The organism is Corynebacterium sp. HMSC073D01, assembly GCF_001815555.1.
Classification (GTDB): domain Bacteria; phylum Actinomycetota; class Actinomycetes; order Mycobacteriales; family Mycobacteriaceae; genus Corynebacterium; species Corynebacterium glucuronolyticum.
The window spans coordinates 1-57,671 of record NZ_KV821031.1 but is presented as its reverse complement, the minus strand read 5'-3'; the positions used below and the strand labels follow the sequence as shown (position 1 = coordinate 57,671).

Genomic DNA, 57,671 nt, shown 5'->3' with positions numbered 1-57,671 from the left:
CCAAGCCAATCGCAGCGGGATAGACAGCAGCGAGGAGCACCGCAAGCCACCACGTACTCCCGACATATCCCAGTACACCAACCTGGCCACTGGATAAATAGAGCAGAATTCCCATCCCTATCGCCGTAAACGGAGCGACCGCGAGGCCGTATTCTGGCATATTTTTGAGTACAAACAGGGCAATGAGAAATGCGACCACCATGAGGAATCCTGCAGCTGGGTGCACTTCTTCGGGCATGGCCACTAGCCATTGCACGGGGGGCAGAATTCCTGGATGCGCCGAGAACAGAGAGACCCAGCTCTCCCCAACGCGGAAGTCGGCGCCCAAGACAACAGCGGCTCCACCGATGGCAGCATTTGGAACGTAGCCAACAGCGACGAGGGGGTGCCCAACGACCTGCCACCGCACCATGGTCATGGCGACAACGAGGACGAAACCTGCCACTAGCCACAGTCCGAGAAGTTTGAGAGCCGCATAAGCCGCACTCACCCAGGCCTCCGGCACAGAGTATCGACGGGCGAGCGCACCCCACAGGCGTGGCCCCATACCCACAAGCACAGCCGAGCCATGGAGAACGACGACTCTGCCAAAAGTGGCGATGGGAGGAATCCCCATAGCGAATACCATTGACGCACTCCAGAGCATGGCAGTTGCAGTCAGCGTAAGTAGCAAAGGAATACCCACGGCGACAGTGAGAATAATCCCCAAATCCCTGATGGAGGCTTTCATCTTTACAAGGCTGTGGGTCGTCTTCGCGGTGAGCAGCCAGACGCACAAGGCAGGCAGGAGGGGCACGGCGCTAATCACCTGCCCGCTGCCCGCAATTGCACCACCGTTGATCACAAGGAAGGCCTGTGCGACGGAACCCGGCAAAGCAACAAGAGTGGTTGATGTGAAAAGGAGAGACGCAAGTGAAATCGCAACCGAAATTGTGATTATTATCACATTAGAAACGATGAACGGCATGACGAGCCGACGCGTGCGAGCGTGCCCAGATCCGGTAAAACCTTTGGTTGACGGGTCAACATTCCCCGACGAGGGCCGCCGCCCATGACGAGACGAACCACCTGGACGTGCGGAATTGCGAGAGGGTCCTACATTCACATTCACTCTTAAACTGTGCCACGGTTTTGCACCCAAGTGCGGGAGGCGACGCGAGCCATAGAAATCGAACCACCACCTTTCGATGGATATGTAACGAATTTCCGGGCGAAAACGACAGTAATCCTACCTAATTCTGCTTGCCCCCCAGATTTCGTTACGCTATCGTTTCATCTCGTTAAGCAGTATTAGGTAACAAAATGGTCACGAAGTTGTTAAGTAGTAGTAACAAACATACTTTTCACAGTGGCCTTTTACAGAGGTTGGAGGAGCAGCAGATGTCTCATCAGCGGTCGACAGCCGGGGCCCACCGTAAGGCTCCAAGCGCACCGAAAGGTCGCGTCAGTTTAGTTGCTGTCACCACCGGTGTTGTTTCCACCGCCGGCGCAACCGGTGCCGTCGCTGCGAATATCACCGCAGACAGTGCGACAACAACCCATAGCCAGGTGCAGCTCGTCGCCGAAACTGCAACCGCTACCCCAACCACCTCCAACGAATCTCCGCAAGTTCTTAACATTGCCGAGTTTAAGCCAGCTGCTAACGTTCAAGACCAAATCGCCAAAGCCGTCGAGTACGACAATGAGCGCGCCGCCGCCGACGAAGCCGCACGCGCACCTCTCGTAGTTCGCCCAGCTGAAGGAACCCTTTCCTCTGGCTTCGGCAGTCGCTGGGGTGTCCTCCACGCCGGTGTCGATATCGCCGGTCCGATGGGATCAGCAATCGTTGCCGCCGAAGATGGTGTCGTCATCGACGCAGGCCCGGCCTCCGGCTTCGGCAACTGGGTACGTATCAAGCACGAAGATGGGACAATCACCGTTTACGGCCACATGGAGACCGTTGAAACGACGGTAGGTGCCCAGGTCCACGCAGGCCAGCGCATCGCCGGCATCGGCAGCCGTGGATTCTCCACCGGCCCTCACCTACACTTCGAAGTTCACCCGAATGGTGGCGGAGCTATCGATCCCATCCCGTGGCTCGCCGAACGAGGAATCAACCTCTAACAGCCACTTCATCCCAAACCTCTTCCACAAGCCGCGGCTCCCATGCCGTGGCTTTTTCATATTCCAGGCCCTCTCCCTCCGTACCTCCGTGTTCTCCGCTCCTTCCCTCCGTACCTCCGTGTTCTCCGCTCCTAGCCTTCCCGCACACGGCGTATTCCTCGAGACACACCCCCAACGCCCCTCTTAGCGTTTTTTAAGGGTTTGAAGCATAGAAACCCGATTTGTCTCCGTTTGCCTCTCTACGGCCTCGAGAGGCGGGAATTTGCGCCTTTCGCCAAGAAATGACACCGGCACGCTTCGCCACCGAGAGAAAATTCCCCTCCTCCATGCCGTGCGTGACAACGGCATGGTCGCTATCTTCACTATCCGAAGAGAACCCCCCCTACCCCCGAATGGCGTAAATCTTAAGATTTTCTTTGTTTTCTTCGCTTTTACTCAGCTTTCCCCTCACAGCTACCTTCGCAGAAAGATGCGGGGAGCAACAGCATCCCCCGGCTCCGTCACCCCGCATTCCTGACATTGCGCGGCTGCTGTTCGCTCCCTGCCCTTAGCACTGTGTTCTAGAACCGTGCCGTTCGCACGACCGTTCACACAGGCCGTTCACACACGTTTCTAGAGCTTCTCCATCGGGATGTTCCCGATAAGCATAAGCCTAATCGTTCCGTGAGATCCGAAATCGATGGTTACCGTCGTGTGCTTACCAATTCCGGACACTTCCCGGACAGTGCCTACACCATACTTCTCGTGGTTAACCATGTCCCCCACAGCCAGTTTCAATGAGGATGCCGGGACAGACTGCGAGGAAGCTGGTTTCTTCTTCACCCGGCGCGGACCGCCGATCCATCCATCGTTGCCACCGTACGAGCTGTAACCACCGCCCACGCCGTAGGCTGGTTCCTCACGCTCCCACTCGATGAGCGAGGAGGGAATATCTCCAAGGAAGCGCGATTCTGGATTCGTTTGCGGATTTCCCCAAGCAATCCGGAGCAGCGCGCGGGAGATAAACAGCTGCTTTCTTGCCCGCGTAATTCCCACATAAGCCAAACGGCGCTCTTCCTCAATCTCTTCCGTGTTCCCCAGCGAGCGCATGTGGGGGAACTGGCCTTCCTCCCACCCGGGCAGGAAGACGTAGGGAAACTCGAGTCCCTTCGCTGTATGCAGCGTCATGAGGGTGACCACGCCCTGCCCCGCATCGGGGATCTGGTCAGCATCGGCGACAAGGGAAACCCGTTCGAGGAACGCCTGGACAGAGTCATCTTCGTCATTGGCGCGGGCTTGCTGCGCAAAATCGCGGGCGTACGCGACGAGCTCATTGAGGTTATCCAGCCTGGCTTCGTCCCGCGGGTCCTTCGATTTTTCCAGTTCGTCCCGGTAGCCCGACACGTCTGTAATCAGGTTGATGAGGTCACCAACCTCCTGCGTACCGGCACGCAGTTCCTCCATCATGGCGACGAACTTAGCAATCGCATTGCGACCACGTGCACCGAGATAATCCACCTCGTCAACGTGTCGCATCGCCTCATACAGCGAAATGTTCTCTCGAGAGGCGAAAGCTGTGACGAAGGCGAGAGCCTTGTCACCGATACCGCGCCGTGGCGTGTTCACAATTCGTCGCAGCGACACCTCGTCGTCGGGATTATCTACGACACGGAGGTACGCGATGATGTCACGGACTTCTTTGCGCTCATAGAACCGCGTACCGCCGACGACGCGATACGGAATGCCGGTGCGGATAAAGACATCTTCAATCACGCGGGAGGCGGCATTCGTGCGATACATGACCGCTACCTCGTTATAGGGCAGGTTTCGATCGTCAATGGTGCTGGCGATGAACCGCGCCTCGTCTTCTTCCCTATCGGCCACGTAGCCAATAATCTTTGGACCTGCCCCCTGGTCAGTCCAGAGGTTCTTCTTGCCGCGGTGCTCATTGTGCGAAATAACTGCGTTAGCAGCAGACAAGATGTTTTGTGTGGAGCGGTAGTTCTGCTCCAGCAGAATGGTGGTGGCGTTGGGGAAATCGCGCTCGAATTCGCGAATGTTTCGAATCGTAGCACCACGGAAGGCATAGATTGATTGATCCGCATCACCGACAACGCACAGCCCCGTTCCATCCTTGCCCACCAGTGCGGAGATGAATTCGTACTGGGCATGGTTAGTGTCCTGGTACTCATCTACGAGAACGTGGCGGAAGCGACGGCGGTAGTAAGCGGTAACGTCCGGATGTTCACGGAAGATCCGTACGACCTCACCAATGAGATCGTCGAAGTCGAGAGCGTTGGCACGGCGAAGACGTTCCTGGTAAAAGCCGTATACCTGACCAATTACCTTGTGCTCCTTCACAGCGTCGTCCACGCCGATGAGCTCGTTTTTCCACCCAGAGATTTTGTTCCCAAGCACCCGTGGGGAGAACTTCTTTATGTCCAGGTCCATGTCCTTGGCAATCTGCTGAAGCAGACGTTTTGAATCATCCGAATCATAGATGGTGAAGTTGGAGTTCAAACCGGGAACCAGCTGTGCGTTGCGGCGCAGAATCCGCACACAGGTGGAGTGGAAGGTCGCTACTGCCATGTTCTGCGCCTCCGGACCGATGAGGCCGATGACGCGTTCTTGCATCTCCTTTGCTGCTTTGTTGGTAAAGGTGATGGCAAGTATCTGCCATGGCTGCACCCCCTTGAATCGAAGGAGATGCGCGATACGTCGTGTGAGCACGGCGGTCTTGCCGGAGCCTGCTCCTGCCACGATAAGTAGTGGCGAGTCGTCGTGCAGGACGGCGTCGCGTTGTTGCGGGTTGAGGTCTGAAACAAGATCTGTTGGTGCCATAACGAGTTATACAATAGCGGGTATGAGTAACACCGGTGCAGAAGATCAACTGAGTGAAGCAGAAATCACGCAGCTCAGGAAGGAAATTGACCGCCTCGACCACGTCATTTTGGACGCTGTAAAGAGGCGTACGGAGATCTCCCGCGCTATTGGCCGTACACGGCGTGCCTCCGGTGGTGTGCGCCTCGTGCACACCCGCGAGGTGGAGATCGTTAACCAGTTCCGGGAGGAGATCGGTGAGGAGGGTCCTGCCCTCGCCGCGATCCTGCTCCGCCTTGGCCGAGGCAAGTTGGGGTAGTTCTCCATGTGCCCACGATCCGGTGCACGATGAAGCCACGATCGGAGACACGATGAAGCGACGATCCGGGCGCGGGATCGCTTGTGCAGGCAGAAAAAACGGAGGAGCCACCTGGCTCCTCCGCTTTCACGTCCGTCGCACGTTGGCCGGACACCTGTTCTCATCTGGAGGTGGCAACGAACACCCTTGTTGAGGCATACGCATGCACCTCAGTGACAGCATGCTCCGCAACGAGGTGTGCTACTGCACCTCGATGCCCAGGTGGTCGCCCGTTCCCAGCTCGATGTTGAGCCCCGGAACCGCAGCGATGAGCTCCTGGGTATAGGTCTCCTGTGGAGAGTCGAAGATACTGTCGGCGGTCCCCTTCTCCACGATCCGTCCCTTTTCCATCACGACGATGTCATCGGCGGTCTGTCGCACGACGGCGAGGTCGTGGGTGATGAATAGGTAGCTCAGGCGGAACTCTTCTTGCAAGTCCGCAAGCAGCTGAATGATCTGGTTTTGCACCAGCACATCGAGCGCGGACACCGCCTCATCCAGGATGAGAACCTCCGGCTGCAGAGCCATAGCGCGAGCGATAGCGATGCGTTGGCGCTGTCCACCGGAGAGCTCATTCGGGTAACGCCGCATTGCGGAGCGGGGCATGTTCACCATGTCTAGGAGTTCTGCGACACGAGCCTCTCGCTGCTTCCTGTTCCCTACCTTGTGTAGTTTGAGTGGCTCCTCGATGCACCGGTAGATGGAGTACATGGGGTCGAGGGAGCCGTAGGGGTTTTGGAACACAACCTGCAGCTTCTTGCGCAGCGCGAACAGTTCTTTCTCGCTCATGGTGGACATATCGCGACCTTCATAAGTCACCGTGCCGCTCGTGGGCTTCAGCAGCCCGAGGACCATGTTGGCGACGGTGGATTTGCCCGATCCCGATTCTCCTACCAGCGCGGTGGTGGTGCCCCGGCGGAGATAGAAGGAGACATCGTCGACAGCACGAAGGGTCTTCTTCCCGTCTGCTGCACCACGGATCTCAAATTCCTTGACCAGGTTTCGCACATCCACGACGGCCTCATCACTGCTGCCTTGAGAGGCCTTGAGCTCCGATGACGTCAGCCCTTGGTTGCGCGCGGATTGAATGCGTGCGGAGGCGAGCGACGGCGCTGCTTTCACCAGGCGCTGCGTGTAAGGATGCTGGGGATTGCGCAGGATGTCGAGGCTCGGTCCCTTTTCCACAATCCGGCCGCGGTGCATGACCACGACGAAGTCCGCGCGCTCGGCAGCCAAGCCGAGATCGTGGGTGATGAACAGCAGGGCTGTCCCGGATTCCTTGATGAGGGTCCCCAGGTGGTCGAGGATTCGCTTCTGCACGGTGACATCGAGTGCTGAGGTCGGTTCATCGGCGATGAGGAGGCGGGGGTTGGCAGCCAGACCGATCGCGATGAGCGCACGTTGGCGCATACCGCCAGAGAACTCGTGCGGGAACTGCTTGGCCCGGCGCTCAGCGTCGGGAAGCCCAGCGTGCCCGAGAAGCTCGACGACCTTCTCGTGTGCTTCCGAACCAGTCGCAATGTTGTTGGCGCGCAGCGCCTCCTCCACCTGTGTGCCGATCCGCCACACGGGGTTGAGGTTGCTCATCGGATCCTGCGGCACGAGACCGATGTGCGAGCCACGGCATTTCTGCCATTCCTTGTCACTCAGGCCCGTCAGTTCCTCCCCTTCGAAGGTGATGGACCCCTGCGTCACCTTGCCGCTGCCCGGAAGCAGCCCCAGGAAACTCATTGCCGCAGTAGATTTCCCCGAGCCGGACTCACCCACGATCGCCACGGACTGACCGGGGTAGATGGTCAAGTCGAAGTCACGGACGGCTTCAACGACACCAGTGGTGGATTCGAATTCCACTTTCAGGTCGCGGACCTGCAACAGGGGTGTGCTTGTCGACGCTGAGGTCTCCTGTTGTTGCGGTGTGCTCATTGTCTTATTCTTTCCACTCTCTCTAGCCTGACTCACGAGCGCTTCCTCGCCTTCGGGTCCAGGGCATCGCGGACAACATCGCCCATCATGATGAAGCTCAAAACCGTCAGGGCTAGTGCGATAGCCGGGTAGAACAACACCATCGGTTGGGTGCGCAGCGATGCTTGTGCGGCAGAAATGTCACCGCCCCAAGAAACCACGGTGGAGGGAAGACCAATGCCGAGGAAGGACAGCGTCGCTTCCGCGACGATAAACGTTCCTAGCGCAACCGTGGCATAGACGATGATCGGAGCTGCAGCATTGGGAAGGATGTGGCTCGTCAGGATAGTAAATTTCGAGGCCCCTACGGCCCGAGCCGCTGTCACAAATTCCTCGTTCTTCACACTCATAACGGCACCGCGCGTAATGCGCGCAATGTTGGTCCAGCCAAAGATGCTGAGTGCAATGACCACCGTCCAGATCGTGCGCTGCTCCTTAAACATCTGCATCACCACGATCGCGGCGAGAACGAGCGGAACAGCGAAGAAGATATCCGTGAGACGGGAAAAAATCGTGTCCCAGATCCCACCGAAATAACCTGCAATGGATCCGATGATGGTGCCCAAAATGGTGACGGCAACGGTGGTCAGGATACCCACTGTCACCGAGGCGCGTGCACCGTAAATGACACGCGAGTAAATATCACAGCCCTGTCGGTCAAAACCGAACGGGTGGCCGGACTCAGGTCCGGCGAGAGAATTGCTCAACTCACAGAACCGCGGGTCGGTCGAGGTGAACATCTGCGGGAATAAAGCAAGCAGGACGGCGCACAAAATCAGGACAGCTGAAGCCCAGAACATTGGCCTCTTGCGCAGGTAGCGCCACGCCTCACCCCACATGGAACTTGGTGCGGAGTCATCAGGCACGGCATCCACCGCGCCTAGTCCTTGTTCATCGGTTGCAGAGACGTAGTATTCCTGGCCAGGCAGGATGCGTCTCCCGGTCACAGTGTCATTCATGAGGCCCTCGGTGCGATGGATTACATCCATTTGCTCTTCAGTGGCCTGGTCAGCAATCCGGATGCCTTCCTCCGGCACGCGGACCATGTCATCGGGTGTGGTATCCGGGTACGAGTGCGTCTTGTCGGTGGGGTTAGGCATAGCGAATCCTCGGATCTAGCAGTGCGTAAATGAGGTCAACAATGAGGTTGGCGATGATGTACACAATGACGAGTACGGTAGTGAAGCTGACGACGGTCGCCGGCTCTCCCTTCAAGATCGCCTGGTAGATCGAGCCGCCCACACCGTTGATTCCGAAGATTCCCTCGGTCACGATGGCACCGCCCATCAGGGCGCCGAGATCGGCACCGAGGAAGGTAACCACGGGAATCAACGAGTTGCGCAGAACGTGGCGGCCCATGACAGAGCTCTTGCTCATGCCTTTTGCCGTCGCCGTGCGCACGTAGTCGGCGCTGAGATTCTCACTGACCGACTGCCGTGTCAGGCGCAAGACGTATGCAAACGAAAGCGCGCCGAGGACTACGGCGGGCATGAGGAGGGCTTCGAATGATTCATTCCTCCCGACGGTGACGGGTAAGAGACCCCATTTCACGCCGACGAGGAACTGCAGAACAAAGCCGATGACGAAAGACGGCACGGCGATAACGAAGAGGGAAACGAGGAGGACGGTGGAATCGAAGATTCCGCCACGGCGAACGCCTGCGATCACACCGACGGAAATACCCAGGATGGCTTCAAATGCCAAGGCCATGACGGCGAGCTTGATGGTCACAGGGAACGCGTTCGCCATCACGTGCGCTACGGGTTGACCAGAAAATGTCGTGCCGAAGTCGAGTGTGAGGATTCCCTTGAGATAGAGGAGATACTGAACGATGAATGGTTTGTCGAGGTTGTATTCTGCCTCGATGCGTGCCCGCGCCGCCTCGCTGATGCCTCGGTCACCGCCGAGGGCTGCCACGGGATCGCCGGGCATGAGGAAGACGAGGGAGTAAAGAAGCAGTGTCGCACCGATGAACACGGGGATCATCTGGAGCAAGCGCCGTCCGATGTAGCGGAGCATGTGCGCGTAGCTCCTTTCTTTAGCTAGGTAGTAGGGGGTGGCTGTACGAGTTGGATAAACGCGCCCACCCCGCATGCGAGCGGAGCGATGACGCGCCTTCGCAGCGGGGTGCCGAACGTTAGAGTGATGCCACTATGGATGGTCTTGACGGTGTGATTGCGCCTGCGTCTTTACGCGGGCGCGAACCACATCAGTTTTTTACTTCTTGGTGATCTGGTCGTACACCGGAACCGACTTCCAGGAGAAGACGACGTTGTCGACGTTCTCCGAGTAGCCGCCCGTGACGTTGGCGTACCACAGCGGGATCGCTGGCAGATCCTTCAGCAGGAGCTCTTGCGCCTGGTTGTAGAAGACGTTGGCGGACTCGGGGTCCGGCGCACCAGCTGCCTGCTTCAGCAGCTTGTCAAACTCGGGGTTCGAGTAATCACCGTCGTTGGATCCACCGCCGGTTGCGTACAACGGTCCGAGGAAGTTACCGAGTGACGGGTAGTCGGCCTGCCAGCCGGTGCGGAAAGCTGAGGTGATGGTGCGGTTTGTGATCTCATCACGCAGGCTCTTGAAATCTGGGTACGGGTCGCCCACGGCCTCCACACCGAGTGTGTTGCGGATCGAGTTGGCTACGGCATCGACCCATGCCTGGTGTCCACCATCGGCGTTGTAGGAAATCTTCACAGAACCCTCGAACGGGGAGATCTTGTCTGCTTTCTCCCACAGTTCCTTCGCCTTCTCCGGGTTGTACGTCAACACCTCAGCACCAGCCAACGAATCGGAGTGGCCGGGGATCACCGGAGAAGTAAAGTCTGTCGCCGGGGTACGGGTGCCACCGAAGATGGTGGAGGTAATTTCCTCGCGGTTGATGGCGTACGACAGAGCCTGCCTGCGGAGGTTGCCTTCCTCGCCCTTGAAGTGCGGCAGCGACTCCGGGATTGTGAAGGACTGGAAAATGGCCGCCGGCTGGTTAACAGCACGGTCCCCGAGCTCATTCTCAAAGGTGGAAAATGCCGAGTCCGGGATAGCATCAGTGATATCTAGGTTGCCTGCCAGAAGGTCGGAGTAGGCTGCGTCGTTTTGTGCGTAGAAGACGAACTGCACGCCGTCGTTCTTGGGAGTGCGCACGCCGTCGTACTCCTCGTTGGGAACGATGGTGGCATCCTTGTTGTGGTTCCACTCGGCGAGCTTGTACGGCCCGTTTCCGATCGGATTCTCGCCGTAAGCATTGAGGTCATCGTAAGCGGATTCGTGCATCGGGAAGAAGGCCGAGTAACCGAGGCGCGTGGGGAAGTCAGCTTCCGGCTGGGCTAGCTCGATGGTGAAGGTCTTGTCATCAATAATCTTGAGACCTTCCATCGAGGAACCTCCCTCCTTGTAGCCGAGAATCGGCTCGAAGAAGTAGGCGCTCAGCATGGACTCCTCGACGGCCTTGTTCCAGGCCTTCACAAAGCTCTCCGAAGTAATCGGTGAACCATCGGAGAAGGAGATCCCGTCCTTCAGCGTGACCTTGTAGGTCTTATCCCCTTCCAGATCGATGGACTCTGCCATTTCGTTCTGGATTTTGCCGTCGGCATCGTAGTAGACCAGACCGGAGTAGATCAGATCGACGATGTTTCCGCCGCCCACTTCGTTGGTGTTTGCCGGCAGAAGCGGGTTCTGGGGCTCGGAGCCGCGCGCGGTAATGTAGTTACCTCCTGCGGCTGAACTGCTTTCTGAGTTTGAACATGACGCAAGGCTGAAAGCGAGCATGCCCGCCGTCAGCGCCGCGATGGTCTTCTTTAGAAACACAGACTCTCCATTCTTTGCATTTCGAAATAACCTTTTCAGAAATTTCACCACAAAACATGAATAATTTGTGCATTCTATTCAGGAAAATTGTTGTTAACCTACAATTAACCCAGTTCATGCAGAGTTAACGGGGGTAGTAAATCAATCTTTTTACCACCTCCGTAAAACCGCCCTACCTGGAATGTTGAACAATCATTATCGTGGCTAAGACTGGCTTAACTAGCCAGCAGGAAAACTCTCTCCAAGACCCCGCTTTGCATATTCTTACAGCTATGAATATGTATGCGCTATCTGGTCTCGCCTATCACTCACCGATGTCGAGCCCAATATCGAAGACACGGGAGGAATGGGTAAGCGCACCTACGGCAATATAGTCCACACCTGTCTGTCCATATTCTGCCGCGTTATCTAGCGTTAATCCGCCCGAAGCTTCCGTCCGCACGCCAGCCGGAACTGTGTGTTCCAAAGCCTTAAGAATCTGTGCTGGATCCATATTGTCTAGCAGGATCAGCCGCGCACCAGCTGCGACGGCTTCTTCAACTTGTTCTACCCGATCGCACTCCACCTCCACAGGGATCTCGGGGTATCGGTCGCGGACGCGTTCTATCGCTGCCGACACGCTGCCCACCGCAGCAATGTGATTGTCTTTGATAAGCGCTTCATCGCCGAGCCCCATCCGGTGATTGACACCCCCTCCGCAGCGGACGGCCATTTTCTGCAGTACCCGCATCCCGGGGACAGTTTTGCGAGTATCCCGCACACGCACTGGTTGCCCGGTGAGCGCGGAAACGCAACCATCCAGGGCTCGAACCCACGCTGCCGTATGCGTGGCCACGCCAGATAGTTGGCACACGATATTGAGAATTGTTCGCTCCACGGTCAAGATATCGGTGACAGGCCCGGTCAGCGTGAAAATCGGCTCGCCCCCTGTGACCTGTGCACCGTCGCGCCGTAGCACGTCAACCGTGATAGCTCCCGGTGCGTAGATTTCTGGGGCAAGCAAGGCGAGGCTAACGCCGGCAAGAACGCCGTCTTCACGGGCGTTCGCTGTCGCCGTAGCGGTGGCACGAGGCAAGGTCGCCAGGCTCGTGACATCCGCTCCCCACTGCAGATCTTCCTCGAGTGCACGCTGAACGAAGTCGCGGGCTTTCTGCGGATCGAGTCCAAGACTGGCTAGTACGTTGTCGCACATATCAGAGGGTCTCCTTGCTCCACAATTTTTGCCTTTCTGCGCGCCTCACGCAGATCCTGGCACCCTAAAAAAACCTTGGGTGTTACTTAGCAGCGGGTGCAGGCAACGACATGAGTTTGCGCTCCAGGAATTCCTCAATTCCTTGGAAGCCTCCCTCACGACCGAGGCCGGAGTCTTTCACACCGCCGAAAGGCGCAGCAGCATCGGAGATGCCACCCTTATTCACCCCAACCATGCCCACTTCCATGCGCTCCGCGCTGTCCAACGCGTGCTGCAGGTTCGCGCTGAAAAGGTAGCCTGCAAGCCCGAAGTTCGTGTCGTTGGCCATAGCGATTGCGTCTTCGTCGCTAGCAGCCTCGTATACGGCAACGACAGGACCAAAGATTTCTTCTTTGTACATCCGCGCGGTCGTGGGCACATTGTCCAGGATTGTGAGTGGGAACCATGAGCCTGTCTCGGGGACCTCATCCTGCCAGACGAGTGTGGCTCCCTGTGCCAGCGCATCGTCGACAAGCTCAGTGACCTTTTCCACCTGATCGTCACCGGAGAGAGGACCGTATTCCGTACCCTTCAGAGATTCGGTGACCTGGGCGACAAAATCGGCGCGCAGGTCACGGTGCACGATGAACCGGTTAGCGGCGATGCAGACCTGACCGGCACCACGCATTTTCGCTGTTGCGGTCGCCTCAACGGCGGTGTCCAGATCAGCGTCGGAAAGCACAACGAACGGCGCGTTACCACCGAGTTCGAGCGAGACACGAGCAGTGGGAACCTTGGTAGCCAATTCCTTCCCCACAGCAGTAGAGCCGGTGAAGGTGAGCTTGCGCAGCCGAGGATCGGAGTAGAGCGGTTCCAGAGCTGACGAGGAGCACGGAAGAATGGAGACAACCCCCTTGTCCAAACCGGCGTGATCGAGGATCTCGGCGAGGAGGAGCATGGTTAAAGGTGTCTTCGATGCCGGCTTCAAAACAACGGTGCAACCCGCAGCGAGAGCCGGGCCGAGTTTCCTCGTACCCATGGCGAGCGGGAAGTTCCACGGCGTGATGGCCAGAACCGGTCCGACAGGTTGCTGCACCTCGACGATCCGGGCGTTTCCTGTCGGCGCAAGGCGGTAGTCACCGGACATCCGCTCCGCTTCCGCAGCAAACCAGCGGAAGAACTCGGCACCATAAACGGATTCCCCTTGGGAATCCGGCAGTGCCCTGCCGAGCTCGAGCGTCATGAGCTCGGCAATTTCGTCTTTGCGCTCCATGATCTCCTCGTAGGCGCGCCTGAGAATATCGGCACGGTGACGGGGGCTCGTCTTAGCCCATGCTGGTTGGGCCTCGCAGGCAGCGTCGAATGCCTTTTTAATATCGTCCTCAGTAGCGGAGGCGACGGCGGTAATCACAGATCCGTCGCGCGGGTTCGTGACCTCGAAGGTGCCACCATCTGAGGCATCGACGAAGGATCCGGCAAGGAAAAGTTTGTTTTGGTATGTCATGTAATCAACTGTATTGAAAAAATCACCCCCCTCCCCTATCTGAGGGGGTCTATACGCATCTACCAAGCACACTCCCCTCACCCGTTTTACGATATCCACGAAAACGGGGGCGACATTCCTCACCTTCGGCTTCAGACAACGGCATTATCTCCGGGGAGGCTCACTACTCAGGACAATGTCATAAACCACTAAAAATTTTGGGGGATACATGTTAAACCGAATCCTGGGCCAATCTACTTCTACAACTGGCGCGTCTACTTTTCGACGCACCCCGAAAAGTGCTTCGGATCCTCATCGATTTCAGGCACCATCCCATGCACGCGCTCGCCACGACAGAGCTCTTCGCGCGATCCCGATGACACTCGCCTTGGCTCTAACCGCCGCTACCATCACCTGCACCCCGGCTTCCGCCCTCGATGTGAAATCCGACGGCGAGGTGTGCACGATCTCCCCCTCACACGCTGATGATGTAACTGCTGAGCGGCTCCGCGATGAAGTGCCTGTAGCTCTCGCACAGGGGGCTCAATCTTACGCAAAAAAATTTGGGAGCCAGTGGGCAGCATTTGCGTCTCCTTTTTGGGAATTACGCCAAGACCGTGACAAAGTCATAGAGCGTCTAGGCCTTGACAAACCATTCGCGTGGAAGCAAACCATCTCCGTCCAACAGGCCCAACGCATGTACGAAGATAGCCAGCCGTCCCCCTATTTCCATGCAAACGATTTCGAACATTATGTAGATCCGTTATCGTGGGCTCACCTCCACAAGCTTCATGAGTCTATTCTTCCCTATTTACAACCCTTCCTAGACGATATGGAGTCCCAGGTAGGGGACGAGGCTTACCACCGAGCACTAGGAAAATGCATCGGGATTGGGACACTTGCGGAACTTTCGGCGGAAGGCAGTAGCGAGGACACGCTTGCAACGATCTCCTCAGATACAACCATTGACTTGGATACAGATGGGCAAATCGCAGTGGGCGCCACCGTTTCTATAATTGCTGTGCTCGGACTCGTCGGTGGATTTCTCTCCCAGATAAACCCGGAGTGGCTGCCAATGCAACTGCGTCTTGTCCTCGCCCCTGTTTTCCCCAACTTGGCACCACCCGTACCGGCACCAGCGCCACCGGCACCGCCTGCACTGCCTGCACCAGCGCCGAAACCACAACCACGCCCGGCTCCGGTCATCAGGTACCGGCCTCCGGCACCCGTGCCGGTACCACAGATTCCCAAGCCAGCACCTGCGCCTGCACCGCGCCCGGTGATTCCCGCCCCGAAACCAGTTCGTCTTCCGAAGGTACACATTGACATCAGGACGAACGGGCCGTTTCCGGGCTAAAGTAATAGGTCATAGGTCTTCTTCGGAAGGTTGGTGTCGGATTACACCACACAGCCAGGCGAGGTAAGGCCGCTGACCAGTGATTTACGTAAAAAAACCACGAAGGAGCGTCCATGTCCACGGATATCAGTACCACGCACGAGTGGAAAGATCTCGAAGCACACCAGACGGAGATGAGCGAAACAAACCTGCGGGAACTGTTCGCCAGCGATCCGGACCGCGCATCCCGGTTCACCTTTGATGCCGCAGGCCTCCACGTGGATCTGTCCAAGAACCTCATCAACGAGGACACGGTGGACAAGCTGGTAGCACTCGCCGAGGCAGCGGGCCTGAAGGAAAAGACCGAGGCCATGTTCACCGGCGAGCACCTGAACAACACCGAGGACCGCGCCGTCCTGCACACGGCGCTGCGCATCCCGGCTGAAGAAGACCTCACCGTCGACGAGCAAGATGTTGCCGCCGACGTTCACGAGGTTCTCGGCCGGATGCGTGATTTCGCCTCGGGGCTGCGTTCCGGTGAATGGCTGGGTTACACCGGCCACACCATCAAGACGGTGGTAAACATCGGTATCGGCGGTTCTGATCTGGGCCCTGCAATGGCCACCAAGGCCCTGCGTAATTACGCGGTCGCCGGTATCCAGGGCAAGTTCGTGTCCAACGTTGACCCAGCGGATCTCGTCGCCACCCTCGACGAGCTCGACCCCGAATCCACGCTGTTCATCATCGCCTCGAAGACATTCACCACGCAGGAGACTCTCGCCAATGCGCACGCCGCCAAGCGGTGGCTCGTGGAGAAGCTCGGCAGCGAGGAGGCTGTGGCGAAGCACTTCGTCGCCGTGTCTACCAACGCCGAGAAGGTCGCGGAGTTCGGAATCGACACGAAGAATATGTTCGGTTTCTGGAACTGGGTCGGTGGCCGCTACTCGGTAGATTCCGCCGTGGGTCTCGCCCTCATGTGCGTTATCGGGCCGATGGACTTCATGCGCTTCCTTGAAGGATTCCACGCCATGGACGTACACTTCCGCGAAACTCCGCTGAAGGAAAACGTCCCCGCCCTTATGGGCCTGCTCGGCGTGTGGTACTCCGATTTCTTCGGCGCTGAAACGCACGCGGTGCTCCCCTACTCTGAGGATCTCTCCCGCTTCCCCGCCTACCTGCAGCAGCTGACGATGGAGTCGAACGGTAAGTCCGTGCGCCACGACGGCACGGTGGTCACCACGAACACGGGTGAGATTTACTGGGGCGAGCCGGGCACCAACGGCCAGCACGCGTTCTACCAGCTCATCCACCAGGGCACGCGTATTATCCCCGCCGATTTCATCGGTTTTGCTCGCCCGGCGCAGGATCTTCCCACCGCTGACGGCACGGGTTCCATGCATGACCTGCTGATGAGCAACTTCTTCGCGCAGACGAAGGTGCTCGCCTTTGGCAAGACCGCGCAGGAAATCGCCGCTGAAGGCACGCCCATCGAGTTGGTCAACCACAAGGAGATGCCGGGTAACCGCCCGACCACGACGATCCTTGCGGAGGAGCTCACCCCGCGCGTCCTCGGTGCCCTCATCGCCCTGTACGAGCACATCGTGTTCACCCAGGGCGTGATCTGGGACATTAACTCTTTCGATCAGTGGGGCGTTGAGCTGGGCAAGAAGCAGGCCGGCGACCTCCTTCCGGCTGTCACCGGCGCAGAGAAGGCCGCTTCCGGCGATGGTTCTACCGACGGTCTCATTGATTGGTACCGCGCCAACAAGTAGCCCTGTAACGGGTAACCCCTGTAACAGGTAAACCCTGTATAGCTTGTCGACGACCCGTGGTTGAGGTTTCTTTACATCTTGACCACGGGTTCGTAGCCTGCGGGGATATGGTCAGAATCCACGATCTTTTTCCCAAACGGGAAGCACGTAACGGGGATGAGCTTGAGGTTTGCCCAGGCCATGGGGAGGCCAATAATTGTCACGGCGAGGCTCGCCGCTGTAGTTAGGTGCCCGACGGCAAGCCACAGTCCGGCGACGAAGAACCAGATCACGTTGGACACGCCACTTAGCGCACCGGACCCATTGACAGGTTGTACAAGAGTGCGACCAAACGGCCAGACGACGAAGCTCGCCATTCTAAACGACGCCACACCTGCGGGGATTGTGATGATGAAGATGCAGGCGAGGAGTCCAAAAAACACATAGGCGATGGCGAGCCAGAGTCCTGCGAAAAGAAACCAGATGATGTTCAGCAGCGTTTTCATGGTCCCCAGTGTAGCGAGCCATGCCCACGCACTGACGAACGTTTTGGTGCAAAACGTTCCGCCGCTTCTTTGCTATAGTGGCTAGCCACGTCATACACCAGATAGTGGATTGGATTTTATTTGATGCTTGATGCGATAACCACGTGGGTCACCTCACTTATGGAAACGCTGGGAGCACCTGGCGTGGGAATCGCCATCTTCCTGGAATCTGCCTTCCCACCGATCCCCAGCGAGCTGGTCCTCCCCCTGGCGGGCTTCACCGCCTCGCAGGGCTCCATGAGTCTCATCGCCGCCATGGTGTGGGCGACTGCGGGCTCTCTTCTGGGCGCTTACCTGCTGTATTTCGTCGGCCACGCCGTGGGTGCCGAACGCCTCCGCAAGGTGGCGGACTGGATGTGGCTGACGGAGGCGGAGGATGTGGACAAGTCCATCGCCTGGTTTGACAAATATGGCTCGGCCTCGGTGTTCATCGGCCGGATGGTGCCGGGGATCCGCTCCCTCGTCTCCATTCCCGCCGGCATCGACCGCATGGGGCTAGTCACCTTCACCGCGTGGACTGTCCTTGGCTCCGCTATCTGGAACGTTTTGCTCGTATACCTCGGATTTACGCTCGGGGAAAACTGGCACCGCGTGACGGAGTATATGGAGGAATTCTCCTTCATTGTGAAGATCATCCTCGTCGTCGCCGTCGTGGCGCTGACGGTGTGGCTCGTCCGCCGACAGAGCAAGAAGAAAAACACGCCGCCTGCGTCACAGTAGTGGCTGGCAGTGTGGGCACCACCAGATGACCCGTTCCAGCTCATCCGCGTCGCCCCCGCGATCAACTCCGCCAAGAAATCCCTTCTCAATAAGCGTCCCACAGCGCCTACACGGCTTGTTGTTGCGGCCAAATACGTAACTTGTCTCCCCCACCTTGCGTACCCCCGTGGATACGCGGATGGGGGAGTTTCTGTTTTCCCACATCAGGTGACGGGTCAGCGCCAGAATGTCGTGAACTTTGTCGGGGCCGAGCGCCGCGACAGGCGTTGCAGGGTGGACACCGGCGATGAAGCAGATCTCCGCCCGGTATTCGTTTCCCACCCCGGCAAGGTTTTTCTGGTCAAGAAGCGCGGTTCCGATTGGCCTGTCCGGGCGGGCGAGGATCCTTCTGGCGGCCTCGTCTTCATCCCAGTTACCGAGTACGTCCGGGCCAAGATAGCCTACCCTGTGGGCATACTCCACGGTAGGGAAAACCCGCACCAGCCCCAACGAAAAGCCCACCACCTCGATGGGACGCGGGTGCGGGGCGCCCTCCAAACGCAAGACGACGCGGGCTGTAAAACCGGGCTTTGTCCACCTCTTCCCTGCTGGATGCACCGACCACGTCCCCTCCATCTTCAGGTGCGTGTGCAGGATTTTCTCGCCGAACTGCATGAACAAGTGCTTACCGTAGGGCCACACGTTATCGCACAGGATGCCGTCGAAACGCTCCAGTGCGTAGGCGGGGACGCGCAGCTGCGAATAGAGGACTTCCCTTCCCCGCATGAACTGGAGCCGCGTGGCGAGCTGGTAGACGGAATCACCTTCTGGCACGTGGGTATCCTCCCCTCCTGCGCGTGCGCACAAGAGGCGCATCGTCGGTCTCGTCGCGATCGGGTGCCCGGCGCGCGGTGCCGACGCGACCGCCGATCCGGATACCTTTCGGGGTGATCCCCGCGCCCGCTATGCGGAAGGCCTCCACCAGTGACGAGGTGAGCGCCGTGTCGCCGTCAATCTTCTCCACGATAAACCGCGTACTGGACACGGACTCCAGCGCCTCCACGAGCCGCGCAACAAGCGTTTCCGGCGGCTCGGGAAGACCGTCAAAGAAGGTGGTGAGGACGCGACCGCCACGGGTGAGGTGAGCAATCAGAAGGCCGTCGACAAGCACAACGAGAGCACCCGCAGCCCGGGTGACATGCGCGCCTTCCGGCCACGGGAGGGCCGCGCCGTACGGGTTAGCGGGATCGGCGGCAGCAACCACGTACGTGAGGGGCTCCGTCGTGCCTGAAGGCCAGCCGACGATATCGGGGGAATCAGCGTGACTGCGGATGCGGTCAACGACGGCGGGCGTAGAAAACTGTGCCGCACCCAAGCCCTCGACCACATAGCCGCGCATCGCCTTACCGGACTCCTCGAACCCACTGAGCACCTTATAGGCGAGGGCGAAGCCACCGAGCACATTCTCCGTCACCACACTGCCGCGGGTAACAACACCGTACCTATCCAGCCACGCCTCGCCATGGGCGACGGACCGGTTGGTGGGGTCGGTCTCCGCCGGTGGGGTCAGCGACCACCGCCCCTGCATATCAGGCGGCGTAGTCGGGCGATTAGCCTGGGCAAAGCTCGTCCGCCCCATCCGTAACCGGGAGCGCCGTGGCCGCCGCTTCGCCTTGTGGGCGGTACTCCCGGCGCGAGCCGACCCGTTGAGGCGGGCGCGCACAGGCTCGAACGTGTCGGGGGAAACGCGCCCCAGCTCCACAAGCCCCCACATCGCCTCGCGCAGCTCCTCGGCAGACACCGTGTGAGACAACCCCAGACCCAACTCCGAACCGGTGACCTCCGATAGAAGCTGCGGGAAGAAGAAACCGCCACCCCGAGACAAGACAGCAAGCACGGATTCTTGCACGGCAGACAGACTCGGCTCCTCCACAGCATCCGGCAGCAGCTGCGAGGCGTACTCCGTCGGGAGGAGCATGATCCACGGATCCTGCGCCCCAGCGGCACCGGCACCCACAATCATCACCTCACCATCTGCGGTCAACGAATCCAAAAAGGCCGGTTCATAGTAGCCCACACGTGACGGGAAGACGAGGGATTCCCACGCGGAAGCCGGGAGGCGTACCCCTGCCAGTTGCTCGATGACGGCGTAAACACCGTCTTCCCCGCGCAGCGCGGGGGTCTTCCCCACCTCGGCAACCTGCTGCCACGGTGGCAGGAAACGGGCATATGCCGAGTGGCTCACCGGCTCCGCCTCCGCCCGCGCTGCGGCGAGGCTGCGCGTACGGATCTTTCGGAGAACCTCCGTCGCGCAGTATTCAAGGTCCTCGATCCCCTCACGGAAGTGCCCCTCGACCACTTTCTTCTCATGGACCAGAGTCCGCACCACACCGTGCACCACAGAGACACCCACTCCGAAGGCGGAGGCGACGTCCCGCACGGTAAACGGCCCACGCGACCGGGCGAACCGGCTGACAAGCTGCTCAAGCGCGTCGGGCACCTCGTCCCGTTTGGCGGTCACCCCGGCGGGGATCGGCACGCCCAGGCCGTCCCGGATCAGCGCCGCATCCTGTGACAGCGCGATATGTTCCCGGCCCCCGAACCGAATTTCCATCACGCGCCCACCCACCGTCTGGCGGATAAGCTGCAGAATCTGCTCGGCATCCCGACCGTCCCCGAACTCTACATAGGCTGGCACATTGTCCACGGGGATGGGGCCAACGAGGCGGAGTGTGTCCGTGAATTCGTCCGGGGTGCGCGCCCGTCTTCCCTCTGCTGTCCGCTGCAGCTCGTCGTGCACCTGCGCGATAATCTCCTGGCTGAGTAGCTCACGAAGCTCGACGGTGCCGAGGAGCTTGGCCAAAAGCGACGGATCCAAGGCGAGGGCAGCCGCCCGCTTCTCGGCCAGGGGCGTATCCCCCTCGTACATGAACCCGCCGGTGTAGTTGAACAACAGCGATGAGGCGAATGGACTCGGCTGATCTGTTGTCACCTCGGCAATGCGCACCGTACGCAGCCCGAGATCCTTATGTAGCTGTTTCAGTGCAGCAATGTCGTATACGTCCTGCATGCACTCGCGGACTGTCTCCAAGATGATGGGGAAGCTCGGGTACTTCCGGGCAACGTCGAGCAGCTGCTCAGCGCGCTGCCGCTGCTGCCACAGGGGTGCCCGCTTGCCGGGGTTGCGCCGTGGCAGCAAAAGAGCACGCGCGGCGCACTCACGAAACCTGGAGGCAAAGAGCGCTGAGTTGCCCACCCTTTCCGTAACGATCTGCTCGATCTCGTCGGCGTCGAATAAAAACAGCTCACTGCTCGGCTCCTCATCGCCCTCGGGCAGACGAAGAACAATGCCGTCGTCGCCGGCCACCGCTTGCGCATCCATCCCCGTCAGATCCGACACCCGGGCACCGACGGCCAGCGCCCACGCCGCGTTGACACCACGCCCGTACGGCGAGTGCAGCACGATGCGCCAATCGCCAAGCTCGTCGCGGAAACGCTCAAGCACGAGTGTTTTCTCATCGGGGACGACACCGGTGGCTTCCTGCTGCTCATGCAGGAACGCCAACAGGTTGTCCTCTGCCCGCGCGTCCAGCCCCAGGCCTTCGACCCGCGCGCGGTCGCTGACAGCTTCTCGACGAAACTCCCCCACCGCCCGGCCGAGCTCCGCCGGCCGCCCTTCCTGCCCACCAGACCAAAACGGCAGGCGCCCGGTATGCCCCGGCGCGGGCGTAACAAGCACCTGGTCGCGGGTGATCTCCTCAATCCGCCAACTCGTCGCCCCAAGGGTAAACACGTCCCCTACTCGGGACTCGTAGACCATTTCCTCGTCTAATTCGCCCACGCGGCGAGGCGCTGATCCCTCGCCACCACCAACAAGGAACACGCCGAACATGCCCCGGTCGGGGATCGTGCCACCACTGATGACAGCAACGCGCTGCGCGCCGGGGCGGGCGCTCAGCATGCCACTTACCCTGTCGTAAACGATCCGCGGTTTGAGGTCCGCGAAGTCCGTCGACGGGTAGGCACCGCTGGCGAGATCAATGACAGAGTCGAAGACCTCCCGGTCAAGGCTTGTGTACGGGTAGGCCCGACGGACGACATCAAACCAGTCATCGGCGGAAATGTCATTCTGTGATACGTGGGCAACCGTCTGCTGCAGGAGTACGTCCAGCGCATTTTGCGGCACGGTGAGCTCTTCAATGAGCCCAGCGCGCATGCGTTCCACGGTGACAGCGGTTTGCACGAGGTCGGCGCGATGCTTGGGGTAAAAGGACCCCTGCGAGACGGCTCCCACGGCGTGGCCTGCGCGGCCGACGCGCTGCAAACCGGAGGCCACCGATGGTGGGGATTCCACCTGGATCACAAGGTCGACCGCGCCCATGTCAATGCCGAGCTCTAGCGAGCTGGTTGAAACAACCGCCTTCAATTCGCCGGATTTGAGCATGTTCTCTGTTGCTGCGCGCTCGTCTTTGCTCACCGAGCCGTGGTGTGCGCGGGCAATGGCCGGTGCTGCAGTTCCTGCGATGTCCGTGTGCTTCATAAGCTGGGCGGGGTCACGTCGCCCACGGGCGTTGAGCGCCTCCGGGTCGTGCTCCTGTGTGTAGAGCTCGTTGAGCCGCGAGGTCACCCGCTCGGCCGTTCGCCGCGAGTTCACAAAGACGAGCGTGGAGTCATGGGACATCACTTCTGCGTATAGGTCCTGCTCAATGAACGGCCAGATAGAGTTCGACGTGGGCAGCGCCGAGTCCTCCGCGAAAGGATGCGACTTCGTCGCATCCTGGTCAATCGTCGCATCCTGGTCAATCGCCGCATCGTCAACGACGGAGATGAGGGGCGTAGGGGCGGGCTCGCCCGCCGGACTGTGCAGAACCGGCCCACGAGTAAACGGGGACTCCACCTCCTCCACCGGGGTGGTGAGATCGAGGGGATCGTCGACAAGCGACGTACCGATAGTAGAGCCGACCTCAGGCGTCGGCAGATCGCTCATATCATCAACCGGGACGTGAACATCCAGCTGCCACCGCTTCCCGGCCCCCGGAGCCACAATCGACACCGGCTCCTTACCACCGAGGAAGCTTGCCACCCGCTCCAGCGGACGCACCGTCGCAGACAGACCAATGCGCTTCACATGCTGCGGAGCAAGCTCCGCCAACCGTTCCAGCGACAACGCCAGGTGAACCCCACGCTTCGTCCCAGCCAACGCGTGAATCTCATCCACAATGACCGTATCCACACTGGTCAAAATATCCTTCGCCTTACTCGTCAACATGAGATACAGCGACTCCGGCGTCGTAATGAGAATGTCCGGAGGATTGCGCACCTGCCGCGAACGCTCCGACTGTGGCGTATCCCCACTGCGCACACCCACCGTGATCTGCGGCGCAGGCTCCCCCAAACGAAGCGCCGTACGGGCGATGCCGAGCAGTGGCGCATGCAGATTCGCCCCCACATCCACGCCCAACGCCTTCAGCGGTGAAATGTACAACACACGCACGCCCGCGCCCTTGTCCTTTTTCGGCACCGAGCGCTCACCCGTGGCATCCAAAAGCAACTGCCCCGAAGGCACCACAAGCGCGTTGATCGCCCACAAAAAGGCCGCCAACGTCTTACCCGAACCGGTAGGGGCCACAACGAGGGCATTATTTCCGTCCGAAATCTCCCGCCACGCTTCCTCCTGGACGGCCGTCGGCGCTGCGAAAACGTCGGTGAACCACGTGGAAACCTGCGGGCGAAAACGTGAGAGAACGGAATCTGCCATGCCTTTAATCTAGTGGAGACCGTATTATGTAACCATGACTGCTCACTTGGACGACGCAACACTCACCCACCGCCTCGCCGTAGGCACCTCCGAAATCCTCAAAGGAATCCGCGGCGTGGGATTACTGCAAGCCCTCAACCTCGGCGATGCCGGCGACGACCTGGCCCAAAACTGGATCGCCCGCGTCCTCGCGCAGCACCGCCCCGACGACGGCTTCCTCTCCGAAGAGGCAGCCGACAACCCTGCCCGCCTGAACAAGAACCGCGTCTGGATCATCGACCCCCTCGACGGCACCAAGGAATTCGCCACCGGCCGCCAGGACTGGGCCGTCCACATCGCGCTCGTAGAAAACCACAAGCCCCTCTACGCCGCCGTCGGCCTGCCCGACATCGGAGTCACCTTCTTCTCCGACGAAGCCCGCGCCGTCCTCGGCCCCAAGTCCGGCAAGATCATTGTCTCCCGCAACCGCGCCCCCAAGGTAGCTTCCTTTGTCGCCGAGCGCACCGGCTCAGAAATTACCGAATATGGCTCCGCCGGTGCCAAGGCCATGCGCGTGCTGCTCGGTGACGCCGATGCCTACATCCACGCCGGTGGCCAGTACGAATGGGACTCCGCCGCACCTGTCGGTGTCGCCCAGGCTGCAGGGCTCCACTGCTCCCGCCTCGACGGCTCCGAGCTGTCCTACAACAACAAGGACCCCTACCTCCCCGATGTCCTTATCTGTCGCCCTGACATGGCAGACGAGATCCTCGCCCTATGCGCCGAGTACAAGGAAGCAAACGGCAGCTACTAAATAATCCCCCGGTTGCCCGGGCGGTACACTAGCTGCATGACCATCCCGACACCGTACGAAGACCTCCTCCGCGAAATCCTGGAGGAGGGGGCGCACAAAGACGACCGCACTGGGACAGGCACAACCAGCCTGTTTGGCAAACAGATGCGGTTCCACCTCGCCGAGGCGTTCCCGCTCATCACCACGAAGAAGGTGCACTGGAAGTCCGTCGTCGGTGAACTTTTGTGGTTCCTGCGCGGCGATTCCAACGTCGCCTGGCTGCACGAAAACGGGGTATCCATCTGGGACGAATGGGCCGACGAAAACGGGGAACTCGGCCCCATCTACGGCGTGCAGTGGCGCAGCTGGCCCACCCCCAACGGCCAACACATCGACCAAATCGCCGGGGCCCTCGAACTGCTCAAAAAGGATCCGGATTCACGCCGCAACATCATCTCTGCCTGGAACGTCAGCGAGCTGGACAACATGGCGCTCCCGCCCTGCCACCTCCTTTTCCAGCTCTATGTCGCTGACGGCAAACTCAGCTGCCAGCTCTACCAGCGCTCGTGCGACATGTTCCTTGGCGTTCCCTTCAACATCGCCTCCTACTCCCTCCTCACCCACATGTTCGCCCAACAGGCCGACCTCGACGTGGGCGACTTCGTCTGGACAGGTGGCGACTGCCACATCTACGACAACCACCGCGAACAGGTGCGTGAGCAGCTCAGTCGCGAACCACGCCCCTACCCCCGCCTCGACCTCACCCGCGCACCGAGCATGTTCGACTACACCTTCGAGCACATCGACCTCGTGGGCTACGACCCGCACCCCACGATCAAGGCGCCGGTGGCTGTCTAATGAAGGCAATCTGGGCACAATCACGCGACGGGATCATCGGCGACGGCTCCACAATGCCGTGGCACCTGCCCGAGGATCTCCACCACTTCAAGAACACCACCATGGGTGAGGACATCCTCATGGGGCGCAAAACGTGGGAATCCATCGGCTCCAAGGCCCTCCCAGGCAGGACGAACCTCGTCCTGTCCACCCGCGAGCCGGGCGACTGGTCCGCCGGTGCCACCGTTGTCTCCTCTGTTCCGGCCGACTTCGACGGCTGGCTCATCGGCGGAGGCTCGCTCTACCAGTCCTTATACCCCCGGCTTTCCCGCATCGCCGTGACGCTTGTCGACGTCCTCCTCGACGGTCTCCTTGCAACCCCCGTCACCGTCCCCTCCGTCACATCGGATCCGGCGTTTTCGCACACGGTCGACGGCATCTGGCAGACCTCTGCCAAGGGGTCCTTCGCGCATACTGACGGCCCCGTGCACTACGCGTTCCACGAGTACACTCGTAAGGCATGAGTACCCAACACGCCACCATTTACATGACGGACTGGTGCCCCTACTGCGCCAAGCTCCTCAAAGCACTGGATCGAACCGAAACCCCATACACCACCATCAACGTGGAAGAAGACGACAAGGCAGCCGTGTTTGTAGAATCCGTCAACGACGGAAACCGAGTTGTCCCCACCGTCCACTACTCCGACGGAACAACAGAAACCAACCCGCCGGCAAGTGCTGTGCGAGCCAAACTCAAGGAACTTGAGGGCGAACAATAAAAAATACTCCCACCGTTCCAGTTCACAGTACGGTGGGAGTATTTTTATGCTCTCTCGCGGAGCAGGTAGATATCCATGATCCACCCGTGCTCCATGCGCAAGTTGGCCTTCAGCTCGGCGAGCTCATCGCCAATGTCTGTGACGTAACCGTGCCGAAGGACCTCATTTTCGGTGCCTAAGTAGGCGCCCCACCAGATGTAGGTGTTCTCGCCAACATTGGCCTGCCAGGCACTATGGCCGTCAAGCATGACGACTGTGTTGTCGGGCGGGGACGAGGCCGCCTCCAACTGCCGGCCGGTCGTGATGGTGATCGGCCCACCAATCTTATTCAGGACGAGCCCGAAAGCGGCGGTCAACGCTTGAATCGACGTGATTCCGGGGATGACGTGGATATCTTTCTCACCCATCCGCTCGAGGATCCGCAGCGTGGAATCGTACAGGTTCGGGTCACCCCAGACGAGGAACGCAATTGTTCCGTCCGGCATCGCCGCCGCGAGCCTTTCTGCCCGCGCCTGGTGCCACCGCTCCACTTCCGCCTTGTAGTCCACGGGATTGCGGTCGCGTTCCGGGTCCTCGACGGTTATCAGAGGTGTGCCCGGGGCATACTTCTCTAGCAGGTACGTCCGCAGGCCAAGGAGGTCAGCTTTAGCATCGCCCTTATCCATTGCCATGACCGCGTCGGCGGATTTCATGGCATTGATGGCCTCAACGGTGAGGTGTTCGGGATTACCGGCCCCGATGCCGATGACAAGTATTTTGTGGTTAGTCATTCGCCGGGCCGAATAGCTGAAGCATCTCCTCCGGGGACAGCGTGGAGCTGTCCTTGGCAAAGGCCGCCGAGAAAATCGTCTGCAGGTACAGCTCACATGCGGCCGAGAGCTTCTTGGCATCGAACTTGTTCAGCAGCATGACGCGCTTACGCGTGCCATCCTCCTTGATGCGGTCAACAGCGAGGACCAGGACACCGTCCTTCTCCACCTGCTCGCAGATGAACTCGCGTCGGTTAACGTCAGTAAATGTAGGATTCAATTTCTCACTCATGGAAGTGCCATCCTTAGGGAAACTCGGTTATAGTTACACTCCAGCCTAGAGGTATCGGAGGGGAAAATCTCGTTTGTGGGGGCAATTTTTTTAAACCCCTCCCCGAATGTTGTACTCTATACAAGGTTTTATCCCTGCCCCAGTAGCTCAGGGGATAGAGCACCGCTCTCCTAAAGCGGGTGTCGGAGGTTCGAATCCTCTCTGGGGCACTCTCTGGGGCACTCTGGGGCACGAGTGACAAACGCTTCGCTGAAACTTCGGCGGAGCGTTTTTCGAGTCACCATTTGTGACAATTGTTGCTATTGTTGCAACCATGGATCGTCGCACCTTCATGAAAGCATCACTGCTTGCAGCCGCTGGCACTGTAGTCGCTGCTCAGCCGGCGGCAGCTCTCGGCCCTGTTTTAGGCACCGTCATCGACTATTCCGGGGGTGTCCCCTCGGCAGCAAGTGTCCGCGCCGCAGGACATCTCGGTGCTGTGCGCTATGTGTCTGAGCGCCGGCCAGGGGCTGACTGGATGGTTGGCAAACCGGTTTCTCGAGGGGAAACCGCCGACTTCGCAGCGCATGGGCTCGGGGTAGCCTCTGTCTACCAGTTTGGTCGCGCGCAAACTGCCGACTGGCTTGCCGGTGCCGCTGGTGCCGCGCAGCACGCACCTAAAGCCATCGCTTTGCACGCTGCTGCAGGTGGCCCCGCCGGTCGACCCGTGTACGTGGCCATTGATGATAACCCCACGTGGGACCAGTACGCCGGGCAAATCCGACCCTACCTGCAGGGATTCAAGAGGGCTCTCGAGTTAGCTGGACTTCGTCTCGGTGTGTACGGCAACTACAACGTCATCGAGTGGGCTGGCAACGACGGCCTCGGGGAATACTTCTGGATGCACGACTGGGGCTCCGGCGGTCGCATCCACCCCAGGACCACCATCCACCAGCCCGCCAAGCGCACGGCGCTTATCGACGGCGTGACCGTCGACGTCAACAACGTTTACTCCCGCGATTGGGGTCAGTGGAACGCTTCTACGTCTGCTCCCCTCATCCCCGGCCTCGACACTGCGCTTTCCTCGAGGTTCATCAACATGGATGCTCCCATCACCATCCCTGGTATCTCACTACCTTTCCCTCTGCCCACGCCACGGGAGATTCTGCAGACAGGAACTGCACTTTCCAGCTAGCGACGGTGGCCTACCCTGCTTTGTTCTGCGGGGTCTACCCCGCCGTGGTTTGCTGGGGTCTACCCCGCCTTATGAGGCCAGACCAGGGTCGGCGGACCAACGAATACACAACCAACCCCATGCGTCCGAGGGTATATAACCCACCAGGGCTCTTTTTAGGCGTGGGTGGTAAGCCAAGCAAAACGTGTGTCTGAAGGAAAGCTAGATCTTGTGAACACCCCATGAGCTGGGGTGACATTGACATACGCACCCACTCGGGCGAGTTGAGCGGCACAACGTGTGCCCACGGCGGTACGACACTCCCCCACCACGAGCGCCACAAAACAGGAAAAGCACCCTCCCTGGGCGAAGGGTGCTTAAAAGGTGTGGGCTTAAGCGTGCTTGAAAGGTGTGGGCTTAAGCGTGCTTTTCTTCGACGCGCTTGATGGCCTCTTCGGCAACGAGATCCTGGATGCCCATGTGAAGCTCAGAGGTGAAGCCGACACAGGAGCAGTTGATCTCGCCGAGAACGTAGGTGTCGCCACCGTCTTCGGCATCCGCGAGCATAAAGTCTGCAGTCCAGATCAGCGGGATGTTGTCGCCGCCGAGCTTCTCGGCGATAACGGGGCGGGCCTCAGCGAACATGTCAATGAGCTCCTGCCAGTTCTCGGGCTTGTCGTAGGTGTACTTTGCACCAGAGAACAGGGTTGCGGAGAAGTTGTCGCCCCCCTCGGCCGGCTTCTTGTGAACGACGAAGACGGGGTGCGGACCGACGAGCAGGATGCGGATCTCGCCCTCGACGATTCGTGGCATAAAGCGCATGTCGACGAGCATGCCGTTATCGCCCTCAATGTACTGGTCGCAGAAGTCCATAAAATCCCCGAGCTCACGCTCTTCGGTGTGGTTGTCCACGGCCTCGGTGCACTTGATTTTGGTGTCGAGGGGAAGGGCCGTGCCGGGCTCGACGGTCTCAGCAAGGTTCTTGTCTGCAAGCTGCACGCGCCAGATACCGGAACCTGTGGAGCCACGGTTCTGCTTGAGAACGCGCTCACCGTACGACAGGGTGGTCGGGAACGTCTTATGGAAATCCTCCACCTCGTAGTAGGCGGCGGTATCGGAAGGCACAAGGTCCGTGTCGTTGAGCTTAACCAGGGCATCCTTTGCACCATATGCCATCATCTCGGCAGGAGTAGACATGCCGACAAGGCCTGCCTCGGAAAGCTTCGAAAGCAGGTCGAAGTAGCCCTTCTCGCCACCGGGAATGTTGCCCGGGTTGACGCGGGAGATGTATGCGTCGAACTCGGAGGAAACGCGGTCAAAGATCTCGTCGGCTTTGTCCGGGTGGAAGTAGATAACCTCAGCGTCCCAACCTTTGTCCTTAATGGAGTTGACGATGGGCATCGTGTCCTTGCGGTGCCCGTCATCGCCCTTGTCGTTGCCACCTTCAACTTCGAATACAACAATTGCCTTGTGCATGGTTCTCCTTGATATGGGTGTAATGAGTGACCTGTTTAATTATTCCATTACAAGCACCACACCGCTTGGCAATTACCCCCGCGATTTCTTGGGCTCAGTCTTGATTTGTTCGTCGGTTTTCAGCTCTCCCAGTTTTGTCCCCTCCTCGAGATGTCCACTGTCTTTCTCCTTCTGCGCAGCGGTGCGAACATCCGACGGTGGCACGGCGACGCGGATCCACGCGTAGTTGGGTTCGGGAGTGCCAGAATCTTCAGCCAACGGGTTGTACCGCTCCAGCGTCGAAGCGAGCATCGGGAACAACAAGACGGTGGCGGCACCGCCACACACGAGCAAATTAGCTGCGTCGCTGGTGATGAGCTCACGGGACTGAGCGATATCTGTGACGGCGACGATGATCGGAAGCGCTGTGGCACCGTAGAGGCCTAGCTGCAATCGTTCGTTTACATTCTCTATCCCAGAGTGGGTGGGCAGGAGCTGCTCCGAGAGGAAGATCGGCAGGCCACGGGCAATAAAAATGACGATGACAATGGCCGCAAACATCCAAGGGTGATTGAAGATGACCATGGGGTCGATACTCATCCCGGAGGTGACAAAGAAGATGGGGATGAGGAACCCGTAGCCCACGGCATCGAGGCGCGCGTTCATTGTCGCTTGGAATTTCTTCGGGACCAGTGCTTTGAGGATGATACCCGCAGCGAACGCACCGAGAACGATGTCTAGTTCGAAGACGGCGGCCAGTGCCATCAGGGCGGTAAGCAAAACCATCACTGACCTCAAGACTGTCTGGGATGTCTGCGAATGGCCGTCGAGAAGCGCTCGTTCCACCCAGGGCATGAGGGCGCGAACCGTGCGCGGAACGAACGCGATGATGATCGCACCGACGAAAAACAATACGAGGATCGTAAGCGTCAACCACGTCGCACGGGTGGAAAGCAAGAGGGCCATTGCGAGGATCGGGCCGAGCTCGCCCACCGCGCCGTGCTGCATGACGGCGCGACCGACGGGACGATGATCGATGCCGTTGTCTTTTGTGATCGGCAGGAGTGTGCCCATCGCCGTGGATGACACCGCGATGGCCAAGACGATAGCCTGCAACACATCGGCGCGGTCGAAGATAAGCCAGGCGGCGAGAAACGCAACGGTGATGGATGCTGCCCAGGTCCCGATGGCGACGCGTCCCGACCGGCCTCGCATAGCTTGCATGTCGATCTCCCAGCCGGCGAGGAGGAACAGCATGCCGAGCCCCAGTTCGCGCAGAAGGCTGACAGCACCCTCGGCTTCAGCAAGCCCAAGAACATGGGGCCCGATAAACACGCCAAGCACAAGCATGAACACCACGCCGGGGACACGCTTGCCGGTGGCAAAACTCAGCAGAGGGCTAAGGAGTCCTGCGATCATGATCCACATGACTGACAGGATTTCGCTGGTGATGACGCTATGATCCACGAGGCACCGCCCTTTCCACATTGGGAGGGTGCGCGTATGGGGCGCACCCGCGTTGAAGTAGTGGAAGTTTACCAGGGTGCGCGGGCTGCTGCCCAGGCCGCGTCGAAAAGCTGTTGGTGTTCAGGCGATAGTTTATGTGTGTAGCCACCGTCGTTGAGCACAGCCTTGAGTTGGGCAATTCCCCTTGGGGGGAAGGAGGCGATGCGCGCGCACAGCTCGCGGGCGGTGTCGCAGTCACCGAGGTGGTGTGCGAGGCCTATGTCCATCGCGCGCTGGGCGGACACGCGCTGGCTGGCGAGCAGAATGGCGCGGGCGTGGCCCAATCCGACGATGTCGGCGAGCCGACGGATGGACCAATTGTCGAGGGCGAAACCGAGGCGTGCCGGTGGGAGTTCGCACCAAGCATCGGGTGCCATGATGACAATATCGCTGGCGAGGAGGAGCTCCATACCTGCACCAACGGCCGGGCCGTGCGCATAGGCGACGACGGGCCGGGAGTTGCTCACGAGCGCATCCAGCATGGAGAACAAGCCCGCGTGGAATTCCTCGGAGGCGGCGGCAACGCGCAGATCCGCACCCCCGCAAAAAGCCGGCCCCTCGCCGCGCAGCAAGATCACGCGCACATCAGCGGGAAGCGCGCCGACGAACTCCGCGATGGCAGTAACCATCTCCGTCGTCAGCGCGTTCCTTTTCGCCGGACGGTCCAAGCAAATATCCGCAAGGGGGCCGTCGATCGTCAGCGATAGGTTCTCCTTCACCGGCTAGCTTTCCAGCTCAGGCCACTCGCGCGGGTCATTGTAGGAGCGTCCTCCGTCCGCATCGAGTGCGGTGATAGCCTCGATCTGGGCATCAGTGAGGGCCACGTCCAGCGCAGCAAAATTCTCCTCAATGCGGGCCTTCGTACCCGATTTGGGGATGACGATGTTGCCCAACGCCAGGTGCCACGCAATAACAACCTGCGCCGGTGTCGCACCTACTTCCTCGGCGACACGCGTGACGGCCTGCTCGTTGAGGCTATCGCCGCGCCCCAGCGGAGACCATGCCTCCGTGAGGATCTCGTGTTCGTCGTGGTAGGCGCGCAACGAAGCCTGGGAGAAGCCAGGGTGCAGCTCCACCTGGTTCATGACGGGCACGACACCCGTCTTTTCAAGCAGCTCGTCGAGCGTTTCCTCGTAGAAGTTGGCTACGCCAATGCTACGCACTCGCCCAACGCCCTGGATGCGGATGAGATCTTCCCACGCCCTGACATATGCGTTCTGTGCGGGGAACGGCCAGTGGATGAGGTAGGCATCCACGTAATCAAGCCCCAAACGAGTAAGGGATGCCTCGAAGGCCTCCGGCGCCTTGTCGTGGTCGTCGTTCCACAGCTTGGTGGTGATAAACAGGTCCTCGCGCTCGACATCCCCTGCTGCGATGGCATCGGCTACGGCGCGTCCAACGGGTTCCTCGTTGTCATAAATCCTGGCGGTGTCAATGTGCCGGTAACCGGTGTCGATGGCCGTGCGTACTGCGGTGTAGCAGTCATCGCCGCGGAGTTTCCATGTGCCAAATCCGAGCTGCGGGATGGTGTTTCCGTCATTGAAGGTCACGTACTGAGAGGGGTTAGTCATACCCCCATTCAACACTATTTTGAGGGGTTTAGGGCATCTTTACTCACATTTTTGACTACCGTTGCCCTATGGCACACACATCGGCACATGAATTTTTACGCATCGTCTTGGATGCGAACAGCAATATTTCCTGGGATACTCCACCCGAGTACGGGAACATTTCGGAGGATTACGCGGCTTCACTTGCCCGGGCTCGAGACCGTTCGGGGGTAGACGAGGCGGTGATTACCGGCGAAGGCACGATCGGTGGGCGTCCCGTCGCTTACGTCGTCAGCGAGTTTGCATTCCTCGGTGGCTCCATCGGTGCGGCAACAGCAACCCGCATCATCGAGGGCATCCACCGCGCCACGGAGCGTCGCCTTCCGCTTATCATCTCCCCATCCTCGGGTGGTACTCGCATGCAGGAGGGCACAAAGGCGTTCACCCTCATGATTTCGATCACGACGGCGGTGTATCGGCACAAAGACGAGAAGCTGCCGTTCTTAGTGTATCTTCGCAATCCAACGACGGGCGGTGTAATGGCGAGCTGGGGATCGTCGGGACACATCACATTCGCGGAGCCGCACGCGCTCCTCGGGTTCTTGGGTCCCCGCGTCGTCGAGCTGGTGACGGGCACGCCGATGCCGGAGGGAGTACAGACGGGTGAGAATCTTGCGCGAGTGGGGGTTATCGATGGTGTGGTTCCTGTGGATCAGCTCAACGAGACTGTTGCTCAACTCATCGATATCCTCACTCCCAGCTCCACCGATGCCAACCGACGAGAAGATCCGGTCATCTACGATGGCTCGCGTCTGACCCCAAAGGATGCCTGGGAGGCGATCGTCACCACGCGTGACCCCGCGCGTCCAACCGTCAATGACCTTTTGACGATGCTCCCCCGCAACACCATCATGCTCTCTGGTTCGGGCGATGGCCGCCGTTCCGACGCGGTGAAGGTGGCGCTGACGCAGATTTCCGGGCGTCCGGTCATGCTCATTGGCCAGGACCGCTCCGTGAGCGAGCACTTGGGTACGAACGCCCTGCGCATGGCCCGGCGCGGCATTGGCCTGTCTAAGGCACTCAACCTGCCACTCGTGTCCATCATTGATACGGATGGCGCTGAGATGACTAGGGCGGCGGAGGAAAAGGGCATGGCCGGTTCTATCGCGCGGACGTTGGGTGAGCTTGTCGACGCAGATGTGCCCACTGTTTCTGTCATCCTCGGCCAGGGCTGTGGTGGCGGTGCACTCGCTATGTTGCCAAGCGACCGCGTGCTCTGCGCGGAAAACGCCTGGCTGTCACCCCTGCCCCCAGAAGGTGCATCAGCCATCTTGTACCGTGACACTGACCATGCCGCGGAGATGATGGAATACCACGGTGTAAAAGCCACGGACCTTCTTGCCGAGGGCATTATCGATGGCATTATCCCCGAATTCCCCGATGCGAAAGACGAGCCTGCGGACTTCCTTGCCCGCGTTCTCTCTGCCATTGAGGCGACGCTACAAAGTCTGCACACTGCTCCCGACCGGGTCGGGAGGGAGCAGCGGTTCGCCCATTATGAGCGACTAGCCTGCAACTAGTTGGGCGCTTCTCTAGCCTTTGACTTCGATGAGGTCGATGACGAAGACGAGGGTCTTGCCTGCCAGCGGGTGTGCTCCACCGGCGGGGCCGTAAGCGGCCTCCGGAGGAATGATCAGTTTACGGCGACCACCCTCGCGCATCCCTGGAATGCCTTCTTGCCAGCCGGCAATGAGGCCATTCAACGGGAACGTAATAGCTTCGCCCCGGTCCCAGGAGGAGTCGAACTCTTCGCCCGTGGCAAAGTCCACCCCAACGTAGTGGACGGTGACGGCGCCACCAGCGAGGGCCTCTGCCCCCGTGCCAACGGTAATATCCTCGACGACGATGTCCTCGGGCGCGAGGCCGGTGGGAACGTCAATGACGGGTTTCTGGTCAGTCATGAATGTTTTCTCTCCTTGTAAGTCCTAAGTGCTGTTCAGTTTAGGTGACATACCGCGTACGTAGTCAAACCCCCTCTTTTCACATAGGAGTAAAAAGAGGGGGCGACTCTGCACTTACTTGCGCTCAGAACGGGGAACCCATTCGCGCTTCTGGTAACCGGTGTAGACCTGCCGCGGGCGGTAGATCTTGGAAGTGGGATCCTCCACCAACTCACGGTACTGGGCAATCCAGCCGGGAAGGCGGCCGATAGCGAAGAGGACGGTGAAGAAGTCCTCGGGGAAGCCCATCGCACGGTAAATAAGACCCGTGTAGAAATCGACGTTCGGGTACAGCTTGCGCTCGATGAAGTAGTCATCTGCAAGCGCGATCTCTTCGAGTTCGAGTGCAAGATCCAGGGTCTCATCGCCGCCGAGCTTCTCTAGAATCTCGTGGGCGGTGGACTTGATGATCCGGGCACGCGGGTCGTAGTTCTTGTACACGCGGTGACCGAAGCCCATGAGCTTGACACCGTCTTCCTTGTTCTTCACGCGCTCCATGAACTTCTTGGCATCGCCACCGTCTTGCTTGATTCGCTCCAGCATGGCGAGTACAGCTTGGTTGGCGCCGCCGTGCAACGGGCCGGACAGTGCGTTGATTCCGGCGGCAATTGCAACGAACATGTTGGCGTGAGAGGAAGCGACCATCCGTACCGTGGAGGTGGAGCAGTTCTGCTCGTGATCTGCATGGAGAATGAGTAGCTGATCGAGGGCTTTCACCATGATCGGATCAACCTCGTAGGGCTCCGTGGGGAAGCCGAACATCATGCGCAGGAAGTTCTCGCGTGCATTGAGGGAGTTATCTGGGTACATGTACGGCTCACCGTTGCGGGCACGCTGTGCGTATGCGGCCAGCATTGGCACCTTCGCCATGAGGCGAACGGTAGCCTTGTCCAGGTGCTCGGGGTTCATCGGATCGAGCGTGTCCTGGTAGTAGGTAGACAAAATGTTAAGCGACGAGGCAAGGATTGCCATCGGGTGTGCATCTCGCGGGAAAATGGAGAACGCCGCTTTGAAATCTTCATCCAACAGCGTGTGGTGGCGAATGGAATCGCTGAACACCTCGAGCTCGTGCTGGGTGGGAAGCTCGCCGTGGACGAGCAGGTAGCTGACCTCGTTGAAGGTAGCTTTCTCCGCCAGGTCCTCGATGGAGTAACCGCGGTAGCGAAGAATGCCGTTCTCACCATCGATGTACGTGATGGCAGATTTTGTGGAGCCGGTGGACTGGTAACCCGGGTCGTAGGTGACAAGCCCCGTCGATGTGCGCAGCTTGTTGATGTTAATTCCGCTTTCGCCCTCGGTAGCGGGGACGATATCCATTTCGTATTCCCCACCCGGGTAGTGGAGTACGACTTTGTCCTTTTTTTCGGATGCTTCGGATGTCATTGTGTTTACACCTTCCTACTTTTCGTGCGACTTCGGCCGCCATACATATGTCTCCCCATGGTACGCGGAAAATCTATGCGCCACGGCCGTTTTGCCACAATTTGAAAGCACAAAGCTTCTCAAGTCTTCTGCGCCCGAATTTTACCAGGGCCACCCCGATACCGTACGTCTGTACCGTTTGCCGATTGATGAACAATCACTGTTTAAGGCTATAACCAAGGTTTTTAGTCACACCATGGGTGAAAAATCCCATTACCCCCGCAATTCCCCCTTAACGCCACCGGATACCACCCCCGTTTGCGGTGACCTCAATCTACCTACCAGTCAGAAAATAGTCGCATTTTTTACACGTATATGCAAATTATGCGCTATAGTCCTTGTACACACTCAGAGATGCAAGGAGAGGATATGGCTATCACGATTCCCACGGATTTACTTCCAACCGACGGGCGTTTTGGCTGCGGACCATCGAAGGTTCGTCCCAGCCAGGTTGAAACAATCACCACACATGCACGGGATATCCTCGGCACGTCCCACCGCAAGCCAGGTGTGAAAAATGTGGTCGGGGATATCCGGGACGGACTTACGTCCTTCTTCTCGCTGCCCGAAGGCTACGAAATTCTCCTGTCGCTCGGCGGTGCTACAGCGTTTTGGGACGCAGCAACGTTCGGACTGATTGAGAAGAAGTCCGGCCACCTCGCTTTTGGAGAGTTCTCCACCAAATTCGCCACCGCCTCTGCTGCTGCCCCGTGGCTGGAAGAACCCGAGATCCACAAAACTGATCCTGGGACCTCCCCCACTCCAGTGGCGATGCCCGGCTGCGATGTCCTGGCCTGGGCGCACAACGAAACGTCTACGGGTGCGATGGTGGAGGTCATCCGGCCCGAGGGGGCTGACGATGCGCTCATCGCCATCGATGCCACCTCCGGCGCCGGCGGATTGCCGGTGGACATCACCCAGACCGATGTTTATTACTTCTCCCCGCAGAAATGCTTTGCCTCGGACGGCGGCCTCTGGCTTGGTGCTTTCTCTCCGCGCGCAATCGAGCGCATTGAAAAGATCGCGGCCAGCGACCGTTTCCAGCCTGCTTTCCTGTCACTAAAGAAAGCGCTGGATAACTCTCGGAAGAACCAAACATACAACACTCCCGCAGTGGCCACTCTCCTCATGCTTGCGGATCAAATCCGCTGGATGAATGAAAACGGAGGCCTGGACGGAATGGTCGCGCGCACGCGCCAGTCCTCTTCCATCCTTTACTCGTGGGCTGATGCCCACGAGTTGGCAACTCCATTCGTCGCGGATCCTGCGGGACGATCGCTTGTGGTGGGAACCATTGACTTCGCGGACACAGTGGACGCGGCTGCGCTGGCCTCCGAGCTGCGTGAAAACGGCATTTTGGATGTCGAACCCTACCGCAAGCTCGGCAGGAACCAGCTGCGCATCGGTATGTTCCCGGCGATCGAGCCGGATGACATCGCCCAGCTGACACGCTGCATCGACTACGTCCTTTCTGCCATGATTTAAGACCTTCGCCCCGGCGCGTTACTCTCCACCGCCGGGGCGGAGCTACACCACAATTGGTGGTCAAACGGTTAGGCTAGAGGGAACCGGTTGTTCTTTTGTCAGAGGAGTGTGCCCATGCGTGAGCTTCGGCTTGTCCCCGCCGAGTCGTCTGCATCGTCGTTGGTTTTTACCACGGACGATTCCGAGGAGTTCTTCGTCGAGGTTACCTCCGAGCTACGGGAGATCCTGGATAAGAAGGTAGAAGAAGCAGCAGCGCCCGAACCTGAGACATCGTACGCGGCTCCGCTCAGCCTGCGTCCGCGGGAGATCCAGGAGCGTATTCGCGCGGGCGCGTCTGTGGAAGAACTCGCCGAGGACATGGGGGTCACACCGGCACGTATCGAATCCTTCGCGCACCCTGTGCTTACGGAGCGCCACCGGATGGCCGAACTAGCCCGGGCAGGCTACCTCCAGGCTCCTTCTACTCCGGGTGCGCCCACGGTGGGAGAGCTTGTTGCCCAGGCTTTTTCGCGCCATGATTACGACCTTGAGCGCGCCACGTGGGATGCGTATCGCGATAGCACAGGCACGTGGATTGCAACCGTCACGTGGACAGCGGGCTTCACCGAGTATGTTGCCGAGTGGTACGTCACCCTCAAGCAGACGGGTCCGACCATTGTTGAGCCGAAGAACTCCACGGCAACTGACCTCATTTCTCCCCGGTCGTCTCTTTCCTACGACGAGCCGGAGCAGATGGAGGAGGAGCCGGAGACCCCAGAGCCGGAAGACGAAATGATCACTGGAGAGCTGTCAGGAGACGACAGTTTCCTGCAGAACCCGCCGGCCGAGAACCGTCGACGAGCGGGAGAACATCGCAAGAGGAAGCGGAGGAAGTCGAGCACACCTCACTGGGAGGATGTCCTCCTCGGCGTGCGCGCAACGCGTCCGCCCAACGGGGGTAAGGACTAGAGATGGCTGTCGTTGTCACGCTGTGGTTCGTCTCGACCGCCGATGTGGCTGCGGTGTTGGCGACGGAGCCGGCTCCGGACCGCGGCTTTGGCAGAAAGTTCCTCAGCCAGCTGGACTCGTCCAGGCCAATAACCACGATCGGTACGTTCCCCTTGAACCGTTCGACGGTGCCGGGGAAGGACGAGTTCTACATCGGTGGATTCCCGGGCATCATCGTTGTGCAGATGCTTGTCGACGAGCTGACCAAGCTGTCGGCGCTCTCCTCCCGCCTTACTACTGCTATCAATAGCCCCGACCTCTATGTTTTCGCCGAGGACACGGAGTCCACCTTCGCGGGTATCGCCCACTTCCAGGGCGACAAGTTGCGTCGCAGTTTCTGCGCCACCCGCTCGCGCGTCTACGAGGACAAAGGGCTCCCCGAGGGGTTCGAGTACGGCTTTTGGTCCGGCCACTCCGAGGGAATCGATCTGCCCTTCGCACCGAAGGATCTCGTCGCTGGTGCAGAGTGCGGCTGGCTAGGTGTACCCATCAGTTCTTCTGGCCCGGACATTAACGTCGTGGGCTACGCCACCGACGGGCGGAAGGAACCCCGGATCGAGTCCCACGCGCCGTCACCCCCGCTCAGCGAGGTCGTTGTTACGAGCTCCACAAAGCTCGGTTTCTCCGCCACCAACCCCGATTACGACGATTACGAGGCACACAATGAACCCGGCGCAGGCGCTGAGGTGGATGACGCACCCGGCACGGAGGTGGCCAAGATCGCCCGCGATGTCGCGCATATCGGGTGGTTAACGGGCAAAAAACTCTTCCGTCTCACCAGAAACAAGGCTGCGGCGGCGAAGGAGCGTCTGCGACACCTTGACAGAGAGAAATAGCACAAAGGACCGCACGGCAACCGTGCGGCCCTTTGCTTGTTGTTACTAGCGGATTTCGGTTACTACCCGATATCGTTTGCTACCCGATTTCGGTTACTACCCGATATCGTTTGCTACCGGATATCGGCTACTACCTGATATCGGTGACTACCGGATATCGACGAACTTCTTGAGAATCCATGTGCGCAGGAAGAACAAAACTGCGCCGAGGATCACCGAGGCCACAGACAGGGAAATGAAGAATGTGTTCTCTGAGCTGGCGCTCGTCGGATCGTAGTAGGCAGCGAGGCTACCGGCAAGAGCCGTGCCCATTGCCACGGCCATCATCCACATCGCCATGGAACGGGAGGGGAACGCCTCCGGTGCAACCTTGGTCGCCAGCGAGTTGCCCACCGGCGACAGGAGCAGCTCACCCATGGTGAACAGGAACAGGATCCAGGCGAGTGCCCACATCGGGGTGGTGTTGTCCGCGCCGCCGGAGAACGGGACGAAGAACAGCAGCGACAGGCCGATGATGACGTTCGCCGCAGCGAACTTCACGGGCACAGACCACTGGCGGTCCCCCAGACGCGTCCACATGCCCGCAAAAACGGCGGAGAAAGCGCAGATGAACAGCGGGTTGAACAGCTGCACAAGTGACGGCGGGATTTCCACGCCGAACACCACTCGGTTCAGGCGGGACTCGGAGTAGAAAGCCAGAACGGTGAACTGCTGCTGGAAGATGGCGAAGAACAAGACACCGGAAATGAACATGGGGATGAAGCCCACGAGGCGGGACTTTTCCTTCGCCGTCGTTAGCGGCGAGTAGTACATCTGGCACCACAGACCAATGGCGGAGATGAGCGCCACGACAGTGACGATGTTGGACAACCAGACAACCTTGACGATGCCGGAGACGACGAGCCAGACGCAGACAATGACGAGGACTGCCGCGCCTCCCAACCAGACCGGGTAGGCCTTTGCGGGCAGCGGGTTCGGCGTTTCATGGCCGGCTCCCTTGATAGTTTCTTTCCTCATCAGCGTGTACTGCGCCAGGCCGAGGAACATGCCGATGGCGGCGATTCCGAAGCCCCAGTGGAAGCCCTTCCAGCCCCAGACCGCAGACGTGAGGGCGGGGCCGAGGAGAGCACCGATGTTCACACCCAGGTAGAAGATAGTGAAGCCAGCATCGCGACGCGGATCGTCGCGGCTGTACAGCTGGCCCAGCACCACGGAGGCGTTCGTCTTCACGCCGCCGGAGCCGATCGCGATGAGCACGAGCCCCAGGGCGAGACCCGAGTAGCCGGGCACGAATGCGAGGGCGACGTGCCCGAACATCACCATGATTGCCGAGTAGTAGAGGGTGCGCTCTGAGCCGAGCATGCGGTCAGCTACGAGAGCTGCGGCGAGGCAGGCAAGGTACACAAGGCCACCGTAGGCCCCCATGATGGAGGCTGCGGATGCCTGGTCCATGCCCAGGCCGCCGCGGGTGACTTCGTACCACATGTAGTAGATGACGATGGCCTGCATACCGTAGAAGGAGAAGCGTTCCCACATCTCCACCCCGAAGAGGTTCGCTAGACCACGAGGCTGCCCGAAGAAGGTCTTTTCCTTCGGTGCAGCCTCTTTAGCGTCTGTTACGTCGCGCTGATTTCCTTCTGTTTCTAGAGGACTGAGGTTAGACATAGAGGGCATCGTACCCGTGCCTGTCTGACCTCTCGCACATAGGTACTCTCTATGGGCCGTGTCACATTCACTGTCGGTGGCGCAATGCCTCGTAAAAACCAATGGCAGCGGCGGTCGCGACGTTGAGCGAATCGGTGCCCGGCTGCATGGGAATGCGGGCGCGCACATCGGTGGCGCGCATGGCGTGCTCAGTCAGTCCGGGGCCTTCGGCACCGACGAGAATCGCCGTCTTCTTCGTCGGGTCGATGACGTCCTGCAGGTTCGCCGCCTCGGGATTGGGTGTCAACGCGATGATCTGGAATCCCTTCTCCTGCAGGTAGGCAAGGCCGTGCTGCCAGTTCGTTGTCTTTCCCTCCATGTGCGCGTAGGGCAGGCGCAGGACATGCCCCATGGACACGCGCACGACGCGCCGGTACAGCGGGTCGGCGCAACCGGCGCCGAACAAGACACCGTCGATGCCGAGCCCTGCGGCGTTGCGGAAGATCGAGCCGATGTTTTCGTGATCCCCCACCCCCTCGAGGATGCACAGCGTAGAGGCACCATCTACGACTTCTCCAACGCTGTATTCCGGTGCGCGGTCGGCGGCTGCCACGAGCCCGCGGTGCATGTCGAAGCCAGCGACCTCGGCCAGCACCTCGCGGGTGACCTCGTAGACGGGCACATCGTTGGCCCCTGCGTCGCCCAGCGCCGCCAACAGGGAATCCAGTTTGGGCTGGAAGCCGAGGATGCTGCGCACGGGGAACCGCGACTCCAGCAGCCGCGGGATGACGAGTGACCCCTCCGCGATCACGAGCCCCTTGCCACCTGGCAGGTCCGGGCGGGTATCGGAGTGGTTGAGGTCGCGGTAATCGTCGAGACGCGGGTCGTTCGGGTCGTCAATGCGGATGATGGAGGTCACTGTGGGGGTTCCTTTGCTGGTGCTACTTGTTCTGCTGCTTCGAGGTAAACGTTAGCCGTGAACCACGTTCATGATCGGGTCCATGCCAAAGTACACGAGGAACAGCGCGGCGATGAGCCAGATAAGCCAGTGCACCTTGCGGGCACGGCCGGACAGCAGCATCATGGCTGCGTAGGCAACGAAGCCAACGCCGATGCCGTTGGTGATCGAATACGTGAACGGCATGACGATCATCATGAGGAAGCTCGGCAGGGCGACAGCGAAGTCCGAGAAATCGATGTCCACGACCTGGCCCATCATCATGCAGCCGACGATGACGAGGACGGGGGCTGCCGCCTCAATCGGAACGACCTCGTACAGCGGCGTGAGGAACATGGCTGCCAGGAAAAGGCCACCGGTGACAATGTTGGCCAGGCCGGTGCGCGCACCGTCGGCGATGCCCGCTGCGGAGTCCACAAAGACCGTATTCGAGGAGGAGCTCGCGGCACCACCAACGATGGCACCGCAGCCCTCCACGACGAGGGCTTGCTTCATACCTGGGAGGATGTCGTTCTCGTCGGTGAGTCCAGCCTGCTTACCCAGTGCCGTCATTGTGCCCATGGCATCGAAGAAGTTTGCCAAGACCAAGGAGAAGACGAGAAGCGACGCGGTGATCGCGCCGACGCGGGCGAAGGCCCCGAAGGGATCGACGTTGCCCACAAGGGACAGGTCCGGGATGCCCCCGATGGAATCGGGAAGTGCGGGGACGGCGAGGTTCCAGCCGGCGGGGTTGGGCTTGCCGTCGACAAAGCTCGGGCCGGCACCGGTGACGGCCTCGATGATCATCGCGATGATCGTGTTGACTACGACGCCGATGAACAGCCCACCGGGGACGTTGCGGGCGATGAGGAGCCCGCAGATGATGAGTCCGATGACGAAGGTGAGGGTGGGCCAGCTAGCAATCGAACCATCGATGCCCAGCCCGACGGGGACCGTCGTCCCGGCGGCATCGGGGACACGACGAACGAAGCCTGCGTCGACAAGCCCAATCATTGTGATGAATAGGCCGATGCCCACACTCATCGCGGCCTTGAGGGAGCGCGGGATAGCGAGGAAGACGGCGGTGCGGAAGCCCGTGAGCCCGAGGATGACGATAATAATGCCGTCGATAACGATGAGCCCCATCGCCTCCTCCCAGCTCAGGCCCTCACTGGCGACGAAGGTGACGGCGACCATGGTGTTGATGCCGAGCCCCGTGGCGATGCCGAACGGGTACTTGGCAAAGATGCCGAAGAGGATGGTCATGACGCCGGCGGCCAGCGCCGTCACGGATGCGACCTGGGGGATGCCCAGCGCGTGTCCGGTGAAGTCCTCCGTCGTACCGAGGATGAGGGGGTTGAGGATGACGATGTAGGCCATGGCGAAGAAGCTCACCAGACCCGCCCGCACCTCCGTCCCCACGCTGGAGCCGCGCTCGGTGATGTGGAAGAAGCTATCCAGTCGGCCAACCGGCCGCGTGCGTTTTGGTTCGGTTTGTGTCCCGTTTTCCATGAAGTTATATGTCCGATTCTCTCGATGTGTAGTTTTTTGGCTTGTCGACGCTCCGGGGAACGCTCGTCCCCTGCCGTCACGGCCACCTGTAGCTAAGGTCTCCTCCGTGAGACTCGGCGGATGTCGCATGTGAACGCACTGGAAGTCATGCCACACCTGAGGTCAGTTCGAGGTTCCACAGCCCAAGCTAAATGTAGGAGGTGAACCCGTAAATAGACAAATACGCTCCGGCGCGAACCGGGGCGCCGGGGCGGGGACCACCCGAGAGGTAGTGCTAGAGACGGATCTCCTTCTCATCATCAAAGGGGGAGGCAACACGCTGGCCAAGCGTTTCCATGGGAGGGGTATCCGAGTGGGCACCGCAGCCAAAGGATGCATGCACGACGTGTCCGTCGGCGGAGTACTCGTTGGCGCACACGCCAAAGGAGTCGCTTACCTCGGAATCCAACGGCAGGTAGAACGCGCACGTTATGCAGCTCAAAGCAGCCTTTTCCGCGAACTCGCTTGTCGGCCCGTACGCCCCCTTACGCCAGCGGGCGAGCGTCTCGTTCAACCCACGGCGCGTGATGTCCTTTCCCTTCTTCGCCTTTCCACGAGTGGTGCGAACTCCTGTGAAGCTCACGCCTTCGCCGGCATCGGTGAGCCGCAGATCTCCTTCGGCCGGGGGCAGCTGCCCACCAGGGGTAAGGTCACCGGGCTGGACGCGTTCAGAGTAGGGCACCCACCGTGGTGCACGAAGCGCATCACGGCCAGGCATGAGAGTCACTTCATTGACGGTGACAAAGGTGGACCCATGGGCCACTGCTACTACAACGTTCCATTCCCAGCCGCGATAACCGGGGACGTCCGCAGCGAAACGGTGGATGGCTACTTCGTCATCAAGACACTCCACCCCAATATGGGCACCGACCTTTCCCTCCCCCATCTCTGTGGCCGCACCCCGCGCGATCTTTTCAGCGATAGAGCTGACAAGCGGACTGTTGTCTCCCTGCGGGGTCCCCGCCGCCGTCGACTCGGCACGCTCCGCGTTAGCGCCGGTGTGTCCCCCACGAGCACCGGCTCGTCTGTTACTTTCTTTCCTTCTTGTCACACCCCTATTATTCAGCATTCCTGGCACAATAGTGCACATGGGGCATTTCCTTCCTGCTTTCAGCGCACTCATCTGCTGTTTCGCGCTGCTCGGTTGCTCCCCTACTCCGCCGAGTGGAACCGCCACGACCTCGTCGTCGGGCTCATCCACGTCGGTGGCTCCCGTGAGCAATGTCGAACGGCTCAGTGTAGAGGTGGTTGCCACGCATCCCTTCGACCCGGAGACGTTCACGCAAGGGCTCGAGGTAGACGAGGACGGCACGCTGCTTGTCTCCCACGGAACCTACCGCCACAGTGGCATCTATCGGCGCACGCTGGACGGCACGGCCACGGTATCCTCAGCGATTGGCGACGAGTACTTCGGCGAGGGGCTGACGCATGTGGGCGACACCATCTGGATGCTGACATGGAAGGAGCACACGGCCTTCCGCATCGATCCACAGTCGCTGAAACCCATCGACACGGTGAGCTACCCCGGCGAGGGGTGGGGACTCTGCAGCACGGACTCAACCATCTTCATGTCCGACGGCACCTCCACACTGACTGAACGGGATCCGCAGACGTTTGAGGAACTGCGGCGCGTGAACGTCACGCTTTCCGGCGCGCCCGTCTCCAAGCTCAACGAGCTGTCCTGCGCACCCGACGGTTCTATTTATGCCAATGTGTTCCTCACCAACGAGATTGTGCGGATTGACCCTGCCACCGGGACGGTAACGGGGCTTATCGACGCGTCAGGGTTGCGGCCTGTCGATGCAACCGACCCCAACGCTGTCCTCAACGGCATCGCTCATATTCCAGGGACGGATCGGTTCTATCTCACGGGCAAGCTGTGGCCGATCATGTATGAGGTGCGATTCGTACCGGAGTAGTCTCTCGGGAAGTAGAATGCGTAACCATGGCGAGAAGGAAGAATTCACTCAAGAAAACGGCGCTCATGGTCGGCGGGTTTATCCTCGCCGTCCTCGTCATCCTCGGCGTAGTAATGGGCGTCAGTGCGTGGCGGGAGCGCGCTTCCTATGTCGATCCGGCCTCTCTCACCACCACTGTTCGCATCGACGGCGTTGATACAACGGTGTCGCCGTACGCGGTTTGCGAAGTCGGCGCACCGGCGAATGATTGCGATGGCTCCGTTTTCACCACAGACCTCAATTCCGGCGAGACGGTGACAATCACGGTGCCGGAAGAAGTTGGTGACCATGATTGGTCGCTCCTAGCTATTTACGACGACCCGGCGAAAAACGACGAGCATTACTTCCGCTCGGCGGATCCGCGGGACGTTGAGATCCCCGTAAAAAAGGACACGGCCGCACTGATGATGGTGGAAGTGAGCTCCATGCAAGTCCAACGCGTCGACGGCACCGAGACCCCGGTCGTTGTTACCTGGTCCATTGCCGACGACCAAGCATAAAAGGCCCATTGCCGACGACTAAACATAAAAGGTCCATTGCGGACGACCAAACAAAAGAACAAAAATAAAAGGGCCACGCGGACCCTTTTTCTCTTTCTTTACTTATCGAGTTCCTTCGCCACGACGCGGAGGATCTCGGCCACCTGGCGCCCGGCTTTTCTATCCGGCCACCGTCCCTTTTGGAGATGGGGCTGGACGCTGTCCTCCAGCAGCGTCATGAGATCGCCGACGATGGAATTCAGCTGCTCTGCGGTGTACTTGTGCTCCGGCTTGCGGGGCCTGCGCGGCGGATCCACGAGCCGCATGCGCAGGATCTGGGGACCGCGCCCACTGGCAGCGAAATCGAACTCAATGCGCTGGCCAGGGTGAAGAGTGTCCACTCCTTCGGGGAGAACGGACTTCGAAATATGAACGTCCTCCTGCCCAGGATTGGAGGCAAACCCGAAGCCCTTGTCCGGGTCATACCACTTCACTTTGCCGATCGGCATGGTTAACAACCACCTTTCATCATGAGGCGTCGCCTATTCACTACGTTGCCTTCTTCACTGTCTATAGACTGCTCCAGTCTACACGGGGCAGCCTCGCCCATACCTTATTAATAACGCCCCGCTCACCCGTTTCATTCCCCGTCGGTAACCGTGCAAATGATCCTTCAAAGGCCCAAAAGTCACATTTGTGACCAATCACACAATCGCGAATTTGACCGCCAGACGCTGGAGCTTTGCCGACAAACACGGCCGGAAATCCCGTCGATGGGGCTCAAAATGTGACTATTTCGTTACCATTGCGTTATATTTGAGCGCATGCATCGCAGGGTGCCGGTTCGTCCGCATGCCGTAAGCGATGAAGTAAAGGTGCAAAGAGCCAAAGCACCAACAGAAATTTGAACAACACTGTTTTCCGCGCCACCGCTGTGGCACAGAGTAAGGGTGGCTCGCACCTTTTACTAACGCAGATCTTGAAAGGATACTAATTCAGATGGCACGACACTCCGCGCCGAAGAAGACCACCTTCGCAAAGATTGCAGCTTCCGCAACCGCTGTTGCTGCAGCAACCACAATCGCTACCCCGGCAGCGCAGGCCGCTCCGGACTCCGATTGGGACCGTCTCGCACAGTGCGAGGCAGGCGGCAACTGGTCCATCAACACGGGCAACGGCTACCACGGTGGCCTTCAGTTCAGCCCGAGCACGTGGTCCGCTCACGGCGGTCGCGAATTCGCCCCCTACGCCTACCAGGCAACGCGTGAGCAGCAGATCGCCGTCGCTGAGCGCATTCTGGCCTCGCAGGGCTGGGGCGCTTGGCCGGCCTGTTCCGCCCGCCTTGGACTGAATTCCGCTCCGACACCGCGCAATGCACCGAGCAACGAGTCCTCCGCACTCGAGTCCACGGAGAATATCGTCGAAGAGGTCGTCCAGTCCTCCTCCGATGACAAGCTTCCCGTTGACGTTCTGTTCAACCTCGTTGTCAACCGTCTGGCTGCCGTCGGCATTCAGGTACCGGCTGAGGTTCACGGGATGTACGATTTCCACCGTCAGGATATCCAGAACTTCTACGCAGCCAACGCACAGTTCATTGACGCTAACCTCCCCCAGGTCAGCGCAGCAGTAAAGAACGCACAGTAGGTCGGCGTAGCGACCGCCAGTGGAGCCCCTCCACCTGCGGTCTCATTCGCAGGGCCCGCACACAATGCCCCACGGAGATTTCCGTGGGGCATTATGCGTTGAGACGAGCCTGACAGCCGTCACCGTGCACCCCCGTCACCGTGCACAGCCTCGGACGGCAACGGGTCGGCGACGCCGACATCCGGCCGAACCACATGCGAGCATGCCAAAACGCCCCGTGTCTAGGCGGGGCGTTCGACCAGCTTAATTAATGGTTAATGTTGGTGACGGGGTGGACGTAGCCTGTCTCCTCGTACGGACGAGGGAAATCCGTCTCGTTACCGAACGGGCTCATCGCACCGTTCACCGTGGCGATAATCTCCGTTACCGGGTGCTGGCCCGGTGCGTGGTCGCCCCAACCTGGATCAACGTATCCCTTTTTGGCGGGCTTAACGGCCTTTGTCTGGCGGTCCGCCTTCTTCACAGTCTTAGCCATACACTCATTGTTCCAAATTTCTGCAGAAAAAGTCACACGCATAATCACGGTAGAATGAGTTGGTGTTATGACTCCTCGAACCATTGATACGGCTCCGCAGCTTCGTTTCATCGATTGGCTGGCTGCACGTTCCGATAGTGAGCTGGAAACGATTCTGAGCCGTCGTCCAGACACGGCACTGCCTCTGCCACCGAGTTTCCGGTCTCTCGCTGCCAGACTCCATGTGCGCGAGTCCGTCTCACGGGCGCTGGCAAAGCTCACCGCGACGGAGTTAGCGACACTGGAGGTAGCCGTTGGATGCGGGGCAGAATTCAACCCTTGTGCCTACCCCGATGTGGTGGATTTTATCCACGATTCCGCCCGCAAAGCAGGCATTAACGCGAATCAGCAGCCAACGAAGGCAACAATCCGCGCAGCAATTGATTCGTTGTTTTCGGCAGCTCTCATCTATGGCGAGGAAGACGGATTTCTGCTCTCACCTGAGGTAGTCAATGCTCTCCCCCATGGCTTCCAGGTGCTTCCCCAGGGTCCTGTTCTGTCGGAGGAAGTCGTCTCCTCACGCCTGGCTGAGATGTCGGCTACACAGAAGAAGATCGTATCCACGCTCCTATCCGCCGGAGGATCAGGTCGCACCCGTGATGCCGCGCCCGACGCTGATCCCGCGCGCCCCATCCCGCAACTCATCGAGGAGGGAATCCTCGAACGTGTCGACGATCATTCCGTCCGCCTATCCCAGGTGGCAAAGTCTCTGCTGACGGGAACACTGCCCACCCCGATTCCACTCGTGGAACCGGAGCCTCAATCGACAGAGGATGTTCCTGTTGGGGCCACCGATAACCAGGCGACCGCCCAGGGACTCGATGTGGTCAGGCTCATCGAGGAGCTTATTGACGCCTTGTCGGTCGCCCCAGCCTCTACTCTCAAGCAGGGGGCTCTCGGTGTCCGGGTCCACGCGCGTCTCAGCGAAGCGCTCCATGCCGATGAGGAGACAGTCGCCCGTGTGACGTCCCTCGCCTTCGCAGGAGGACTCATCTCCCGCGGAGTACCAGATCCACTTCCCGCAGACGACGATGGCGGAGATTACGTTGCCCCGACCCCCGCCGCTGACGCCTTTGTTGCGCAGCCGCTGGCTCAGCGGTGGTCGACGGTGGTTCGCGCATGGTGTGACTCCCCGTTTGCGCCGTGGAAAGTGGGCGAGGAAGACACCAAGGGCAAACCCGTCCACCTCCTTTCCCCGGAAACGAAAGTGGGCATCCTTCCCGGTGTGAAGCGGGACCTGCTTGCTATTTTGGGGCGTGGCTGGCAGCAGCACTCCCCCGCAGAGCTCGAGGCGCTGTACGTCTACCACCACCCGATCACCAGCCGCCGCGTCACTCGCCAGACACTCACGAGCATCATTGAGGAGGCCCAGTGGATTGGCGTGATCAGTGGCTCCGTTAACGGAGCTCTCTCCCCCACCTCACTCATCATCGAGGATGATCTCGATGCGGTGACCGCCTCTCTTACTCCCGACTACACAACGCAGCTCATTGCCCAGGGCGACAACACGATTGTTGCTCCCGGCCCGGTGACCTCGGATATGGCCGCTACGCTCAGTGAGCTTGCCGACGTCGAGTCTCCTGGGCTCGCCGCTGTCTATCGCGTCACGGAAGCCTCCATCCGGAGGGGCTTGGACGCAGGCTTGTCGGCATCTCACATGCTCGCTTTCCTCCACGAACACGTGGTCGGCGGCACCCCCGAAAGCATCGAGTTTCTAGTCAATGATGTTGCCCGCCGCCACGGCACACTGCGGGGCGGACCCGCGTCCAGCTACATCCGCTGCGACGACGAGACCCTGCTGCTCACCGCATGCCGGACAGCCGAGGCCGAATCGGTGGGGCTGCGCGTCATCGCTCCCACAATTGCCATCGCGCAGGCACCTCTGATTAAGGTGATTGAGGCGCTGCGCAAGGCGGGCTTCCAGCCCGTCGCGGAGGGCGCAGACGGTGAGAGCCTCGACCTACGGCCACGGGCAACGCGCGTCACAACGTCGATAAGCTCCCTCACCCCGGCGGCAGTCCAGGCGCGCACCGCCCGCCTGTCCCCCGAAGACATCGCGGCGGCAGTCACGGCGATCAGGAGCACAGATTCCGCCGAAAACCGAGCGAAATCAGGCAACGGAATCACCGGGTCACACGACATCCTCACCGCAGTGACCCATGCCGCACGCGGTGGCGCAACCATCACTATTGGTTCCGTGGATAAAAGTGGCATTGCCAGTCATCGGGTGGTCAAGCCACTCACGGTCACCGGTGGCCAGATGGACGCGCTGGATGTAGCCACCGGTTCCGTCCGTCGCTTCCTCCTGCACCGGATTACAGAGGTGTTCGTGGACTAACCAGCGCCCGTTAGCCGTTACTACAATAAGAAGCTTCTAGGAATATACGACGCATAAAGGAGTAACGGAAAATGGGTTTTGGCGACGGTCCGCTCATCGTGCAGTCGGATAAAACTGTTCTGCTGGAGGTAGACCACCCCAAGGCGGACGAGGCACGGGCGGCGCTTGCCCCCTTCGCCGAGCTCGAGCGCGCACCCGAGCACGTCCACACCTACCGCATCACCACGCTTGCGCTCTGGAATGCACGAGCGGCAGGCCACGATGCCGAACAGGTCATCGACGTACTCGACTCCTACGCCAAATTCCCACCGCCGCAGTCCCTGCTCATTGACATTGCCGAAACTATGTCCCGGTATGGGCGGGTGCGCCTGACCAAATCCCCGGCGCACGGATTGCTCCTGGAATCGGACGAGAAGCCGATCCTCGCCGAACTATCGCGGCACAAGAAGCTCAAGGGAATGCTCGGCGAGCAGATCGATGACAACACCATCGTCGTCCATCCCTCCGAGCGAGGACGGCTCAAGCAGGAGCTGCTCAAAGTTGGCTGGCCGGCAGAAGACCTGGCAGGATACGTCGACGGCGAAGCGCACCCCATCGAGCTCTCCACCGAAAACGGTGACTGGGAGATGCGCGATTACCAACGCTACGCCCGCGACTCCTTCATCGCCGGCGGCTCCGGCGTTGTCGTCCTTCCCTGTGGCGCCGGCAAGACCATCGTCGGCGCTGCTGCCATGGCTAAACTCAAGACCACCACTCTCATCCTCGTCACCAACACGGTGGCCGGGCGCCAGTGGCGTGACGAGCTGCTCCGCCGGACGACGCTGACGGAAGACGAGATCGGCGAGTATTCCGGTGAGAAGAAGGAGATCCGCCCCGTCACCATCGCCACCTACCAGGTCGTGACCCGGAAAACCAAGGGCGAGTACCGCTCCCTGGAGCTTTTCGATTCCCGCGACTGGGGCCTCATCATCTACGACGAGGTTCATCTCCTCCCCGCGCCGGTGTTCCGCATGACTTCCGACCTCCAGTCCCGCCGCCGCCTGGGGTTGACCGCCACGCTCATCCGCGAGGACGGCCGCGAAGGCGACGTGTTCAGCCTCATCGGCCCCAAACGCTACGACGCGCCCTGGAAGGACCTCGAAGCCCAAGGATTTATTGCTTCCGCAGAATGCGTCGAGATCCGCGTGACCATGACCGAATCGGAGCGCATGGTGTACGCAACGGCGGAGTCCGCCGACCGCTACCGCCTGGCGACCAACGCCAGTGGCAAGATGAGTGTGCTCAAACAGCTGGTGAAGATGCACGCAGACGAGCCAACTCTGATTATCGGTGCCTACATCGACCAGTTGGAGGAGATCGGCGAAGCCATCGGTGCACCCGTCATTGAGGGCAAGACCTCCACGAAGAAACGGGAGGAGCTCTTTGACAAGTTCCGCAGCGGGGAAATCACCACGCTCGTGGTGAGCAAAGTGGCCAACTTCTCCATCGACCTGCCGGAGGCCTCCGTCGCCATCCAGGTATCCGGAACCTTCGGATCCAGACAGGAGGAAGCCCAGCGCCTCGGCCGTCTGCTGCGTCCGAAGGCCGATGGGGGGAGTGCGACGTTTTACTCGATTGTCACCCGCGATACGCTAGATGCACACTATGCTGCACATAGGCAGCGGTTCTTGGCGGAGCAGGGCTACGCCTACCGGCTGCTTGATGCCGCCGACCTGCACCTGCTAGAGGAAAAGGACTAACCGTGTTTTCGTTCACCGTCGACCCTGAGCACAACAGCAAGCACAACGAGCTGTACCGCGACTCCAGTCGCATCGGCCGCGCCGCTTTCATCTTCGCTGTCGTGCTCCTCGTCTTCGCTTTTATCATCACGCGCGTCTACCAAGGCGTGGGCTATCTCATGGCATCAGGACTGGTCATCATGGCGATCATCAGCGTGTTCATGGGATTTACCCTGCCCAAGAAAATGGGCACCCCACAGGAGCTGTATGACCAGTTCCCGCTGTGCCCCGCCATCATTGCCGAGGTCAACGGCAAGGACATCACCCTTCTTGCTCTTGTTAATCAGGCCGTGAACCAGGAGGCGAAGCCCATCTGGGCGCTGGCCGCACGGGTTGTGCAGGGGCTTCCCGGCCACGAGATCCGTGTGGGCGAGCGCGTGCCGTCCGTCGCAGTCGGGGGCCGCAGGGGCATCACGTCCCAGGAACTCCACGCGGAGATATCCCCCATGCCGATCTGCTGGGGTACCCCGGACCCCGAAGTTATCGCCGCCGCTAAGAAGGAAATCCCCGCAAACCAGTGGCGCCGCCTGGATGCGCTGCGCTCGCGCCTGGAAGATGTGAAGGCTACCAAGGAACAGCTCCTGACCTTGTAGGCCAACCACCTCTCTGCCCCTGCACATCTTGTGCAGGGGCTTTTGTACATCCACCACCGTGTATCCACATGTATATCCACCGCTGTATATGCACCTCCACCGCCGTATACCCCACCTCCACCGCTGTATATCCACCGCATTCGTGCGCTCTTGTCGGGATACACCTCTTGACCTATACCCATAGGGGGTATAGGTTTAGAGGGGTACAAGATAACCGACCGAAAGGAACACACTCATGGCAACGACAACGTACAAGGTTGAGGGCATGACCTGCGGACACTGCAAAAAGGCAGTGGAGGAAGAAGTGGGCGCTATCGACGGCGTGACCGCCGTGGAGGCCAACGTTGAGGCCAAGAACGTCACTGTCACCGGCGACAACGTCTCCGAGGATGCCGTAGCCACCGCCGTCGAAGAGGCCGGCTACACCCTGGTCAAGTAACTCATTCTCCCGTAAGAAAGGTTCCCCATGACTCAACCGCAACTCCTCCACGTGGATTTGGGCGTGACCGGCATGACGTGCACGTCCTGTTCTTCCCGTGTAGAGAGAAAGCTGAACAAGCTGGACGGTGCGGAGGCGACGGTGAATTTCGCCACCGAGTCCGCATCCGTCTCCTACGACCCGGCCAAACTCTCTCCGGCTGATCTCATTCAGACCGTGGAGAACACCGGGTACGGCGCGTTTGAGATGGGGAACACTGACACCTCTGACAGCTCCTCTGCTGTAGAGGACCCGACCTCCGCTGTCGATGCCGCGCGTGAACGCGAGGCAGACGACCTCAAGCGGAGGCTGATTATTTCCGCCGTGCTCGCCGTACCGGTCATGCTCATCTCCATGATTCCGGCGCTGCAGTTCATGTACTGGCAATGGGCAGTCCTCACGATGTCCACGCTTGTCTACGTCATCGGCGGGGCCCCCTTCCACAAAGCCACCCTGACAAACCTCAAACACGGCGCGTTCACCATGGACACGCTCATCTCCATGGGCACGACCGCCGCCTACCTCTGGTCCCTGTGGGCATTGTTCCTCGGCAACGCAGGCATGCCCGGCATGAAGATGGAGATGCACCTTGTGGCCAGCAACTCCACCATGGACGAGATTTACCTCGAATCCGTCGCCGTGGTCATCGCCTTCCTGCTCCTCGGGCGCTGGTTCGAAACGCGCGCCAAGGGGCGCTCATCCGAAGCCCTACGTGCCCTCCTCACGATGGGGGCCAAGGATGCCTCCGTGCTCCGAAATGGCAAGGAGGAGCGTGTGAGCGTGGATTCTCTAGCCGTTGGCGATATCATCGTCGTCCGCCCCGGAGAGAAAATCGCCTCCGACGGCGTCGTTACTGAGGGCGCATCCGCCGTCGACGAGTCCATGCTCACCGGCGAATCCGTACCCGTCGAAGTAACAACCGGCGATACCGTCACCGGTGCCACGATCAATACCTCTGGTCGCCTGCTCGTCCGTGTCACTCGAACCGGCACGGATACGACCCTGTCCCAGATGGCGCAGCTCGTCACCGATGCGCAGGCGAAGAAGGCGCCCGTGCAGCGCCTCGTGGACAAGATCGCACAGGTCTTCGTCCCCGTCGTGATTGGTGTCGCGCTTGTCACCCTCGTCATTCACCTCCTCGCCGGATCCGGCCTGGCACCGGCGTTCACCTCGGCTGTTGCCGTTCTCATCATCGCCTGCCCATGCGCCCTCGGGTTGGCAACGCCGACAGCGCTGCTCGTCGGCACCGGACGTGGCGCACAGCTCGGCCTCCTCATCAAGGGACCAGAAGTGCTCGAGTCCACCAAGAAAGTCGACACCATCGTCTTGGACAAAACCGGAACCGTCACAACCGGCGAGATGTCCGTCCACGATGTCACGCCCGCTGCAGGTGTGGAAGACAAAGAACTGCTCGCAGTGGCGGGCGCAGTCGAGGCTAACTCCGAGCACCCCATCGCTGCAGCAATCGCACAGCATGCGGCAAGTATTGGCGAGCTTCCCGCTGCACAAGACTTTTCCAACAAGCCCGGCGTGGGCGTGGAGGCGACCGTCGACGGGCGACGGGTGCGCGTCGGCAAGCCAGAAGAAGAGCTTGGAGCACTCACCGCAACCTTTGAACACGCCCAGGAAACCGGCGCAACGCCGGTCGTGGTAACGATCGACGGCACCGTCGCGGGCATCATCAGCGTGCGCGACACTGTGAAAAAAAGCTCCCCTACCGCCATCTCCGGCCTGAAGGACCTGGGGCTTACCCCCTGGCTTCTCACCGGCGACAACAAGGGCGCAGCGGATGCCGTGGCGCGCGAAGTAGGCATTGACCCCGCACACGTCATTGCCGGTGTGTTACCGCAGGACAAGGTCACCCACGTGGAAAAGCTCCAAACCTCAGGACACAACGTTGCCATGGTCGGCGACGGTGTCAACGATGCTGCCGCACTCGCGCAAGCCGACCTCGGACTGTCGATGGGGGCCGGTACCGACGTGGCGATTGAGGCCTCAGACATCACGCTCATGAACAATGACCTGGTCTCCGCCGTGGACGCCATCCGCCTGTCGCGGCGCACCCTACGCACAATCAAGGGGAACCTTTTCTGGGCGTTCGTCTACAACGTCCTGCTCATCCCCGTCGCTGCCTTCGGCATCCTCAGCCCCATGCTCGCCGGGATAGCGATGGCGTTCTCCTCCGTTTTCGTCGTCACCAACTCCCTGCGCCTGCGCAACTTTGAAAGGACACACCAGTGAACCACGACAACTGCGATCACAGCCACTACGGCTACATCCAAGAAGAAGCCCGCTACCTCGCCCGCCTCAAGCGCATCGAGGGGCAAGTTCGCGGGATTCAACGCATGATCGACGAGGACAAATACTGCATCGATATTCTCACCCAGGTCAGCGCCGTCAACTCCGCGCTCAGGGGTGTCGGCCTCCAGCTACTCGACGACCACATGCGCCACTGCGTGAAAAACGCGGTGAAACAGGGCGATGAGGAGGCAAACGAAAAGTTCAAAGAAGTCTCCGACGCCATCGCGCGTTTCACACGATAGGACCCACCATGCACTCCCACGACCATTCCCATGACCACGCTCACGACCACGCGCAGAACGCCTCCCTCACAGCCCTCACCGTCTCCTTCGCAATGACCGCAACCATATTCATTGCGCAGGTCATCGGCGGACTGATTTCTGGATCGCTCGCGCTCCTCTCCGATGCCATGCACATGCTGTCCGATTCCACGGGCATGGTCATCGCCATCGTGGCGCTCCTCATCGGCCGGAAAGCCGCCACGGCAAAGGCAACATTTGGGTACCGGCGCGTGGAAGTCATCGCGGCAATGATCAACGCACTCGTTGTGACGGGTGTCGTTGCAACCATCATCTACAACGCCGTCATCCGGCTCGGCTCTGAGTATGAGATCCAAACAGTAACCATGCTCGGCGTTGCAGTAGTCGGCCTTATCGCAAACGCCGTCAGCGCGCTCATCCTCATGCGCCGCCAACATGACTCCCTCAACATGAGGGGTGCCTACCTCCACGTCCTTTCCGACCTTCTGGGATCAGTCGCTGTCATCATCGCGGGCATCATCATCTGGCTTACCGGCTGGACCTATGCAGACTCCATCGCCTCCTTCATCATCGCCGGCATGGTGCTCCCCCGTGCGCTCGGACTGCTCCGCGACTCGGTGTACGTGCTCCTCAACCGTGTGCCCTCCTCCATTGACACGGTAGCGGTGCAGCGCACCGTGGAGGCTCTGCCGCACGTCGCCGCCGTGCACGATCTCCACGTGTGGTCTACCGACGGAACAGAGTCCCTGGCCACGTGCCACGTCGTCGTCGCCGAGGGGATCCATGCCGACTGTGAGATCCTCGATGCCGTCCAGGCTGCGCTCCGCAAGTTTGGGATCGACCACTCGACCATCCAGATTGAGCGCCCCTCTCACATCGACCATGAGGTCGTCTGCTGATCTCATAGCATCGTCCCCTTCCCCCGCCCGGCTTCCAGCCGGGCATTTTCTTTGTCCCGCTCTTGAATCAGCTCCCCTCCGCGTATGTGAGACGACCTCTACCAAACGGAGAGGTGCCATCGCCTCTTGCTTGTCCGCCGGCGCAGCAGGCGATCACACGGTCACGTGTGGATTCCCAGGAGACCTCAGCATGGGCTTGCAGTACGCTTTCTGTCCACGCTCAAACCATGCCGACAACCACACGTCCCGATCCTTGGCCACGAGTAGTTTCAGTTGCATATAGAACCCGACGACGACTCTCCCGCACGCCTTGTCTAGAAGCATTATCCGCGACGCTGAAGAGCCGGAACAGTCGATCTCCAACTAGCACCATCGCAGGTGAGACAGAAAAGAATTGCTGCGTAACCGTAACGTTTTGCGAGGCAGGATCAGAAAACTCATAGCGACGATTGGCGGTTACATCCGTTACTGGTGAACAGAGCAGGCCAAGCACAGGGAGGCATTGATGAACGAAAAATTCCGACTCAGTTGAACACATTCCATGTGTAAGACATGTTCCAGAGCTGGCTATAAAAGGCGATAAGGAGGAGCTGGCGGGGGCGGGCGCGCACGTTTGGGTGCGCGTTTAGTTGCATAGCAGAAGACCGGCCCGCGAACTAGTGTTCGTGGGCCGGTCTTTCATGTTTGTGGTCGGCGGTGTCCTACTCTC

At 59.9% G+C, this 57,671-nt stretch carries 48 protein-coding genes and 1 tRNA gene (1 of these 49 running past the window's edge); 24 read left to right on the top strand and 25 right to left on the bottom strand.

From position 1 onward, the window contains the following. Positions 1 to 874, bottom strand: the 5' portion of a protein-coding gene (locus HMPREF3044_RS04370; protein WP_236589123.1) for a hypothetical protein. Its footprint begins 758 nt before the window's first position; the window shows 874 of its 1,632 coding nt (coding positions 1-874); its start codon is at positions 872 to 874; its stop codon lies off the left edge, out of view. Positions 875 to 1,380: 506 nt separating this feature from the next. Between HMPREF3044_RS04370 and HMPREF3044_RS04365 the strand changes: the two genes are divergently transcribed. Beyond that, positions 1,381 to 2,103 (top strand): M23 family metallopeptidase, encoded by a 723-nt coding sequence (locus HMPREF3044_RS04365; RefSeq protein ID WP_210400522.1) that lies wholly within the window; start codon positions 1,381 to 1,383, stop codon positions 2,101 to 2,103. Between the two features lie 612 nt (positions 2,104 to 2,715). On the opposite strand, the gene pcrA is transcribed toward HMPREF3044_RS04365, so the two are convergent. Beyond that, positions 2,716 to 4,923: a DNA helicase PcrA gene (gene pcrA / locus HMPREF3044_RS04360; protein ID WP_005391747.1), complete on the bottom strand. Its 2,208-nt coding sequence runs from the start codon at positions 4,921 to 4,923 to the stop codon at positions 2,716 to 2,718. Positions 4,924 to 4,945: 22 nt separating this feature from the next. Between pcrA and HMPREF3044_RS04355 the strand changes: the two genes are divergently transcribed. Then, a complete protein-coding gene (locus HMPREF3044_RS04355) occupies positions 4,946 to 5,221 on the top strand; it encodes a chorismate mutase (RefSeq protein WP_005391746.1) in 276 nt (91 codons plus the stop codon). Between the two features lie 240 nt (positions 5,222 to 5,461). Here the strand turns inward: HMPREF3044_RS04355 and HMPREF3044_RS04350 are convergent, their stop codons facing one another. The 6 genes from HMPREF3044_RS04350 to HMPREF3044_RS04325 all read right to left on the bottom strand — a co-directional run bounded on the left by HMPREF3044_RS04350 (position 5,462) and on the right by HMPREF3044_RS04325 (position 13,695). Continuing rightward, a complete protein-coding gene (locus tag HMPREF3044_RS04350; RefSeq protein WP_070739580.1) occupies positions 5,462 to 7,183 on the bottom strand; it encodes a dipeptide ABC transporter ATP-binding protein in 1,722 nt (573 codons plus the stop codon). A gap of 32 nt (positions 7,184 to 7,215) precedes the next feature. Next, on the bottom strand, positions 7,216 to 8,181 hold the full coding sequence (locus HMPREF3044_RS04345; protein WP_034989597.1) for an ABC transporter permease: 966 nt from the start codon (positions 8,179 to 8,181) through the stop codon (positions 7,216 to 7,218). A gap of 133 nt (positions 8,182 to 8,314) precedes the next feature. Beyond that, entirely contained in the window at positions 8,315 to 9,241 is a 927-nt protein-coding gene (locus tag HMPREF3044_RS04340) for an ABC transporter permease (RefSeq protein ID WP_005391742.1), read from the bottom strand. 198 nt (positions 9,242 to 9,439) lie between these two features. Next, positions 9,440 to 11,020: a peptide ABC transporter substrate-binding protein gene (locus HMPREF3044_RS04335; RefSeq protein WP_050762631.1), complete on the bottom strand. Its 1,581-nt coding sequence runs from the start codon at positions 11,018 to 11,020 to the stop codon at positions 9,440 to 9,442. A 304-nt stretch (positions 11,021 to 11,324) separates the two neighbouring features. Continuing rightward, positions 11,325 to 12,212: a carboxylating nicotinate-nucleotide diphosphorylase gene (gene nadC / locus HMPREF3044_RS04330; RefSeq protein ID WP_005391738.1), complete on the bottom strand. Its 888-nt coding sequence runs from the start codon at positions 12,210 to 12,212 to the stop codon at positions 11,325 to 11,327. An 82-nt stretch (positions 12,213 to 12,294) separates the two neighbouring features. Next, positions 12,295 to 13,695 (bottom strand): NAD-dependent succinate-semialdehyde dehydrogenase, encoded by a 1,401-nt coding sequence (locus tag HMPREF3044_RS04325; protein WP_231286143.1) that lies wholly within the window; start codon positions 13,693 to 13,695, stop codon positions 12,295 to 12,297. A gap of 1,449 nt (positions 13,696 to 15,144) precedes the next feature. Between HMPREF3044_RS04325 and pgi the strand changes: the two genes are divergently transcribed. Further along, the gene (gene pgi / locus HMPREF3044_RS04315; protein ID WP_070739574.1) at positions 15,145 to 16,782 is read left to right on the top strand and encodes a glucose-6-phosphate isomerase; all 1,638 of its coding nucleotides are present in this window, start codon (positions 15,145 to 15,147) and stop codon (positions 16,780 to 16,782) included. Between the two features lie 71 nt (positions 16,783 to 16,853). On the opposite strand, the gene HMPREF3044_RS04310 is transcribed toward pgi, so the two are convergent. Continuing rightward, positions 16,854 to 17,267: a YccF domain-containing protein gene (locus tag HMPREF3044_RS04310; RefSeq protein WP_005391733.1), complete on the bottom strand. Its 414-nt coding sequence runs from the start codon at positions 17,265 to 17,267 to the stop codon at positions 16,854 to 16,856. Between the two features lie 123 nt (positions 17,268 to 17,390). Here HMPREF3044_RS04310 and HMPREF3044_RS04305 point away from each other — a divergent pair, with 123 nt between their 5' ends. Next, on the top strand, positions 17,391 to 18,026 hold the full coding sequence (locus HMPREF3044_RS04305; RefSeq protein WP_070739571.1) for a DedA family protein: 636 nt from the start codon (positions 17,391 to 17,393) through the stop codon (positions 18,024 to 18,026). Here HMPREF3044_RS04305 and HMPREF3044_RS04300 read toward each other — a convergent pair. After that, the gene (locus tag HMPREF3044_RS04300) at positions 18,018 to 18,839 is read right to left on the bottom strand and encodes a DNA-formamidopyrimidine glycosylase family protein (protein ID WP_246820880.1); all 822 of its coding nucleotides are present in this window, start codon (positions 18,837 to 18,839) and stop codon (positions 18,018 to 18,020) included. The genes HMPREF3044_RS04305 and HMPREF3044_RS04300 overlap by 9 nt on opposite strands. Continuing rightward, on the bottom strand, positions 18,826 to 23,763 hold the full coding sequence (locus HMPREF3044_RS04295; RefSeq protein WP_070739565.1) for an Lhr family ATP-dependent helicase: 4,938 nt from the start codon (positions 23,761 to 23,763) through the stop codon (positions 18,826 to 18,828). Before HMPREF3044_RS04295 ends, HMPREF3044_RS04300 begins: the two co-directional genes overlap by 14 nt. A 34-nt stretch (positions 23,764 to 23,797) precedes the next feature. Here HMPREF3044_RS04295 and HMPREF3044_RS04290 point away from each other — a divergent pair, with 34 nt between their 5' ends. From HMPREF3044_RS04290 to HMPREF3044_RS04275, 4 genes are read left to right on the top strand one after another with little or no spacing between them, the layout of a single operon-like run. Further along, complete coding sequence (locus HMPREF3044_RS04290; RefSeq protein WP_070739562.1) at positions 23,798 to 24,556, top strand: 3'(2'),5'-bisphosphate nucleotidase CysQ; 759 nt, start codon at positions 23,798 to 23,800, stop codon at positions 24,554 to 24,556. A 36-nt stretch (positions 24,557 to 24,592) separates the two neighbouring features. Beyond that, entirely contained in the window at positions 24,593 to 25,393 is an 801-nt protein-coding gene (locus HMPREF3044_RS04285) for a thymidylate synthase (protein WP_070739559.1), read from the top strand. Continuing rightward, on the top strand, positions 25,393 to 25,896 hold the full coding sequence (locus HMPREF3044_RS04280; protein WP_005395774.1) for a dihydrofolate reductase: 504 nt from the start codon (positions 25,393 to 25,395) through the stop codon (positions 25,894 to 25,896). The genes HMPREF3044_RS04285 and HMPREF3044_RS04280 overlap by 1 nt, the downstream gene beginning before the upstream one ends. Further along, positions 25,893 to 26,153, top strand: a complete 261-nt coding sequence (locus HMPREF3044_RS04275) for a mycoredoxin (protein ID WP_005395773.1) — start codon at positions 25,893 to 25,895, stop codon at positions 26,151 to 26,153. The genes HMPREF3044_RS04280 and HMPREF3044_RS04275 overlap by 4 nt, the downstream gene beginning before the upstream one ends. A 44-nt stretch (positions 26,154 to 26,197) precedes the next feature. On the opposite strand, the gene cobF is transcribed toward HMPREF3044_RS04275, so the two are convergent. Both cobF and HMPREF3044_RS04265 read right to left on the bottom strand, forming a co-directional pair. Beyond that, positions 26,198 to 26,923 (bottom strand): precorrin-6A synthase (deacetylating), encoded by a 726-nt coding sequence (gene cobF, locus HMPREF3044_RS04270; protein ID WP_005391707.1) that lies wholly within the window; start codon positions 26,921 to 26,923, stop codon positions 26,198 to 26,200. Beyond that, the gene (locus tag HMPREF3044_RS04265; RefSeq protein WP_005391706.1) at positions 26,916 to 27,194 is read right to left on the bottom strand and encodes a cg0963 family protein; all 279 of its coding nucleotides are present in this window, start codon (positions 27,192 to 27,194) and stop codon (positions 26,916 to 26,918) included. Before HMPREF3044_RS04265 ends, cobF begins: the two co-directional genes overlap by 8 nt. Positions 27,195 to 27,330: 136 nt before the next feature. Here HMPREF3044_RS04265 and HMPREF3044_RS04260 point away from each other — a divergent pair. Together HMPREF3044_RS04260 and HMPREF3044_RS04255 are read left to right on the top strand one after the other, a co-directional pair. After that, positions 27,331 to 27,403: transfer RNA gene (locus tag HMPREF3044_RS04260), tRNA-Arg, on the top strand. A 104-nt stretch (positions 27,404 to 27,507) separates the two neighbouring features. Next, on the top strand, positions 27,508 to 28,368 hold the full coding sequence (locus HMPREF3044_RS04255) for a DUF1906 domain-containing protein (protein ID WP_371326112.1): 861 nt from the start codon (positions 27,508 to 27,510) through the stop codon (positions 28,366 to 28,368). A gap of 396 nt (positions 28,369 to 28,764) precedes the next feature. Here HMPREF3044_RS04255 and HMPREF3044_RS04250 read toward each other — a convergent pair whose 3' ends face one another. The 4 genes from HMPREF3044_RS04250 to HMPREF3044_RS04235 form a co-directional block, all read right to left on the bottom strand. Continuing rightward, a complete protein-coding gene (locus HMPREF3044_RS04250; RefSeq protein ID WP_070739556.1) occupies positions 28,765 to 29,823 on the bottom strand; it encodes a Cj0069 family protein in 1,059 nt (352 codons plus the stop codon). A gap of 72 nt (positions 29,824 to 29,895) precedes the next feature. After that, the gene (locus tag HMPREF3044_RS04245; RefSeq protein WP_005391694.1) at positions 29,896 to 31,290 is read right to left on the bottom strand and encodes a cation:proton antiporter; all 1,395 of its coding nucleotides are present in this window, start codon (positions 31,288 to 31,290) and stop codon (positions 29,896 to 29,898) included. Between the two features lie 47 nt (positions 31,291 to 31,337). After that, positions 31,338 to 32,027 carry an enoyl-CoA hydratase-related protein gene (locus HMPREF3044_RS04240; protein WP_070739553.1) on the bottom strand — a complete coding sequence of 230 codons (690 nt, stop codon included), beginning with the start codon at positions 32,025 to 32,027 and terminating at the stop codon, positions 31,338 to 31,340. A gap of 3 nt (positions 32,028 to 32,030) precedes the next feature. Continuing rightward, the gene (locus HMPREF3044_RS04235; protein ID WP_005395754.1) at positions 32,031 to 32,879 is read right to left on the bottom strand and encodes an aldo/keto reductase; all 849 of its coding nucleotides are present in this window, start codon (positions 32,877 to 32,879) and stop codon (positions 32,031 to 32,033) included. 68 nt (positions 32,880 to 32,947) lie between these two features. Here HMPREF3044_RS04235 and HMPREF3044_RS04230 point away from each other — a divergent pair, with 68 nt between their 5' ends. After that, complete coding sequence (locus tag HMPREF3044_RS04230) at positions 32,948 to 34,438, top strand: carboxyl transferase domain-containing protein (RefSeq protein ID WP_005395753.1); 1,491 nt, start codon at positions 32,948 to 32,950, stop codon at positions 34,436 to 34,438. A gap of 12 nt (positions 34,439 to 34,450) precedes the next feature. Here the strand turns inward: HMPREF3044_RS04230 and HMPREF3044_RS04225 are convergent, their stop codons facing one another. Continuing rightward, positions 34,451 to 34,819, bottom strand: a complete 369-nt coding sequence (locus tag HMPREF3044_RS04225) for an FKBP-type peptidyl-prolyl cis-trans isomerase (protein WP_005391686.1) — start codon at positions 34,817 to 34,819, stop codon at positions 34,451 to 34,453. Between the two features lie 114 nt (positions 34,820 to 34,933). Then, positions 34,934 to 36,241: a citrate synthase gene (locus HMPREF3044_RS04220; protein ID WP_005395752.1), complete on the bottom strand. Its 1,308-nt coding sequence runs from the start codon at positions 36,239 to 36,241 to the stop codon at positions 34,934 to 34,936. Between the two features lie 393 nt (positions 36,242 to 36,634). Between HMPREF3044_RS04220 and serC the strand changes: the two genes are divergently transcribed. The 3 genes from serC to HMPREF3044_RS04205 all read left to right on the top strand — a co-directional run bounded on the left by serC (position 36,635) and on the right by HMPREF3044_RS04205 (position 39,588). Next, positions 36,635 to 37,765 carry a phosphoserine transaminase gene (gene serC / locus HMPREF3044_RS04215; protein WP_005395751.1) on the top strand — a complete coding sequence of 377 codons (1,131 nt, stop codon included), beginning with the start codon at positions 36,635 to 36,637 and terminating at the stop codon, positions 37,763 to 37,765. Positions 37,766 to 37,879: 114 nt separating this feature from the next. After that, positions 37,880 to 38,713 carry a septation protein SepH gene (gene sepH / locus HMPREF3044_RS04210; RefSeq protein WP_005391682.1) on the top strand — a complete coding sequence of 278 codons (834 nt, stop codon included), beginning with the start codon at positions 37,880 to 37,882 and terminating at the stop codon, positions 38,711 to 38,713. A gap of 2 nt (positions 38,714 to 38,715) precedes the next feature. Beyond that, positions 38,716 to 39,588 carry a DUF6928 family protein gene (locus HMPREF3044_RS04205; protein ID WP_005395749.1) on the top strand — a complete coding sequence of 291 codons (873 nt, stop codon included), beginning with the start codon at positions 38,716 to 38,718 and terminating at the stop codon, positions 39,586 to 39,588. 147 nt (positions 39,589 to 39,735) lie between these two features. Here HMPREF3044_RS04205 and HMPREF3044_RS04200 read toward each other — a convergent pair whose 3' ends face one another. The 4 genes from HMPREF3044_RS04200 to HMPREF3044_RS04185 form a co-directional block, all read right to left on the bottom strand. Further along, entirely contained in the window at positions 39,736 to 41,253 is a 1,518-nt protein-coding gene (locus tag HMPREF3044_RS04200; protein WP_005395748.1) for a peptide MFS transporter, read from the bottom strand. 67 nt (positions 41,254 to 41,320) lie between these two features. Beyond that, entirely contained in the window at positions 41,321 to 42,151 is an 831-nt protein-coding gene (locus HMPREF3044_RS04195) for a TrmH family RNA methyltransferase (protein WP_005391678.1), read from the bottom strand. Between the two features lie 51 nt (positions 42,152 to 42,202). Further along, positions 42,203 to 43,681 (bottom strand): NCS2 family permease, encoded by a 1,479-nt coding sequence (locus HMPREF3044_RS04190; RefSeq protein WP_070739550.1) that lies wholly within the window; start codon positions 43,679 to 43,681, stop codon positions 42,203 to 42,205. A gap of 274 nt (positions 43,682 to 43,955) precedes the next feature. Next, positions 43,956 to 44,771 (bottom strand): DUF3027 domain-containing protein, encoded by an 816-nt coding sequence (locus HMPREF3044_RS04185; RefSeq protein WP_371326111.1) that lies wholly within the window; start codon positions 44,769 to 44,771, stop codon positions 43,956 to 43,958. A gap of 193 nt (positions 44,772 to 44,964) precedes the next feature. On the opposite strand from HMPREF3044_RS04185, the gene HMPREF3044_RS04180 reads away from it, so the two are divergent. Together HMPREF3044_RS04180 and HMPREF3044_RS04175 are read left to right on the top strand one after the other, a co-directional pair. Further along, on the top strand, positions 44,965 to 45,639 hold the full coding sequence (locus tag HMPREF3044_RS04180; protein WP_005395741.1) for a glutaminyl-peptide cyclotransferase: 675 nt from the start codon (positions 44,965 to 44,967) through the stop codon (positions 45,637 to 45,639). A 26-nt stretch (positions 45,640 to 45,665) separates the two neighbouring features. Beyond that, positions 45,666 to 46,178, top strand: a complete 513-nt coding sequence (locus HMPREF3044_RS04175) for a DUF2771 family protein (protein ID WP_005395739.1) — start codon at positions 45,666 to 45,668, stop codon at positions 46,176 to 46,178. Positions 46,179 to 46,276: 98 nt separating this feature from the next. Here the strand turns inward: HMPREF3044_RS04175 and HMPREF3044_RS04170 are convergent, their stop codons facing one another. Beyond that, the gene (locus HMPREF3044_RS04170; protein WP_005391669.1) at positions 46,277 to 46,666 is read right to left on the bottom strand and encodes a cold-shock protein; all 390 of its coding nucleotides are present in this window, start codon (positions 46,664 to 46,666) and stop codon (positions 46,277 to 46,279) included. Between the two features lie 490 nt (positions 46,667 to 47,156). On the opposite strand from HMPREF3044_RS04170, the gene HMPREF3044_RS04165 reads away from it, so the two are divergent. Then, positions 47,157 to 47,801: a resuscitation-promoting factor Rpf1 domain-containing protein gene (locus HMPREF3044_RS04165; protein ID WP_005391668.1), complete on the top strand. Its 645-nt coding sequence runs from the start codon at positions 47,157 to 47,159 to the stop codon at positions 47,799 to 47,801. Positions 47,802 to 48,048: 247 nt separating this feature from the next. On the opposite strand, the gene HMPREF3044_RS04160 is transcribed toward HMPREF3044_RS04165, so the two are convergent. Next, positions 48,049 to 48,276 (bottom strand): hypothetical protein, encoded by a 228-nt coding sequence (locus tag HMPREF3044_RS04160; protein WP_005391667.1) that lies wholly within the window; start codon positions 48,274 to 48,276, stop codon positions 48,049 to 48,051. 67 nt (positions 48,277 to 48,343) lie between these two features. Here HMPREF3044_RS04160 and HMPREF3044_RS04155 point away from each other — a divergent pair, with 67 nt between their 5' ends. From HMPREF3044_RS04155 to HMPREF3044_RS04125, 7 genes are all read left to right on the top strand, one after another. Then, positions 48,344 to 50,653 carry a helicase-associated domain-containing protein gene (locus HMPREF3044_RS04155; protein WP_070739547.1) on the top strand — a complete coding sequence of 770 codons (2,310 nt, stop codon included), beginning with the start codon at positions 48,344 to 48,346 and terminating at the stop codon, positions 50,651 to 50,653. A gap of 71 nt (positions 50,654 to 50,724) precedes the next feature. Beyond that, a complete protein-coding gene (locus tag HMPREF3044_RS04150) occupies positions 50,725 to 52,392 on the top strand; it encodes a DNA repair helicase XPB (protein WP_005395733.1) in 1,668 nt (555 codons plus the stop codon). Positions 52,393 to 52,394: 2 nt separating this feature from the next. Then, positions 52,395 to 53,024 (top strand): DUF3239 domain-containing protein, encoded by a 630-nt coding sequence (locus HMPREF3044_RS04145; protein ID WP_005391664.1) that lies wholly within the window; start codon positions 52,395 to 52,397, stop codon positions 53,022 to 53,024. Between the two features lie 235 nt (positions 53,025 to 53,259). Then, positions 53,260 to 53,463 (top strand): heavy-metal-associated domain-containing protein, encoded by a 204-nt coding sequence (locus tag HMPREF3044_RS04140; protein WP_005391663.1) that lies wholly within the window; start codon positions 53,260 to 53,262, stop codon positions 53,461 to 53,463. Positions 53,464 to 53,490: 27 nt separating this feature from the next. Beyond that, a complete protein-coding gene (locus HMPREF3044_RS04135; protein WP_070739544.1) occupies positions 53,491 to 55,743 on the top strand; it encodes a heavy metal translocating P-type ATPase in 2,253 nt (750 codons plus the stop codon). Next, complete coding sequence (locus HMPREF3044_RS04130; RefSeq protein WP_070739541.1) at positions 55,740 to 56,045, top strand: metal-sensitive transcriptional regulator; 306 nt, start codon at positions 55,740 to 55,742, stop codon at positions 56,043 to 56,045. The genes HMPREF3044_RS04135 and HMPREF3044_RS04130 overlap by 4 nt, the downstream gene beginning before the upstream one ends. Before the next feature lie 8 nt (positions 56,046 to 56,053). Continuing rightward, entirely contained in the window at positions 56,054 to 56,962 is a 909-nt protein-coding gene (locus tag HMPREF3044_RS04125) for a cation diffusion facilitator family transporter (protein WP_070739538.1), read from the top strand. Positions 56,963 to 57,671: the final 709 nt, after the last annotated feature.

Excerpts from the sequence above, each read along its gene's own strand:
- HMPREF3044_RS04365 (WP_210400522.1), top strand. The coding sequence starts at position 1,381 with ATGTCTCATCAGCGGTCGACAGCCGGGGCCCACCGTAAGGCTCCAAGC.
- pcrA (WP_005391747.1), bottom strand. The coding sequence starts at position 4,923 with ATGGCACCAACAGATCTTGTTTCAGACCTCAACCCGCAACAACGCGAC.
- HMPREF3044_RS04355 (WP_005391746.1), top strand. The coding sequence starts at position 4,946 with ATGAGTAACACCGGTGCAGAAGATCAACTGAGTGAAGCAGAAATCACG.
- HMPREF3044_RS04350 (WP_070739580.1), bottom strand. The coding sequence starts at position 7,183 with ATGAGCACACCGCAACAACAGGAGACCTCAGCGTCGACAAGCACACCC.
- HMPREF3044_RS04345 (WP_034989597.1), bottom strand. The coding sequence starts at position 8,181 with ATGAATGACACTGTGACCGGGAGACGCATCCTGCCTGGCCAGGAATAC.
- HMPREF3044_RS04340 (WP_005391742.1), bottom strand. The coding sequence starts at position 9,241 with ATGCTCCGCTACATCGGACGGCGCTTGCTCCAGATGATCCCCGTGTTC.
- nadC (WP_005391738.1), bottom strand. The coding sequence starts at position 12,212 with ATGTGCGACAACGTACTAGCCAGTCTTGGACTCGATCCGCAGAAAGCC.
- HMPREF3044_RS04325 (WP_231286143.1), bottom strand. The coding sequence starts at position 13,695 with ATGACATACCAAAACAAACTTTTCCTTGCCGGATCCTTCGTCGATGCC.
- pgi (WP_070739574.1), top strand. The coding sequence starts at position 15,145 with ATGTCCACGGATATCAGTACCACGCACGAGTGGAAAGATCTCGAAGCA.
- HMPREF3044_RS04310 (WP_005391733.1), bottom strand. The coding sequence starts at position 17,267 with ATGAAAACGCTGCTGAACATCATCTGGTTTCTTTTCGCAGGACTCTGG.
- HMPREF3044_RS04305 (WP_070739571.1), top strand. The coding sequence starts at position 17,391 with ATGCTTGATGCGATAACCACGTGGGTCACCTCACTTATGGAAACGCTG.
- HMPREF3044_RS04295 (WP_070739565.1), bottom strand. The coding sequence starts at position 23,763 with ATGGCAGATTCCGTTCTCTCACGTTTTCGCCCGCAGGTTTCCACGTGG.
- HMPREF3044_RS04290 (WP_070739562.1), top strand. The coding sequence starts at position 23,798 with ATGACTGCTCACTTGGACGACGCAACACTCACCCACCGCCTCGCCGTA.
- HMPREF3044_RS04285 (WP_070739559.1), top strand. The coding sequence starts at position 24,593 with ATGACCATCCCGACACCGTACGAAGACCTCCTCCGCGAAATCCTGGAG.
- HMPREF3044_RS04280 (WP_005395774.1), top strand. The coding sequence starts at position 25,393 with ATGAAGGCAATCTGGGCACAATCACGCGACGGGATCATCGGCGACGGC.
- HMPREF3044_RS04275 (WP_005395773.1), top strand. The coding sequence starts at position 25,893 with ATGAGTACCCAACACGCCACCATTTACATGACGGACTGGTGCCCCTAC.
- cobF (WP_005391707.1), bottom strand. The coding sequence starts at position 26,923 with ATGACTAACCACAAAATACTTGTCATCGGCATCGGGGCCGGTAATCCC.
- HMPREF3044_RS04265 (WP_005391706.1), bottom strand. The coding sequence starts at position 27,194 with ATGAGTGAGAAATTGAATCCTACATTTACTGACGTTAACCGACGCGAG.
- HMPREF3044_RS04255 (WP_371326112.1), top strand. The coding sequence starts at position 27,508 with ATGGATCGTCGCACCTTCATGAAAGCATCACTGCTTGCAGCCGCTGGC.
- HMPREF3044_RS04250 (WP_070739556.1), bottom strand. The coding sequence starts at position 29,823 with ATGCACAAGGCAATTGTTGTATTCGAAGTTGAAGGTGGCAACGACAAG.
- HMPREF3044_RS04245 (WP_005391694.1), bottom strand. The coding sequence starts at position 31,290 with ATGTGGAAAGGGCGGTGCCTCGTGGATCATAGCGTCATCACCAGCGAA.
- HMPREF3044_RS04235 (WP_005395754.1), bottom strand. The coding sequence starts at position 32,879 with ATGACTAACCCCTCTCAGTACGTGACCTTCAATGACGGAAACACCATC.
- HMPREF3044_RS04230 (WP_005395753.1), top strand. The coding sequence starts at position 32,948 with ATGGCACACACATCGGCACATGAATTTTTACGCATCGTCTTGGATGCG.
- HMPREF3044_RS04225 (WP_005391686.1), bottom strand. The coding sequence starts at position 34,819 with ATGACTGACCAGAAACCCGTCATTGACGTTCCCACCGGCCTCGCGCCC.
- HMPREF3044_RS04220 (WP_005395752.1), bottom strand. The coding sequence starts at position 36,241 with ATGACATCCGAAGCATCCGAAAAAAAGGACAAAGTCGTACTCCACTAC.
- serC (WP_005395751.1), top strand. The coding sequence starts at position 36,635 with ATGCAAGGAGAGGATATGGCTATCACGATTCCCACGGATTTACTTCCA.
- sepH (WP_005391682.1), top strand. The coding sequence starts at position 37,880 with ATGCGTGAGCTTCGGCTTGTCCCCGCCGAGTCGTCTGCATCGTCGTTG.
- HMPREF3044_RS04205 (WP_005395749.1), top strand. The coding sequence starts at position 38,716 with ATGGCTGTCGTTGTCACGCTGTGGTTCGTCTCGACCGCCGATGTGGCT.
- HMPREF3044_RS04200 (WP_005395748.1), bottom strand. The coding sequence starts at position 41,253 with ATGTCTAACCTCAGTCCTCTAGAAACAGAAGGAAATCAGCGCGACGTA.
- HMPREF3044_RS04190 (WP_070739550.1), bottom strand. The coding sequence starts at position 43,681 with ATGGAAAACGGGACACAAACCGAACCAAAACGCACGCGGCCGGTTGGC.
- HMPREF3044_RS04175 (WP_005395739.1), top strand. The coding sequence starts at position 45,666 with ATGGCGAGAAGGAAGAATTCACTCAAGAAAACGGCGCTCATGGTCGGC.
- HMPREF3044_RS04170 (WP_005391669.1), bottom strand. The coding sequence starts at position 46,666 with ATGCCGATCGGCAAAGTGAAGTGGTATGACCCGGACAAGGGCTTCGGG.
- HMPREF3044_RS04165 (WP_005391668.1), top strand. The coding sequence starts at position 47,157 with ATGGCACGACACTCCGCGCCGAAGAAGACCACCTTCGCAAAGATTGCA.
- HMPREF3044_RS04160 (WP_005391667.1), bottom strand. The coding sequence starts at position 48,276 with ATGGCTAAGACTGTGAAGAAGGCGGACCGCCAGACAAAGGCCGTTAAG.
- HMPREF3044_RS04155 (WP_070739547.1), top strand. The coding sequence starts at position 48,344 with ATGACTCCTCGAACCATTGATACGGCTCCGCAGCTTCGTTTCATCGAT.
- HMPREF3044_RS04150 (WP_005395733.1), top strand. The coding sequence starts at position 50,725 with ATGGGTTTTGGCGACGGTCCGCTCATCGTGCAGTCGGATAAAACTGTT.
- HMPREF3044_RS04140 (WP_005391663.1), top strand. The coding sequence starts at position 53,260 with ATGGCAACGACAACGTACAAGGTTGAGGGCATGACCTGCGGACACTGC.
- HMPREF3044_RS04135 (WP_070739544.1), top strand. The coding sequence starts at position 53,491 with ATGACTCAACCGCAACTCCTCCACGTGGATTTGGGCGTGACCGGCATG.
- HMPREF3044_RS04125 (WP_070739538.1), top strand. The coding sequence starts at position 56,054 with ATGCACTCCCACGACCATTCCCATGACCACGCTCACGACCACGCGCAG.